The sequence below is a fragment of the Asaia platycodi JCM 25414 genome, assembly GCF_000614545.1.
GTDB classification, from domain to species: Bacteria; Pseudomonadota; Alphaproteobacteria; order Acetobacterales; family Acetobacteraceae; genus Asaia; species Asaia platycodi.
On record NZ_BAKW01000005.1, the window covers coordinates 57,672 to 115,342 of the forward strand.

47 protein-coding genes, 1 tRNA gene and 12 pseudogenes (2 of these 60 cut by a window edge) are annotated in these 57,671 nt (G+C 60.2%); 22 read left to right on the plus strand and 38 right to left on the minus strand.

Annotation, left to right across the window (positions count from 1 at the left end; all coding sequences use genetic code 11):
* Positions 1-935 carry the 3' portion of a pyrroloquinoline quinone biosynthesis protein PqqE gene (gene pqqE / locus JCM25414_RS05900; protein WP_025841029.1) on the plus strand. 148 nt of this gene lie to the left of the window's left edge, so the window shows 935 of its 1,083 coding nt (coding positions 149-1,083); the start codon falls outside the window, past its left edge; it ends in the stop codon at positions 933-935.
* 126 nt (positions 936-1,061) lie between these two features.
* On the opposite strand, the gene hemJ is transcribed toward pqqE, so the two are convergent.
* The 3 genes from hemJ to hemE are packed head-to-tail and all read right to left on the minus strand — an operon-like array spanning position 1,062 to position 3,245.
* Entirely contained in the window at positions 1,062-1,514 is a 453-nt protein-coding gene (hemJ, locus tag JCM25414_RS05905; RefSeq protein WP_025841030.1) for a protoporphyrinogen oxidase HemJ, read from the minus strand.
* Entirely contained in the window at positions 1,511-2,206 is a 696-nt protein-coding gene (locus tag JCM25414_RS05910; RefSeq protein WP_025841031.1) for an HAD family hydrolase, read from the minus strand. Before JCM25414_RS05910 ends, hemJ begins: the two co-directional genes overlap by 4 nt.
* Positions 2,207-2,210: 4 nt before the next feature.
* Complete coding sequence (gene hemE, locus JCM25414_RS05915; RefSeq protein WP_035442785.1) at positions 2,211-3,245, minus strand: uroporphyrinogen decarboxylase; 1,035 nt, start codon at positions 3,243-3,245, stop codon at positions 2,211-2,213.
* 339 nt (positions 3,246-3,584) lie between these two features.
* Here hemE and JCM25414_RS05920 point away from each other — a divergent pair, with 339 nt between their 5' ends.
* From JCM25414_RS05920 to JCM25414_RS05960, 9 genes are all read left to right on the plus strand, one after another.
* Complete coding sequence (locus tag JCM25414_RS05920) at positions 3,585-4,217, plus strand: Maf family protein (protein ID WP_025841033.1); 633 nt, start codon at positions 3,585-3,587, stop codon at positions 4,215-4,217.
* 82 nt (positions 4,218-4,299) lie between these two features.
* Positions 4,300-4,375: transfer RNA gene (locus JCM25414_RS05925), tRNA-Ala, on the plus strand.
* 287 nt (positions 4,376-4,662) lie between these two features.
* On the plus strand, positions 4,663-4,956 hold the full coding sequence (locus JCM25414_RS05930; RefSeq protein WP_025841034.1) for a YtcA family lipoprotein: 294 nt from the start codon (positions 4,663-4,665) through the stop codon (positions 4,954-4,956).
* A gap of 114 nt (positions 4,957-5,070) precedes the next feature.
* A complete protein-coding gene (locus JCM25414_RS05935; RefSeq protein WP_025841035.1) occupies positions 5,071-6,093 on the plus strand; it encodes an efflux RND transporter periplasmic adaptor subunit in 1,023 nt (340 codons plus the stop codon).
* 86 nt (positions 6,094-6,179) lie between these two features.
* The gene (locus tag JCM25414_RS25845) at positions 6,180-7,631 is read left to right on the plus strand and encodes an FUSC family protein (RefSeq protein WP_051535716.1); all 1,452 of its coding nucleotides are present in this window, start codon (positions 6,180-6,182) and stop codon (positions 7,629-7,631) included.
* Complete coding sequence (locus JCM25414_RS25850) at positions 7,616-8,272, plus strand: hypothetical protein (protein ID WP_408734871.1); 657 nt, start codon at positions 7,616-7,618, stop codon at positions 8,270-8,272. Before JCM25414_RS25845 ends, JCM25414_RS25850 begins: the two co-directional genes overlap by 16 nt.
* Positions 8,272-9,672, plus strand: coding sequence for a TolC family protein (locus JCM25414_RS05950; protein WP_025841038.1), 1,401 nt, complete (start codon positions 8,272-8,274; stop codon positions 9,670-9,672). The genes JCM25414_RS25850 and JCM25414_RS05950 overlap by 1 nt, the downstream gene beginning before the upstream one ends.
* Entirely contained in the window at positions 9,669-9,833 is a 165-nt protein-coding gene (locus JCM25414_RS23305) for a hypothetical protein (RefSeq protein ID WP_159101717.1), read from the plus strand. Before JCM25414_RS05950 ends, JCM25414_RS23305 begins: the two co-directional genes overlap by 4 nt.
* Entirely contained in the window at positions 9,830-10,282 is a 453-nt protein-coding gene (locus JCM25414_RS05960) for a MarR family winged helix-turn-helix transcriptional regulator (RefSeq protein ID WP_025841039.1), read from the plus strand. The genes JCM25414_RS23305 and JCM25414_RS05960 overlap by 4 nt, the downstream gene beginning before the upstream one ends.
* A 4-nt stretch (positions 10,283-10,286) precedes the next feature.
* Here the strand turns inward: JCM25414_RS05960 and JCM25414_RS17645 are convergent, their stop codons facing one another.
* The 13 genes and pseudogenes from JCM25414_RS17645 to JCM25414_RS17675 all read right to left on the minus strand — a co-directional run bounded on the left by JCM25414_RS17645 (position 10,287) and on the right by JCM25414_RS17675 (position 22,969).
* Positions 10,287-11,414, minus strand: a complete 1,128-nt coding sequence (locus tag JCM25414_RS17645) for a pyridoxal-phosphate-dependent aminotransferase family protein (RefSeq protein ID WP_081775813.1) — start codon at positions 11,412-11,414, stop codon at positions 10,287-10,289.
* 40 nt (positions 11,415-11,454) lie between these two features.
* A pseudogene (locus JCM25414_RS17650) lies at positions 11,455-12,333 on the minus strand (hydantoinase/carbamoylase family amidase); the annotation flags it as partial.
* Entirely contained in the window at positions 12,311-12,703 is a 393-nt protein-coding gene (locus JCM25414_RS26500) for a hypothetical protein (RefSeq protein ID WP_369346006.1), read from the minus strand. The gene JCM25414_RS26500 and the pseudogene JCM25414_RS17650, both read right to left, overlap by 23 nt.
* A gap of 124 nt (positions 12,704-12,827) precedes the next feature.
* Positions 12,828-13,745, minus strand: a complete 918-nt coding sequence (locus tag JCM25414_RS05975) for an FAD-binding protein (RefSeq protein WP_025841040.1) — start codon at positions 13,743-13,745, stop codon at positions 12,828-12,830.
* Between the two features lie 2 nt (positions 13,746-13,747).
* On the minus strand, positions 13,748-14,497 hold the full coding sequence (locus tag JCM25414_RS05980) for an electron transfer flavoprotein subunit beta/FixA family protein (RefSeq protein ID WP_025841041.1): 750 nt from the start codon (positions 14,495-14,497) through the stop codon (positions 13,748-13,750).
* Between the two features lie 58 nt (positions 14,498-14,555).
* Positions 14,556-16,171, minus strand: a pseudogene (locus JCM25414_RS17655) (electron transfer flavoprotein-ubiquinone oxidoreductase).
* A 23-nt stretch (positions 16,172-16,194) separates the two neighbouring features.
* Positions 16,195-16,647, minus strand: a complete 453-nt coding sequence (gene trmB, locus JCM25414_RS26965) for a tRNA (guanine(46)-N(7))-methyltransferase TrmB (protein ID WP_408734872.1) — start codon at positions 16,645-16,647, stop codon at positions 16,195-16,197.
* Positions 16,574-16,933 (minus strand): class I SAM-dependent methyltransferase, encoded by a 360-nt coding sequence (locus tag JCM25414_RS26970; RefSeq protein WP_081775818.1) that lies wholly within the window; start codon positions 16,931-16,933, stop codon positions 16,574-16,576. Before JCM25414_RS26970 ends, trmB begins: the two co-directional genes overlap by 74 nt.
* A gap of 9 nt (positions 16,934-16,942) precedes the next feature.
* Positions 16,943-18,129 (minus strand): annotated as a pseudogene (metK, locus tag JCM25414_RS17665) (methionine adenosyltransferase).
* A gap of 146 nt (positions 18,130-18,275) precedes the next feature.
* Positions 18,276-19,019 carry a 4-hydroxy-tetrahydrodipicolinate reductase gene (gene dapB, locus JCM25414_RS06000; protein ID WP_025841042.1) on the minus strand — a complete coding sequence of 248 codons (744 nt, stop codon included), beginning with the start codon at positions 19,017-19,019 and terminating at the stop codon, positions 18,276-18,278.
* A 5-nt stretch (positions 19,020-19,024) separates the two neighbouring features.
* Positions 19,025-20,181 (minus strand): annotated as a pseudogene (dnaJ, locus tag JCM25414_RS17670) (molecular chaperone DnaJ).
* Positions 20,182-20,357: 176 nt separating this feature from the next.
* Positions 20,358-22,262, minus strand: a complete 1,905-nt coding sequence (dnaK, locus tag JCM25414_RS06010; protein WP_025841043.1) for a molecular chaperone DnaK — start codon at positions 22,260-22,262, stop codon at positions 20,358-20,360.
* Positions 22,263-22,391: 129 nt separating this feature from the next.
* A pseudogene (locus JCM25414_RS17675) lies at positions 22,392-22,969 on the minus strand (nucleotide exchange factor GrpE).
* Between the two features lie 261 nt (positions 22,970-23,230).
* On the opposite strand from JCM25414_RS17675, the gene JCM25414_RS06020 reads away from it, so the two are divergent.
* Positions 23,231-23,944 carry a response regulator transcription factor gene (locus JCM25414_RS06020; protein WP_025841044.1) on the plus strand — a complete coding sequence of 238 codons (714 nt, stop codon included), beginning with the start codon at positions 23,231-23,233 and terminating at the stop codon, positions 23,942-23,944.
* A gap of 55 nt (positions 23,945-23,999) precedes the next feature.
* On the plus strand, positions 24,000-25,748 hold the full coding sequence (locus JCM25414_RS06025; protein ID WP_408734873.1) for a stimulus-sensing domain-containing protein: 1,749 nt from the start codon (positions 24,000-24,002) through the stop codon (positions 25,746-25,748).
* Positions 25,749-25,759: 11 nt separating this feature from the next.
* Here the strand turns inward: JCM25414_RS06025 and JCM25414_RS06030 are convergent, their stop codons facing one another.
* The 7 genes and pseudogenes from JCM25414_RS06030 to mlaD form a co-directional block, all read right to left on the minus strand.
* Entirely contained in the window at positions 25,760-26,098 is a 339-nt protein-coding gene (locus tag JCM25414_RS06030) for a UrcA family protein (RefSeq protein ID WP_148300966.1), read from the minus strand.
* Positions 26,099-26,544: 446 nt separating this feature from the next.
* Entirely contained in the window at positions 26,545-27,003 is a 459-nt protein-coding gene (locus JCM25414_RS22885; protein WP_242403390.1) for a disulfide bond formation protein B, read from the minus strand.
* A gap of 43 nt (positions 27,004-27,046) precedes the next feature.
* Positions 27,047-28,340: pseudogene (locus JCM25414_RS17685) on the minus strand (alpha,alpha-trehalose-phosphate synthase (UDP-forming)); the annotation flags it as partial.
* Positions 28,340-29,080: pseudogene (gene otsB / locus JCM25414_RS26975) on the minus strand (trehalose-phosphatase). The pseudogenes otsB and JCM25414_RS17685, both read right to left, overlap by 1 nt.
* A gap of 132 nt (positions 29,081-29,212) precedes the next feature.
* Entirely contained in the window at positions 29,213-30,043 is an 831-nt protein-coding gene (locus JCM25414_RS21505; RefSeq protein ID WP_025841047.1) for a DUF2155 domain-containing protein, read from the minus strand.
* Entirely contained in the window at positions 30,040-30,246 is a 207-nt protein-coding gene (locus tag JCM25414_RS17700; RefSeq protein ID WP_035442747.1) for a hypothetical protein, read from the minus strand. Before JCM25414_RS17700 ends, JCM25414_RS21505 begins: the two co-directional genes overlap by 4 nt.
* A complete protein-coding gene (gene mlaD / locus JCM25414_RS17705; protein ID WP_035442748.1) occupies positions 30,243-30,743 on the minus strand; it encodes an outer membrane lipid asymmetry maintenance protein MlaD in 501 nt (166 codons plus the stop codon). The genes JCM25414_RS17700 and mlaD overlap by 4 nt, the downstream gene beginning before the upstream one ends.
* Positions 30,744-30,962: 219 nt before the next feature.
* Between mlaD and JCM25414_RS06075 the strand changes: the two are divergent.
* From JCM25414_RS06075 to JCM25414_RS06090, 4 genes and pseudogenes are all read left to right on the plus strand, one after another.
* A pseudogene (locus JCM25414_RS06075) lies at positions 30,963-32,515 on the plus strand (TSCPD domain-containing protein).
* A gap of 29 nt (positions 32,516-32,544) precedes the next feature.
* A complete protein-coding gene (locus tag JCM25414_RS06080; protein ID WP_025841050.1) occupies positions 32,545-33,009 on the plus strand; it encodes a RidA family protein in 465 nt (154 codons plus the stop codon).
* 86 nt (positions 33,010-33,095) lie between these two features.
* A pseudogene (locus JCM25414_RS17710) lies at positions 33,096-34,249 on the plus strand (GNAT family N-acetyltransferase).
* Between the two features lie 165 nt (positions 34,250-34,414).
* The gene (locus tag JCM25414_RS06090) at positions 34,415-34,606 is read left to right on the plus strand and encodes a hypothetical protein (RefSeq protein WP_025841051.1); all 192 of its coding nucleotides are present in this window, start codon (positions 34,415-34,417) and stop codon (positions 34,604-34,606) included.
* Between the two features lie 36 nt (positions 34,607-34,642).
* On the opposite strand, the pseudogene JCM25414_RS17715 reads toward JCM25414_RS06090, so the two are convergent.
* From JCM25414_RS17715 to JCM25414_RS06110, 5 genes and pseudogenes are all read right to left on the minus strand, one after another.
* Positions 34,643-36,621: pseudogene (locus JCM25414_RS17715) on the minus strand (M1 family metallopeptidase).
* A 199-nt stretch (positions 36,622-36,820) separates the two neighbouring features.
* The gene (locus tag JCM25414_RS24670; protein ID WP_242403393.1) at positions 36,821-37,078 is read right to left on the minus strand and encodes a hypothetical protein; all 258 of its coding nucleotides are present in this window, start codon (positions 37,076-37,078) and stop codon (positions 36,821-36,823) included.
* 79 nt (positions 37,079-37,157) lie between these two features.
* Complete coding sequence (locus JCM25414_RS17720) at positions 37,158-38,051, minus strand: hypothetical protein (RefSeq protein ID WP_242403394.1); 894 nt, start codon at positions 38,049-38,051, stop codon at positions 37,158-37,160.
* 574 nt (positions 38,052-38,625) lie between these two features.
* A pseudogene (ahcY, locus tag JCM25414_RS17725) lies at positions 38,626-39,912 on the minus strand (adenosylhomocysteinase).
* A gap of 127 nt (positions 39,913-40,039) precedes the next feature.
* Positions 40,040-40,408, minus strand: a complete 369-nt coding sequence (locus JCM25414_RS06110) for a hypothetical protein (protein WP_148300967.1) — start codon at positions 40,406-40,408, stop codon at positions 40,040-40,042.
* A 261-nt stretch (positions 40,409-40,669) separates the two neighbouring features.
* Here JCM25414_RS06110 and JCM25414_RS17730 point away from each other — a divergent pair.
* Positions 40,670-41,701 (plus strand): annotated as a pseudogene (locus JCM25414_RS17730) (CorA family divalent cation transporter).
* 39 nt (positions 41,702-41,740) lie between these two features.
* On the opposite strand, the gene JCM25414_RS06120 reads toward JCM25414_RS17730, so the two are convergent.
* The 6 genes from JCM25414_RS06120 to JCM25414_RS06150 all read right to left on the minus strand — a co-directional run bounded on the left by JCM25414_RS06120 (position 41,741) and on the right by JCM25414_RS06150 (position 50,041).
* Entirely contained in the window at positions 41,741-42,265 is a 525-nt protein-coding gene (locus JCM25414_RS06120; RefSeq protein WP_025841053.1) for a 2'-5' RNA ligase family protein, read from the minus strand.
* 106 nt (positions 42,266-42,371) lie between these two features.
* The gene (locus JCM25414_RS25855) at positions 42,372-42,665 is read right to left on the minus strand and encodes a formylglycine-generating enzyme family protein (RefSeq protein ID WP_199897602.1); all 294 of its coding nucleotides are present in this window, start codon (positions 42,663-42,665) and stop codon (positions 42,372-42,374) included.
* Positions 42,634-43,308, minus strand: a complete 675-nt coding sequence (locus tag JCM25414_RS17735; RefSeq protein WP_199897603.1) for an SUMF1/EgtB/PvdO family nonheme iron enzyme — start codon at positions 43,306-43,308, stop codon at positions 42,634-42,636. The genes JCM25414_RS25855 and JCM25414_RS17735 overlap by 32 nt, the downstream gene beginning before the upstream one ends.
* Before the next feature lie 78 nt (positions 43,309-43,386).
* On the minus strand, positions 43,387-45,771 hold the full coding sequence (locus JCM25414_RS06130; protein WP_025841054.1) for an arylsulfatase: 2,385 nt from the start codon (positions 45,769-45,771) through the stop codon (positions 43,387-43,389).
* A 647-nt stretch (positions 45,772-46,418) separates the two neighbouring features.
* A complete protein-coding gene (trhO, locus tag JCM25414_RS06140; RefSeq protein ID WP_035442749.1) occupies positions 46,419-47,348 on the minus strand; it encodes an oxygen-dependent tRNA uridine(34) hydroxylase TrhO in 930 nt (309 codons plus the stop codon).
* A gap of 347 nt (positions 47,349-47,695) precedes the next feature.
* Positions 47,696-50,041 (minus strand): TonB-dependent receptor, encoded by a 2,346-nt coding sequence (locus JCM25414_RS06150; RefSeq protein WP_025841056.1) that lies wholly within the window; start codon positions 50,039-50,041, stop codon positions 47,696-47,698.
* Positions 50,042-50,471: 430 nt separating this feature from the next.
* Here JCM25414_RS06150 and JCM25414_RS06155 point away from each other — a divergent pair, with 430 nt between their 5' ends.
* Together JCM25414_RS06155 and JCM25414_RS06160 are read left to right on the plus strand one after the other, a co-directional pair.
* Positions 50,472-51,344 (plus strand): aldose 1-epimerase family protein, encoded by an 873-nt coding sequence (locus tag JCM25414_RS06155; RefSeq protein WP_025841057.1) that lies wholly within the window; start codon positions 50,472-50,474, stop codon positions 51,342-51,344.
* A 102-nt stretch (positions 51,345-51,446) separates the two neighbouring features.
* The gene (locus JCM25414_RS06160; RefSeq protein ID WP_025841058.1) at positions 51,447-52,358 is read left to right on the plus strand and encodes a S1/P1 nuclease; all 912 of its coding nucleotides are present in this window, start codon (positions 51,447-51,449) and stop codon (positions 52,356-52,358) included.
* Between the two features lie 43 nt (positions 52,359-52,401).
* Here JCM25414_RS06160 and JCM25414_RS24675 read toward each other — a convergent pair whose 3' ends face one another.
* Complete coding sequence (locus JCM25414_RS24675; RefSeq protein ID WP_242403395.1) at positions 52,402-52,764, minus strand: alpha/beta hydrolase family protein; 363 nt, start codon at positions 52,762-52,764, stop codon at positions 52,402-52,404.
* A complete protein-coding gene (locus JCM25414_RS17740; RefSeq protein WP_242403396.1) occupies positions 52,683-54,230 on the minus strand; it encodes a prolyl oligopeptidase family serine peptidase in 1,548 nt (515 codons plus the stop codon). Before JCM25414_RS17740 ends, JCM25414_RS24675 begins: the two co-directional genes overlap by 82 nt.
* Positions 54,231-54,459: 229 nt before the next feature.
* Here JCM25414_RS17740 and JCM25414_RS06170 point away from each other — a divergent pair, with 229 nt between their 5' ends.
* From JCM25414_RS06170 to JCM25414_RS06180, 3 genes are read left to right on the plus strand one after another with little or no spacing between them, the layout of a single operon-like run.
* Entirely contained in the window at positions 54,460-55,044 is a 585-nt protein-coding gene (locus tag JCM25414_RS06170; protein ID WP_035442751.1) for a DedA family protein, read from the plus strand.
* Positions 55,041-55,991 carry an SDR family oxidoreductase gene (locus JCM25414_RS06175; RefSeq protein WP_025841060.1) on the plus strand — a complete coding sequence of 317 codons (951 nt, stop codon included), beginning with the start codon at positions 55,041-55,043 and terminating at the stop codon, positions 55,989-55,991. Before JCM25414_RS06170 ends, JCM25414_RS06175 begins: the two co-directional genes overlap by 4 nt.
* On the plus strand, positions 55,988-56,296 hold the full coding sequence (locus tag JCM25414_RS06180) for a hypothetical protein (RefSeq protein ID WP_242403397.1): 309 nt from the start codon (positions 55,988-55,990) through the stop codon (positions 56,294-56,296). The genes JCM25414_RS06175 and JCM25414_RS06180 overlap by 4 nt, the downstream gene beginning before the upstream one ends.
* A gap of 126 nt (positions 56,297-56,422) precedes the next feature.
* On the opposite strand, the gene speE is transcribed toward JCM25414_RS06180, so the two are convergent.
* Positions 56,423-57,295: a polyamine aminopropyltransferase gene (gene speE / locus JCM25414_RS06185; RefSeq protein WP_025841062.1), complete on the minus strand. Its 873-nt coding sequence runs from the start codon at positions 57,293-57,295 to the stop codon at positions 56,423-56,425.
* A gap of 81 nt (positions 57,296-57,376) precedes the next feature.
* A protein-coding gene (gene speD / locus JCM25414_RS06190) for an adenosylmethionine decarboxylase (protein WP_025841063.1) crosses the window boundary here: on the minus strand, positions 57,377-57,671 show its 3' portion. It continues 182 nt past the right edge of the window; 295 of the gene's 477 nt are visible here — the last part of the coding sequence; the start codon falls outside the window, past its right edge — the gene reads right to left on this strand; the stop codon is at positions 57,377-57,379.

Genomic DNA, 57,671 nt, shown 5'->3' on the forward strand with positions numbered 1-57,671 from the left:
CGGCGTCTCTGGGAGTGTTGCAGGTTCATTTTTCCGGCGGCGAGCCCATGGCGCGCAACGATCTGCCCGAACTTGTGCGTCACGCCAACACGCTCAATCTCTACACCAATCTCATCACCTCGGGCGTGCTCATCAACGACGCCACACTCGAAGCGCTCGACACGGCCGGACTCGACCACATCCAACTCTCTTTTCAGGATGTCGATGAGGCCGGTGCCGAACGAATTGGCGGTCTGCGTGGCGCTCAGGAGAAGAAACTCAATGCCGCCCGTCTCATCAAGGCGCGTGGCATTCCGCTCACCCTCAATTTCGTCGTGCATCGCGAAAACGTCGCGCGCGTGCCCGAAATGCTCGATCTTGCCCATGAGCTTGGCGCCGGTCGTGTCGAAATCGCCCATACGCAGTACTACGGCTGGGGCCTCAAAAACCGCGATCTTCTGATGCCCTCAGCCGCCCAGCTCGAAGCCTCCACCGAAGCTGTGGTGAAGGCCCGCGCCCGTTTCGGCAACAGCCTCGCCATCGACTACGTCACACCCGATTACCACGCCGATCAGCCCAAGCCCTGCATGGGCGGCTGGGGCCAGCGTTTCGTCAACATCACCCCCTCGGGCAAGGTGCTGCCCTGCCACGCCGCTGAAACCATCCCGAACGTGGTCTTCCCCAGCGTCGCGACGGAATCGCTTGGCACCATCTGGCAGGATTCCCCCCTGTTCAATTTGTTTCGCGGCACTGACTGGATGCCCGAGCCCTGCCGGAATTGCAGTCTCAAGGAAGTGGATTGGGGCGGTTGTCGCTGCCAGGCCCTCGCCCTGACCGGCGATGCATCAGCGACCGATCCTGTCTGCGCCCGCTCAAACCAGCATACACTGGTCATGGAGGCCGCCACCGCTGGTCACGACGGTGAGTTTCTTTATCGACGGTTCGGAGCGACCTGAAGAGTAGGCGGGGCTCTGCCCCGCTCCCCGCCAAAGGATGGTCATCCTTTGGAAACCTGTTTGATCTCAAGCGGGGACCGGAGGGGCTTGTCCCTTCGCGGGTCCAGGGCAGAGCCTGGAGGCCTCTCACCCCGAAAAGGGTCGTGCCACGATCATGATAACGATCACAACCATCAGAAGTGTCGGCACCTCATTGGCAATGCGGTAAAACCGCTCCTGATGCAGACGCTGATCGGCAGCAAATTCACGACGCCAGCGGGCGCAGAAACCGTGAAAGCCGCAGAGCAGCAGCACCGTGACGAGCTTGATCCACCACCAGGGGGCAGACCAGTCGATCAATCCGGGAAGCGAGGCGAGCAGCCCACCCGAAAGAAGGGTGACGATCATGGCCGGGGTCATGATCGCGCGCAGAAGGCGGCGTTCCATGATCTGGAAGCGAGCACTTTCTGCGGTGCCAGGAGCAACCTGGGAATGATAGACGAAGAGGCGCGGCAGATAGAAATTACCGGCCATCCATGAGGTAAAGGCCAAGATGTGCAGCACTTTGAGCCAGGGAAACCAGGGCATGAGGGCGCTCATCGCGCTTGTTCCTTCAGCACATCAGCGAGAACAGGTACAAGTTCGTTCAGATGGGCAATGCGTCTCAATCCGGGCCAGTCATTGGCAGGAGGCGGACCTTCGGCCCTGAGCAGAATACAGGCCATGCCAGCATCATGCGCGGCCTGAACGCCGGTATCGGAGTCCTCAACCACCACACAGCAGGACGGGTCACTATTTTCCTCGGCTGCAGCATGCAGGAAGACATAGGGGTCCGGCTTGGGGCGCATCATGTCGCGTGCCGAGTGAACCCGATGGCGCGGAAAAAGGGGAGAAAAACCGACGCGGTCGAATTTCACCTCCATTTCGGGCCAGGATGAGTTCGAACCGACCCGGAAAGGAAGACCGAGCGCAGAGACCCCCTCCAGCATGGCGGCAGCGCCATCAATGGGCACGGCCTCGTCACGCATCAGATCGACCAGCTTGTCCTGCATGACAGCCACATAATCTGCGCCGAGATCGCGCCCTGTTTCCGCTTCGAGTTCGCGCTTGACCTGAGCCAGCGCCTTTCCGGCAAAACGCTCCAGCGATTCCTCATCGCTGAGCGCAATGCCATGATCACGGGCCACACGCGCCACGAGACGGCAGGAGGGGCCCTCACTGTCGATCAGCACGCCGTCGCAATCGAAGATCACGAGGCGCAGCTTACCCGAAGGAGACAGGGCGTGTGTCATGATCTCAGCCGATATCGCGCACGGCGTTGACGAGGGCGCCAACATGTTCTGGTGGGGTCTCGGGCATCACGCCATGACCGAGATTGAACACATGCGGGCGGCCTTTGAGGGCGTTCCTGATCGTGTGCGCTTCATCGATGAGGGCTTGCCCGCCATTTTTGAGAATGATCGGGTCGAGATTGCCTTGCAGCGCCAGCGTGTCGGGGCAGAGAGCGGCCATCTGCGCCATATCGACCGATGTATCGCAAGCTAGGGCGTCCACGCCGGTTTCACGGGCATATTCGAGGGCCATCAGCCCGGAGAGACGCGGAAAACCAATGATTTTAACGCCGGGTCGAGCGGCGCGGATGCCCTGCACGATGGCGCGTGTGGGAGCGATCACATGCTGGCGGAACTGCGACGGTGGCAACAGACCGGCCCAGCTATCGAACAGCATGACGGCTTCGGCACCGGCATCGATCTGGCCGATCAGCATATCGGTGGTGGCCTGTGTCAACAGGGCGATAAGATCGCCGTACAGAGCCGGGTCCTGCAGGGCCATGGCACGGGTTACGCCGAACTCACGCGAACTGCCCCCATCGACCATGTAACAGGACACGGTGAAGGGACTGCCAGCAAAGCCGAGAAGCGTCGTAGGCTGGGGGAGTTCGCGGGCCAGAATCCGCAATGTTTCCTGGATCGGCGCTACGGTTTCGGCTACGCGTGAGGCAGACAGGGCATCAAGATCTGCTCTGTTGCGGATCGGCGCCATGACTGGGCCACGTCCTTCGATGAATTTCAGATCCTGACCCATGGCCCAGGGCAGGACCAGAATATCGGAAAACAGGATGGCGCCATCCATGGCGTAGCGGCGAATGGGCTGAAGGGTCAGTTCGGCCGCGATATCGGGGGTGGTACACCGCGTCAGGAAGTCTGCCTTGGCGCGTTGGGCCCGAAACTCGGGAAGATAGCGTCCGGCCTGTCGCATCAGCCAGATCGGAGGGGGCCAGACAGCCTCTCCCTGGAGGACACGCAGAAGCGGTTTTGCAGGCTTGGGCAGAGGTGAGATTTCGCTATCCATGCCGACCAATAATCATAAAAGAAAAGAGAAAGATATCCTGTCGGATAGGTTGATCCCTGTGGATGACGGGGTACCCATCTTTCCGAAAACGTACCCCGACTTACCAACACTGTGTACAAACGATAATGCCTTTGGTTTGAAGCATTTGTGAGAGTTATCCCGAAATACCCACAGAAGACCTGTGTACAACCCACCGGTACCGCCAGAAAAAGTACAATCCACGGTACTCGGTACGCCTGCTCCAGAAGCCTCGTACAATCCCCATGTACCCCAGTACTGACGGTACTCATTCACCCCCCTCACGAAAGGAGACGCCTTATGGAGTCGGCACATGCGAATCCGGGCAAAGCCCGCCTGTTTCTCGCTAGCGGATCGTCGGCGCGGCTTGGTTTGCTACGGGAGGCGGGTGTTGAGGTCACGTCCTGCCCCGTAGGGATTGATGAGGCTGCAATCAGAGACGCAATGAGGGCCGAAAAGGCATCGCACGGGGCCATCGCTCTGGCGCTCGCTGATGCCAAAGCTCTAGGGTTTTTCAGGGATTTCTATTTTATGAGCGCCGATTTTGTTATCGCGGCAGACCAGATTCTGGAGTGCGATGGCATCGGTTTCGACAAGCCGGAATCACTCGATCAGGCGCGTGAGCAGCTGTCTTATCTCAGGGGCCGTACGCACCATCTTCAGACGGCGCTGGTGCTGTACAGAAACAGCCAGAAGCTCTGGGAGCATCTGGCCACTCCGAAACTGACCCTGCGTGACTTCAGCGAAGCGTTTCTCGACGCCTATATAGAGAGCGAGGGTGAGGCTCTTTTATCCTGTGTGGGGGCGTACAGGCTCGAAGGAATGGGTGTACAGCTTTTCGAGGCGATTGAGGGCGATCATGACGCCATACTGGGTCTGCCGCGCCTCCCGCTTCTGGCTATACTGCGCGATTTCGACATGGTGAAAAAATAGTGTTTTAAGGGCTTGTCAGGGGGCAAGCCCCCCGCTATACCCGCGCCACTGGCCTGACCCAAGGGGCCGGTTTTGATACGGCGGGGCCATAGCTCAGTTGGGAGAGCGCCTGAATGGCATTCAGGAGGTCGTCGGTTCGATTCCGATTGGCTCCACCATCATTCATCGAAAAACAGAAGATTGCATCCTTTTTAAAAGGTCTTTCTGTTTTATTTCGGCTGAAATCCCCCATTTTTCCAGAAAATCGATGTTTTACTGCCTTGCTTTATACAGGGTGTGCAAGACTTGCACGGGGCTCTTGTGTTGAGGGCTTCTGCTGCTGACTGCCAGTGCATCATTGTCGCGTTATCACAACGGGAAGACGCCTTCTGAGATATTGGTTGATATATAAACCATTTTGGTGTTCTTTCATCGGGTACAGAAAACGACATCAGATGACAGAACAATGATCCTTTTGCGTTCCTCCCCCAGACGGGGGCTTTTCGCGCTTTGCCGCGTCGTGCCCTTGCCCGCTATTGCGCTGAGCGGCTGCACGCGTGCGCCGTTACAGGATGTGCTGGGCTCGTTTTTTCCGTCCTGGATGCTCTGTGCGACGCTGGGCGCTGTGGCAGCTGCGATGCTGCGTGCGGTGCTGGGCGTATTCAACTTGCAGCAGGCCGTGCCCGCGCCGATGCTGACCTATATCGCCTTCATGGTTGCCGTCACCTTTCTGGTGTGGCTGGTTTTCTTCGGTCACTGAGGCGATGTCCGGTCCTTCAGGATCGGACATTGATGTCAGTCCCCTGTTTAGCGAAAGCCTTTGTCCGGTCGGATATTATGAACTGATCGATCAAAGGTGTCAGGCGGTCCCTTCATGAGTTCCCTTACCTCCCGTATCGGGGGCATCGCGCTCCTGGTTCTGTCTCTCGCTGCCTGTGTTATTACCGGCTTCCTGGTGTTGCAGCGGCTTCATGAGCGCCCGAGAACCGAAGATGCCTATATTGCCGCCAATATCGTGCATCTGGCGCCTGAAGTGAGCGGACGTATCGTGTCGATTGCCGTGCATGACAATGACAAGGTCAGGCGCGGTCAGGTGCTCTATGTGATCGACCCCGAGCCTTACACCTATCGGGTGCAACAGGCTCAGGCGCAGGTCGATGGTCTTCAGGCGCAGATCGACGTCCAGACCAGTCAGGTGAGTTCGCAGGTCTCCCATGCGGGAGCCGAGGCCAGCGCTGTTCAGAGCGCCCGTGCCCGTCTTGCCCTGGCGCATGCCACTCAGAACCGTCTGGCTCCACTCGAAAAACAGGGTTTCGTGACGCGTGAGGCGCTCGATCAGGCGCTTGCCGAGACGCGCAGCGCAGAGGCAGGCTTGCAGCAGGCCCTGCAATCGGCAGTGTCTGCGCATCAGGCGGTGCGAAGCGTGGCGCCTTTACGTGCCGATCTCGCTGCTGCCCAGGCCCAGCTTCGTGAAGCCGAACGCGATCTAAGGCTGACGACGGTGCGAGCACCCTGCGACGGCATCGTGACTGATCTGAACGTTGCCTCAGGTGAGTATGCGTCGACAGGCAAGCCTGTCTTCACTCTGGTCGACAGTGAAACCTGGTGGGCCATCGCCAATTTTCGGGAAACCCAGCTCGTCGGGTTGATGGCCGGTCAGAGGGTCAAGGTCTACGCCATGGCCCAGCCAGGCAGACCGATCATGGGCACGCTTGAAAGCCTCAATGCCGGTGTCGTGCCCGATGAGGGGACCAGCGCGAATGGTCTGCCGAAAGTGCCGCGCACGCTCAACTGGGTGCGCATCGCCCAGCGCTTTCCGGTGCGCATCAGGCTCGACAACCCGCCGAGCGAGCTGATGCGTGTCGGAGCCACGGTCGTCGTGGTCGTCATGCGATGACGGCAGTCCGGCAGGAGATGGCTGGGGCGATACGCCGCAAAAGGCGGAACGATCCGCCATCGACTTTTTCCTTTCTGAAAAAGGAAATGGCCCCTGTATCCGGCCGTGCCCGCAATACGGTGCTGCTGGTGGTGCAGGTAATCGTGACGATCATCATCGGTGAGACGTTTCGTGTGCCCGATCTGCCGGTGCTGGTCTTCATCTGCTTTTTTCTCTCCGGCAATGACGCGGCCTCGAATACGAGCACAGCGCTCGTAGGGGGCGCGGTTATCGTTGCAGGAACGGCGCTGACCATCCTGTTGATGATGGCAAGCCTTTCCGAGCCGGGGCTCAGGCTGCCTCTCATGCTGCTCATGACACTGGCGGCCGGGTTTCTCTCCCAGGCCATGACCATGGGGTCTCTCGCGAATATCCTGCTCTTCTGGATCGTTTACATGTCCATGAGCGCGGATATGCTCGAGACGGTCGGGTATTCGCTCGACGGGTTTATCGGTAATACGACAGATAGCGCCGTGCCCGATGCAGCGTTCATGCCGCCCGAAGAGGCAATGCTGCATACGCTACTCTGGGTCGGCGCGGTGTTCATTATTGCGCTTGCGATCATCGCCATCGTCAATCGCCTCGCCGGGTACGATCCGCTGACCATGCTGCGAGACGGTCTGGCGCAGCGCTTCGAGGCGGTATCGCGTGCCTGCGAGACCGGGGCCACGCCTCGGACGGGCGAGATGGCGTCGATCAGGGGCTTCGCGGAGCAGGGTGTAGCGTTGCTGCGTCAGTTTCACGATCTGAGCATGAAGATCCACCCCGAGATGTCGCGTCATCATGTCGGCCTGGCCATGATCCGCAATACGGCCCGTCTGGTGATGATCGTGCTGGCCTGGAGCCAGCTCGGTCGGCCCGAAGGCTCGCGTTTTCTGCAGCGTATCGGACGGATCGTCGCGCAATGCGGCCATGTGTACAAGCACGGACGCGAGCGGGCACCTGCGATCGATTTCGATCAGGCCGAACTCGAAGCCCTGGCGGCCGAATTTCGCGATGACCCGAAGCTCTATCCGCTGGCGATCGAGTTTATTCGTAGCCTGACGATCATTCACGGGCTTCTGATGCGCCCGGAGACGACAGCACCGAGTTTTGCTCCTGAAATCAGGGCGGCAGCGCAGGGGTTTTTCAAGCAGGACGCCTTCAGCAACCCGGCCTATCCACGTGCGGCTATACGTATCGCGCTCAGCGTTGTCATTTGTTACGCGATCACACGTTTCACCTCCTGGCCGGGTATTCAGACCTGCGTGGTCACCTGCTTTCTGGTTTCGCTCGGCACAGTCGGTGATAGCGTGCACAAGATGCTGCTGCGTGTGGTCGGTGCCATGATCGGGGCATTTTTCGGTATCGGGACGATCCTCGTTTTCATGCCATCGCTGACCGATTGTCTGGATCTCATCCTGGTTGTCATCCCGTTGCGGCTTTTGCCGGCTGGATCAAAAGCGGTAGCGAGCGTATCTCCTACGCAGGTGTGCAGATCGCCATGGCCTATTTCATGACCATATTGCAGGGCTACGGTCCCACGCTCGATATGGAGACGGCGCGTAACCGCGTGGTGGGAATCATCATCGGTAATGTCGTGGTTTACCTTATGGCCGCAGCGCTCTGGCCTGTCAGCGCGACCAACGTGGCCCGCAAGCATCTTGCGGGTGCTGTCAGGCAACTGGGCGATCTGATCGTGCTCCGCCGCGAGAGCCCCGAGGCTGCCGTCGATATCAGGCAGGAACGCGAGCGCGAGAAATTCAGTCGCTCTGTCGCGGCCACCCGCATGGCGTTGCGTAATGCCCCTTTCGAGGAAGAACGTCTGAGGGGCGAGGCATTCATCCCCGATATCACCCTGCCTCTGGTGAGTGACATCCAGATGCTTTCGATCCCCGTGGCTGTCATCTCCGATGCTCGTCGCGAGCCGGATGATGCGGCTCGCGACTATGTCGAGACCATGCGCCTGTGGCTCGACGAACTGGCGCAATGGCTTCATGACGGGCGTGACGGACTGGCTTTGCAGACCCGTCTGCCGCCTTTGCCCGTGATGGAATACGACGCCCAGCGCATGGTCTGGTTCGGCCTGCTTGATGAACGGCTGCGCCAGATCATCCAGATTTATGACCCCGATGCGCGTGGACAGGAAGGCACTGCCTGATGTCCCGCTCCGCTTCCCGGATTTTCCCGATGACCCGACCCGCTTTTTCACTTCTTCTGGTGGCGTCGCTGCTCTGTGGCTGTAACGACACGCGCGATCTTGCGCCGCAGAGCGCGGATCATGCCTGGCACCCGACAACCAGCACCGGTCTGGTTCTGCCGCCCGATATACGCAATCCGGTAGTCTCAGGCGGTATGTTGCCAGGTCAGGGATCTGCGCCTCACGCTGGCCCCGTCTTGCCTGAAGGCTCGGACCATGGGCTTGCTCTGCCGCAGCTGATAGATCTGGCCGAGCGCAATAACCCGCGCACCCGCATCGCCTGGGAGTCTGCCAGACAGGCCGCGATCAATGTCGGCATGTCGCGTGCGGCCATGCTGCCCCAACTGACCTTTTCGGCCATGGGCGGGTTTCAGCGCATGGCTTTGCCCCTGCCCAATTATCTGTCGAGCCGTGGTTATCTGACCTCGAACGGGGCGGCAGCCTTCCCCAAGCTTGAGCTCGATTACCTGCTGCTCGATTTCGGGCGGACACGGGCGCAGATAAGAGAAGCGAAATTCCAGACACTGGCGGCCAATTTCGGTTTTTCGGCGGTGCATCAGCAACTGATCCTCGATGTGATCAGCGCCTATCACGCGCAGCAGGCGGCGCAGGCCATTGTCGTTGCCTCTCATCATGCCGTCGATAATATGGCTTTGCTGTTGCGGGCGGCGCAGTCGCGTCACGATCATGGCGAGGCAACGATTGTCGATGTTGCCACGTCGCAGCGCAATCTGGCTCAGGCACGTTTCGATCTCGACAAGGCCATCGATGCCGAACATGGCGCGCGTCACGCTTTGCTTGAGGTGACCGGTTTGCCCGCCACGCTGGCTATGGCCATCGAGCCTGTTCCGGCACAGGCATTGCCGCATAGCGCGCCAGAGCAGATCAGGCAGCTCGTCAATCAGGCGCTCGCTTCGCGCCCCGACTTGCTGGCCGATATCGCCAAGCTGCGCGCGTCGGATGAGGCCGTTCTGGCGTCGAAAGCGGCGCTGCGACCGCAGATTTCCTTTGTCGGCACAGCGTCGGGTTATCTCGGCGCGCTCAAGACCTATGGCACGGGGCGTTCGGCACCGGCTTCGGCCATCGCCCAGCCTGAGGCAGGCGCGTTTCTACAGCTAAGCTGGCCGATCTATCAGGGCGGGTTGCGCGCCAACGCCATTCATATGGCCGAATCCCGTCGTGATGCGGCAGAAGCGACCCTGCTCAAGGACCGGTTGAGTGTCGAGCGTCAGGTGCCGATAGTCAGGATGCGCTCGAAACGGCTCTGGCACAGGTCAAATCGGCGCAGGTGCTCAACGATGCCGCACAGACGGCCAATGAAGGGGCAAGTCAGGCCTATGCTCATGGTGTCGGCACAATGACAGACGCCTCGACCGCAGCGGCAGCGCTTTTCGAAGCGCAGGCCTCGCTTGCTGTCAGTATTGCCCAGGCCTTTACCAAGGCAGCATCTCTGGCTCATGCGACAGGCCAGCTCGATCTGAGCAATAACGCACCGGACGATCTGTCAGGGTCAGCGCCATGACGGCAGATACGGCCATGGCGCCGACGACGGGACGCATGATGGCTCTGATCGCCCGGCGGTGGCGGCAGATCCTCGATGCGCAACTCAGGCCCTATGATCTGACCGATGCCACCTGGCAGCCTTTGCTGGAGCTGCAACGCCATGGCAGACCGATGCATCCCAAGGAAATTGCGGAAGCCCTGCTGCTCGATAAATCCTCAATGGTGCGTATCCTGCGTACGCTTGAGGAGAAGGGTTTTGTGATACGGACGCCGGACGAAACCGATCGCAGGGCTTTTTTTGTCACTTTGACAGATGCGGGCGAAACCCGTCTTCAGGAGGTCATGCGTCTGTCGCGCGGAATCGAGCAGCGGGCGATCTCAGGCGTGGCAGCAGAAGACCTCGCCACCACGCAACGTGTGCTCAAGGCGATCCATGACGAGATCCAGTCGGTGGAGACGCTCCCGTAAAGGGCTATCTCTCGCTTTCGAGCACGGCCTTGAGGGCGGCGAGGGTCAGACGTACCTTGTGCAGCTCCGCATTATAGCCCATGGCGCCCAGACGCCAGATCTTGCCGACCAGCGGGCCGAAAGCCGTGCCGATCTCGATCTGGTATTCGTCGCGCATACGGCTGCGTACGCGTTCGCCATCGATCCCTTCGGGAATATATACGCCGGTCACATTGCTCATGCGATAGGCGTCCTGACCGTATAGCGTGAGGCCGAGGCCGCGCAGCCCTTCAGACATGGCCTTGCCTGCGGCGACATGGCGGGTGAAGCGATTTTCGAGCCCTTCTTCCAGCGCCAGACGGGCGCATTCACGTGCTGCATAGAGCATCGAGGTCGCTTCGGTGTGATGGTTCAGGCGCTTTTCGGACCAGTAATCCATCACCATCGCCAGATCGAAATAATTCGAGCGGATGAACGGGCGTATGCCGTCGCTGATATCGTCGCGACGAATGCCGCTTTCGACCTTGCGTCGTGAGAAAATGAATTCGGCAGCCCTGTCGGAGACGGTTATGGGGGCGCTACCCGGCGGGCCACCCATGCATTTCTGAAGCCCGGCGGAAATCACATCGATTTCCCATTCATCGGTACGCACGGGCATGCCGCCCAACGTTGCCGTGGCATCGACATAAGAGAGCGCACCGTATTTGTGGCACAGCGCACCAACGCCTTCGAGCGGCTGGGCTGTCGTCGTCGAGGTGTCGCCATGAATGGCAGCGAAGACGGCGGGACGATGTTCGGCAAGTGCGGCTTCGATCTGCGCCAGCGTTGCAACCTGCCCCCATTCGAGATCGATCGTGGCAATGTCGGCACCAAGGCGCTCGGCGATTTCACCCAGCAGCATACCGAACCGACCCGAGCGGATGAGCAGCACTTTTGCACCCGGCTCGATGAGCGAGGTGAGTGCGGCCTCGATCCCGGCGCGGGCCGAGCCGTCGATCAGGAAGGTCCAGCGATTTCTGGTCATGAAGACCTGACGATAGAGATCCATCGTCTGGTTCATGTATTCCGTCATCTCGGGGTCGAACTGGCCGAGCATGTCAGCGCCCATGGCGCGCAGCACACGCGGATGCACATTGATGGGCCCCGGCCCCATCAGCAGGCGCTGGGGGGATCGATCTCATCGTAGAAGTTGTTCATCGTTCTTCTCCAACGCGCGTGATGAAACTGACCAGCGTACGATGCGCGGCCTCGACATCTTCATTGTCAACGGCTTCTGCCGGGTTATGGCTGATACCGCCTTCACAGCGGATGAACAGCATGGTCATCGGTGCCAGATGGGCCATGATCATCGCATCATGACCGGCCTGACTAAGCAGAAGCGGCGGTGTCTTGCCGGTGGTCTCGATAATGGCGTCACGCAAGGTCGCATTCAGTGCCTCGCTGCACAAAGCGCCTTGCAGGTCCTGCACCTGCTCGACAGCAAGGGTGATGCCGCGTTTGCGGCTGATTGTCTCCAGCGTATCCAGGATCTGCCTTGCGGCGTCTTCTCGCACGCCCGGTGTGACCGCGCGAATATCGATGGTCATGACCACACGCCCCGGCACCACATTGGGTGCGCCATTCTCGACGGTCAGGAAGCCGACCGTCGTGACCAGATCGTCAGGTCCGACAGCGCCAATGGATTCGATGGCAGTAATCGCCTCGGCTGCGGCCGCAAGCGCGTCGCGCCGCTCATGCATGGCCGTACCGGCATGGGCCGCCTGACCGTCCAGCGTGACGCGATAGCGATATTGCGACGCGATGCCCCGAACCAGACCCAGTGGCAGAGCGGCCCGTTCGAGATGCGGCGCCTGCTCGATATGCGCCTCGACATAAGCGAGCACATTGTCGCGCTTTGCAGTCCTGAAGCGTGTGGTCGAGAGGCCCCAATCGGCCAGGGCATCGTGCAGTGTGACGCCATCGCGATCGGTCACACTGTCATCGATCGTCTGGGTCAGACCCGCTGCCGAGCGCGACCCCATCATATACGTCGAAAAGCGCGATCCCTCCTCATCGCCGAAGCCGATCACTTCGAGGGCGAAGGGGAAACGCTGGTTGTGACGGTGAAAATGCCCGACTGCTCGATGCCAAGCATGACGCCCAGCATCCCGTCATACGCCCGCCATCGCGCACGCTATCGACATGCGAACCGATGAGCAGGACCGGTGCATCAGGCGTCGTGCCTGCATAATGACCGATGATATTGCCCACTGCGTCTGTTTCGACGCTCATTCCGGCGTCGTCCATCCACTGGGCCAGACGCCCGAGCGTCGCCCTGTGGGCAGGGCTCAGATAGGGCCGAAACAGCCCGTCAGACTGATCGCTATAGGGGGATGCCCCGAGTTCGTCGCAACGGGCTTTGGCCCGCGCGCCACCAGCTTGGATTTCCGACGTCTCAATCATGTATACAAGCATGTCTCATGCTTATGAGAAAAACAATCGAAAGCTGTCAGGGAATGAAAACTGCGGCACTGGCGCGAAGACGTGCTTCGGCCAGTGTCACGGTCGAGACGGCGAAGCGAGCCGGTCAGGCGCCCAGTTCGGCGTTGAGCTGTGGTAGAACCTCGAACAGGTCGCCGACGAGGCCGTAATCGGCCACGCTGAAGATCGGGGCTTCCGGGTCCATATTGATCGCCACAATCACGCGGCTGTCCTTCATACCGGCCAGATGCTGGATGGCACCCGAGAGGCCGACGGCAATATAGAGTTCAGGTGCCACGATCTTGCCGGTCTGGCCAACCTGCATTTCGTTCGGCGCGAACCCGGCATCGACGGCAGCGCGCGAGGCGCCGATAGCAGCGCCGAGCTTGTCGGCAACGGGTTCGAGCAGCTTGAAATTGGCGGCGTCTTTCAGACCGCGCCCACCCGAAATCACCACACGGGCGGATTCCAGCTCGGGGCGATCGGAATGGGTCAGCTCGATCCCGACATATTCAGCATCGGGCACTTCAACCGCCGCCGAGATCGCCTCGACAGGGGCGGGTGCAGCATCGCTTAGCTTGGCAGCATCGAAATTGGCATTGCGGATTGTCAGCACCTTGATGGCGTCGCGTGAGCGCACCGTCGAGAGCGCACTACCCGCATAGATCGGACGCACGAAGGTGTCGGCGCCGAGGATCTCGACAACTTCGGTGATCGGCTGCACGTCAAGCAGTCCGGCCACGCGGGGCAGCACATTCTTGCCATAGGCGGTCACGGCGGAAACGATGTGATCGTAATCCGAAGCGCGGTCGGCAATCAGCGCCGCAATGCTCTCGGCCAGATGCGGGGTGGAGTCAGCGTGAAGAACGCGGGTGATACCCTCGATCTTTGCCGCTTCCTGAGCCCCATTGGCGCCAATCAGCAGGACATCTACAGCGCCGAAAGCGCGGGCGGCAGCAACGGCTGAAAGGCTGGCCTTCTTGATGGCGGCGCCTTCGGCTTCGATCAGAACCAGAGTCGTCATGCTCAGATCACCTTTGCTTCGTCACGCAGCTTGCCGACCAGTTCGGCAACGCTCGACACCTTGATGCCTGCCTGACGCACCGGCGGTTCGACCACACTCACCACTTCAAGGCGCGGGGCGATATCCACGCCCAGCGTATCGGCAGCAATGGTTTCGAGCGGTTTTTTCTTCGCCTTCATGATGTTGGGCATGGTGGCGTAGCGCGGCTCATTGAGGCGCAGATCGGTGGTGACGACCGCAGGCAGGGCCAGACGCACGGTTTCAAGACCGCCATCGGCCTCACGCACCACGGTGATACGGCCGTCTTCAACGGCAACCGAGCTGGCAAATGTGCCCTGCGGCCAGTTGAGGCGTGCTGCCAGAATCTGACCGGTTGCGTTCATGTCATCGTCGATGGCCTGCTTGCCCATGACGACCAGACCGGGGTTTTCACGATCAATGATCACCTTGAGCAGCTTGGCGACGGCCAGAGGTTCGAGATCGGCATCGGTCTGCACCAGAATGCCGCGATCGGCGCCCATGGCCATGGCCGTGCGCAGTACCGGCTGGGCTTCTGCCACGCCGATGGTCACGACCACGATTTCGGAGGCGGCGCCTTTTTCGCGAAGGCGCACGGCCTCTTCGACAGCAATTTCATCGAAGGGATTCATCGACATCTTCACGCCCTGCGTGTCGACGCCGCTGTTATCGGCCTTCACGCGGGGCTTGATGTTGTAATCAACCACCCGCTTGACCGGGACCACTATCTTCATCTGTTCCTCGCCGATCCTGGAAATCTCGACTGGGTTCATACCCTATTGCGACTCAAAATCACATACCGACCGGATAATTCGGGCCGCCCGCCCCTTCGGGCACGCACCAGTCGATATTCTGTGTCGGGTCCTTGATGTCGCAGGTCTTGCAGTGCACGCAGTTCTGCGCGTTGATCTGCAGGCGCATGGTGCTGTTCTCTTCCAGCGCCTCATAGACACCGGCAGGGCAATAGCGGCTTTCAGGCGAGCGGAAGATATCCCAGTTGACCGGCAGCCATTTCGACGGGTCGCGCAGCTTCAGATGGATCGGCTGATCTTCTTCATGATTGGTGCCCGACAGGAACACCGATGAGGTCAGATCGAAGGTCAGCGTGCCATCGGGCTTGGGATAGGCGATGGGCTTGCACTGATCGGCAGGTTTGAGCGCCTCATGATCCGTATGACGGAAATGCAGCGTCCATGGGGCGCGGCCACGGAAGATCAGGCTGTCGATACCGGCATAGAGCGCACCAAGCGATTGCCCCAGCGGGCGAAGGCAGGGCGCACGTTGCGGGCTTCGAACAGCTCCTTGAACAGCCAGGAACTCTTGAAGCGGCGCGTATAGCTCGTCGCTTCGCAAGGGCCTTCATGACCCAGCGCCTCGGCCACGGCCTCTGCGGCCAGCATCCCGGACTTCATGGCGGTATGGGTGCCCTTGATCTTCGGCATGTTCAGAAAGCCCGCGGAATCACCTGCCAGCACGCCCCCCGGGAAAGACAGGCGCGGCAAGGACTGGAAGCCGCCTTCTGACAGCGCTCGCGCACCGTAGATCAGGCGGCGGCCCCCTTCGAGATGCTTCGTGAACTCAGGATGGGTCTTGAGGCGCTGCATCTCCTGGAAGGGAGAGAGCCAGGTATTGCTGTAATCCAGCCCGGTGACGAAGCCGTAGGAAACGAGGTTTTCGCCGAAATGATAGAGCCAGGCGCCGCCATAGGTGCCGTCATCCATCGGCCAGCCGAAGCTGTGCTGCACGAATCCGGGCTTGTGCTTCTCAGCCGGGATTTCCCAGACTTCCTTGATGCCAAGACCGTAGGTCTGCGGATCGACACCCTGACGCAGATTGAACTGCTTCATCACACGCTGGCTGATCGAGCCGCGCACGCCTTCGGTCAGAATGGTCTGTCTGGCGCGCAGGATCATGCCCGGAGCGAAATTTGGCCCCTGCTCACCGTCGCGGTTCACACCCATATCGCCGGTAATGACGCCGCACAGGCGGCCGTCTTCGATATAGGGTTCGGCAGCGGCAAAGCCGGGATAGATCTCGACGCCCAGTTCTTCAGCCTGCGCCCCGAGCCAGCGGCAGACTTCACCCAATGACACGACATAATTACCGTGATTGGCCATGGCGGGCATGAGTTTGTCTATGAAGGGAATGGCAAAGCCGCGCTTTTCGGTCAGGAAAAGCACCTTTTCTTCCGTCACCGGGGTGTTCAGCGGCGCACCGCGTTCCTGCCAGTCGGGGAAAAGCTCGGCCAGAGCGCGTGGCTCGATCACGGCACCTGAGACGATATGCGCGCCGATCTCACTGCCTTTTTCAACCAGACAGACCGTGGCCTCAGGCATGAGCTGACGCAGGCGGATCGCAGCGGAGAGCCCGGCAGGGCCGCCGCCGACGATCACCACGTCGAATTCCATTTCCTCGCGTTCGATTTGCGTGCTCATGCGGTGTTCCGATCCGTCTCGGTGTCAGGCACCGCGACGCGTGAACGTCCAGTAGAACGGCACGCGGCCTTCGCGGTAGCCTTGGCTTCATAGCGTGTGGGCGACCAGCCTTCGGGGCGCTCGCCCTGTGCGGGCGGGGGCGCGTCGAACAGATCCTGTGCGCCCATGATCTCGAAAACCCAGTCCTGATAGACCGGGTGATCGCTGGCAACGCGCCAGATGGCTCCGGGCTTCAGCAGGCGGGCCAGTTCACGAATATTCTCCGGGTGGATGAAACGTCGCTTTGCATGACGTGCCTTCGGCCACGGATCGGGGAACATCAGATAGGCGCGATCAAGGCAGCCATCGGGCAGGGATTTCAGAAGCTGACGCGCATCATCGGGCCAGATACGGAAATGATCTGGCGGCGTGATGCTGTCTTCTTCCCCTTCCGGCACGATGCGGGACATGAGGAGCATAGCCCGTTTTCGAAACTTCGGCAGCGATGTAACCGATATCGGGATTACGTTGCGCCTGGTCGAGCGCATGTTCGCCCCCGCCAAAACCGATTTCAAGCCAGACTGAATCGACCGGCGCGCCAGTAAAGGCGGCTTTCGGATCTATGGCCTGTTCGGGGTTCAGACGGAGCCGTGGCAGCGCCTCGTCGAGAAGACGCTGCTGGCGGGCGCGCAGCGGGTGCCCGCGCTGGCGGCCGTAAAGCCGCTCAGGTTGGGACTTGAGAGAAGTGTCAGACAGTTGGGGACCTCAGCGGTTGAGGGCACCGTGCAGCGAGCTGACCAGATCGGTCTGCTCCCAGGTGAAGTTGTCGAGAACCGGATCGGGCACACGACCGAAATGGCCATAGGCCGAGGTCGGCACATAGATCGGGCGGTTCAGGCGCAGATGCCTGCGGATACCGCGCGGCGACAGATCGACCATTTCGTTCAGCAGCTTGCCGAGACGGGCTTCGTCGATGTCCTTGCCCGTGCCGTCAAGATCGACATAGACCGAAAGCGGCTTGGACACGCCAATGGCGTAGCTGAGCTGGATGGTGCAGCGATCGGCCAGACCAGCAGCAACCACGTTCTTCGCCAGATAACGTGCGGCATAGGCTGCCGAACGATCGACCTTTGTGGGGTCCTTGCCAGAGAAGGCGCCGCCGCCATGGGGGGCTGCACCGCCATAGGTGTCGACGATGATCTTGCGACCCGTCAGACCTGCATCGCCATCGGGACCACCGATCACGAAGTTGCCCGTCGGATTGACGTAGAACTCTTCTTCCGGGCACATCCAGCCTTCCGGCAGGACTTCGCGCACCACCTCGCGCAGCATTTCGCGAATGGTGTTCTGACGCATGCCTTCGATATGCTGCGTCGAGATCACGACCGAGGTGGCGCCGACGGGCTTGCCATCGACATAGCGTAGCGTGACCTGGCTCTTGGCATCCGGCAGCAGGCCGACACCGAGCGCATGATTGCTCTTGCGATAGTCGCGAACCTTTTCGAGGATCGACTGTGCATAGAAGAGCGGGGCCGGCATCAGATGCTCGGTCTCGCGCGTGGCGAAGCCGAACATGATGCCTGATCGCCTGCGCCCTCATCCTTCTCGCCGGCGCTATCGACGCCGACAGCGATGTCGGCGGACTGCGCGTGCAGCAGCGAGGTGATCTCGGCGTTCTTCCAGGAAAAACCTTCCTGATCGTAGCCGATATCCTTGATGGCGTGACGCGCACGTTCGATCAGCAGCTCGCTGGTGATCGAGGCGGGGCCACGGACTTCACCGGCCAGAACGACGCGGTTGGTCGTGCAGAGGGTTTCGCACGCAACGCGGGCTTCCGGGTCTGCCTCGAGATAAGCGTCCAGAACGGTGTCGCTGATCCGGTCAGAGACCTTGTCCGGATGACCTTCAGAAACGGATTCCGATGTGAAGAGAAATTCGCCGTAGTTACGCACTCAGGGACCTCGCAGGGAATGAGTGAAAGAAAAAACAGCGGACGCGCGACAGCCTGCGCCCGTACCGCAAGAGAGGGCTGTCCTTAAAGGCATTAAGCCGCAGGGGTCAAGAGTTTGTTATGATTTGGGCAGAACCGAGGCCGGTTTCAGGCGCTGAATATTGCTGTCATGTCATATAATCCTGCCGGTTTACCAACCAGCCAGCGCGCTGCTTTCACTGCGCCCTGAGCGAAGACGCGTCGGTCGAAAGCGCGATGTGACAGGGTGATCTGCTCAGTCCCCGAAGTCAGGATCAGACTGTGTTCGCCAACGATCTGACCGGCGCGCAGAGAGGCAAAACCGATCGCCCCCTCGCCGCGCAGCCCCGAGCGATCAATTTCGGTTACGTCAGAGAGCGTGACCCTGCGACCTTTGGCAAACTCTTCGCCGATGGCCAGCGCCGTACCCGAGGGGGCATCGCGCTTCTGACGATGATGGGTTTCGAGAATTTCGGCGTCATACTCATCGGCGGGCAGGGCGGCGCCGAGTTGGCGTGCCAGATCGAGCAGCAGGGTCAGACCCGGTGCGAAATTTGCCGCCCGCAGAACGGGGATATGCCTCGAGGCGCGTTGAATGGCTTCTTCCTGCGCAGCGTCGAAGCCCGTGGTGCCAATCACCCAGGCGCAGCGCGCCTGAGCGAAGGCCTCTGCATTGGCGCAGGTCGCGTCAGGGCTGCTCACATCGATCACCACATCGCTGCACCCTGCCAGACGGGCGGGGTCAGTCACGATATGGCGCAAGGCGTCGGGTTTGCGGGCCAGCCCGCCGGAAAGATGGAACTGAGCTGCCACCACTTCTTCAGCGCAAAGCGTGCCAAGGCGCCCTGTAATGCCTGCAATCCCGATACGCATCGTGCTCACTTCCCTTCGAAGAAATCCCGGACCTTGGCGAAGAACCCGGTATGTTCGGGGTTGGCCTTCTCCTGATCCTGGGTTTCGCCTGCCTCGGCCTCGAATTCCTCGAGCAGCTCCTTCTGGCGCGGGCTGAGGTGATGCGGCGTCTCGACGGCAACCTGAATATACATGTCACCGCGCGCGCTGGAGCGCAGAACCGAGAAGCCCTTGCCGCGCAGGCGGAAATTCTCGCCTGTCTGGGTGCCTGCCGGAATTTTCACCTTGGTGCGGCTGCCATCAATGACAGGCACCTCGATCTCGGTGCCAAGCGCAGCCTGCGTCATGCGCAGGGGGACGCGGCAATAGATATTGGCGCCGTCGCGCTGGAAGATGTCGCTGGCACCGACAGAGACATGCACGTAGAGATCGCCCGGCTGTACACCGCTGCCCCCAGCCTCGCCTTCACCCGTCAGACGAATGCGCGTGCCGTCTTCGACACCGGCAGGGATGGCGATATCGAGCGAGCGCGTCTGTTCCGTCGTGCCCGCGCCGCGGCAGCTCTTGCAAGGATTGCGGACCACCTTGCCCGAGCCGTGGCAGGTCGGGCAGGGGCGCTCGACCAGGAAGAAGCCCTGCTGCGCACGCACGGCACCGGCACCGTGACAGGTGGGGCAGGTGGTATCACCGGCATTGCTGTCAGCCGATCCCGAACCATGGCAGCTTTCGCAGGCCACGCGCGTGCGGATCTCGACAGGCTTTTTCACGCCAGCATAGGCTTCGGTCAGCGATATCTCGACCTGGACCTGAATGTCATTACCTGTGCGACGGCGCCCGCCGCCACCACCGCGACGCCCCCCCATCATGTCGCCGAACATTTCGAAGATATCGTCGAGACCACCGCCCCCGAAACCGCCGAAGCCGCCGCCCATGCCGCCACCGCCCATGCCGCCATTCTCGAAGGCCGCATGGCCGAAACGATCATAGGCTGCACGCTTCTGCTCATCCTTCAGGACGTCATAGGCCTCATTGATTTCCTTGAATTTATGCTCTGCGCTCTCATCACCCGGGTTGCGGTCGGATGATAGCGCATGGCCTGCTTGCGATAGGCCTTTTTCAGCTCATCGGCAGTGGCCGTGCGCGTAACTTCAAGAACAGCATAAAAATCGATTTTGGTGGCCATGGGAGTCCTCGTCAGGAGATCCAGGGGTCAAGGGGCGCCAGATCGGTGCCTGTCGCGAGAGCGGCAGAGGCGGGGGCGATCAGAACGTCGAAACGCCCGCCCCTCCCAAGGGAAGGACGGGCGCTGAAAGCCGTAAGCTTCCTGAGAAGGGGTCAGAGACCCCCTCTGTTTGGAACTCAGTGCTTCTTGCTGTCGTCCACGTCTTCGAAATCGGCATCGACGACGTTCTCGTCCTTGGCAGAATGGGCTTCGCCAGCGGCGGCACCTTCTTCAGCCTGAGACTGGCCATAGACAGCCTGACCGATCTTCATTGCCGCCTGCGTCAGACGCTCGGTGGCCGATTTCAGAGCCTCGACATCGGTGCCGTTCATGGCGTCGCGGGTCGCGGCCACAGCAGCTTCCGCTTCGGTCTTGTCTGCCGCCGGAACCTTGTCACCGGCTTCCGTCAGCGACTTCTCGGTCTGATGGATCAGGGCTTCGGCATTGTTACGCTGCTCGACCATCTCGCGCTTGGCCTTGTCTGCCGTGGCGTTCGCCTCGGCTTCCTTCACCATGCGGTCGATATCGGCATCGTTCAGACCACCAGAGGCCTGGATCTTGATCTGCTGTTCCTTGTTAGTCGCCTTGTCCTTGGCCGAAACATTGACGATGCCGTTGGCGTCGATGTCGAAGGTGACTTCGATCTGCGGCACGCCGCGCGGGGCCGGGGCAATGCCCGTGAGGTCGAAATTGCCCAGCAGCTTGTTGTCTGCCGCCATTTCGCGCTCGCCCTGATAGACCTTGATGGTCACGGCGTTCTGGTTGTCATCGGCCGTCGAGAAGGTCTGGCTCTTCTTGGTCGGGATCGTCGTGTTGCGATCGATCAGACGGGTGAAGACACCGCCCAGCGTCTCGATGCCCAGCGACAGCGGGGTTACGTCGAGCAGCAGAACGTCCTTGACGTCGCCCTTGAGCACGGCGCCTTGAACAGCAGCACCGATAGCGACCACTTCGTCAGGATTGACGTTGCGGGCCGGTTCCTTGCCGAAGAACTGCTTAACCGTCTCGATGACCTTCGGCATACGCGTCATGCCACCGACGAGAATGACTTCGTCGATTTCAGCCGGGGTGACCGAGGCATCCTTCAGGGCTGCACGGCACGGGCCGAGCGTACGCTGCACCAGATCGTCTACCAGGCTTTCGAGCTTGGCGCGGCTCAGCTTGACCACGAGATGCTTCGGACCCGAAGCGTCAGCCGTGATGAAGGGCAGGTTGATTTCGGTTTCCTTGGAAGAGGAAAGCTCGATCTTCGCCTTTTCAGCGGCTTCCTTCAGGCGCTGCAGGGCCAGCTTGTCGCCGCGCAGGTCGATACCCTGATCGCGCTTGAACTCGTCTGCCAGGTAACCGATGATACGGTTGTCGAAATCTTCACCGCCGAGGAAAGTGTCGCCATTGGTGGACTTCACTTCGATGACGCCGTCGGAGATCTCGAGGATCGACACGTCGAACGTGCCACCACCAAGATCATAAACGGCCACCGTGCCGGAATCGCGCTTGCCGAGGCCATAGGCCAGAGCTGCTGCCGTCGGCTCGTTGATGATACGCAGCACTTCGAGACCGGCGATACGACCGGCATCGCGCGTTGCCTGACGCTGAGCATCATTGAAGTAGGCCGGAACCGTGATGACGGCCTGGGAGACGGTCTCACCGAGATAGGATTCGGCGGTTTCCTTCATCTTGCCCAGAACGAAAGCCGAGATCTGCGACGGCGCGTAGTTTTCACCACGGGCGCTGACCCAGGCATCGCCGTTATCGCCACGTACGATTTCGTACGGGACCATTTCCTTGTCCTTGGCGACGGTCGGGTCGTCGAAACGACGGCCGATCAGGCGCTTGACGGCATACAGCGTATCGGAAGGGTTGGTGACAGCCTGACGCTTCGCTGCCTGGCCGACAAGACGCTCACCATTGGCGGTGAATGCGACCATTGACGGCGTCGTGCGTGCGCCTTCGCTGTTTTCGATGACCTTGGTCTCATCGCCTTCGCGGATCGCGACGCAAGAGTTCGTGGTGCCAAGGTCAATACCAATGACTTTGCTCATATTTCAGTCCTTTCAGCGGCGCTGTCCGGCCCATTGAGGCACCGGGCAACACCCTTGTTTTCGTCTCCCTGCCTCGGCAGGGGCGGGTTACTCTTGAAATCTAGGAGGCCTTGTTGAGGGTTTCAACCCTCATTCTGCGGCTTTGTTTCCGCCCTTGGCCACCACCACCATGGCGGGCTTGAGCAGACGGCCATGCAGCGTCCAGGTGGGAGTCCAGGCCTGCATCACCGTGCCATCGGCATGGTCGTCGCTCGGCTGCTCGGCCATCGCCTGATGCAGATTGGCGTCGAATACCTCGCCGACCGGATGCTGGCAGGTCACGCCGTTGCGCTCGAGAATGCGACGAAAGAGCGTTCGGTGCTCTCGAAGCCTTCGCGCAGCTTGCTGATCAGCCCGTCTTCGCTTTCGGTCTTGGCCGGAAGAGAGGCGAGGCCGCGCTGAAGGTTTTCGGCGGCCTCGACGACATCCTTGGCGAATTTCTGCACGGCGTACTGACGCGCATCTTCAACCTCACGCTTGGCGCGTGTGCGATAGTTCTGCATATCGGCTTCGGAGCGCATCCACTTATCGCGGAATTCCTCGACCTGCGCTTCAAGTTCGGCAATGCGGGCTTCGGGGCTCAGGGCCGTCGCTTCCGTCTGGGCTTCTACCGTCTCGGGGGTCGGGGTTTCGTTCTGCTCGTCGTGGAGCGCATTTTCAGTCGTCATCGTGGTCGCAACCTCGAAAAATCTGGCCCAGTGTGACCGGGCGGCATAGGGTCGGCTTCTGGCATACTCCCCCTGTTCGGGGCGAGACTGGCCACCAGAAGCCACGAAAAGCACCGATCGACCATCCTTGGATGTCCGACCGTTTTCAGCTGCCCCGTCTTGGGCGCAGCCGCGTGGTAAGATATAGGTGGCTCTATCAAGCCATATGCCAACCCCCCTGTTATTGGCAACAGGCAGAAATTGAAGGCGGATGCATCGCGCATGGAGACGACAAAGCACACCATCGCCCTGGTGGATGATGATCGCAATATTCTCACTTCGGTCCAGATGGCGCTCGAAGCCGAGGGGTTTGTGGTGCACACCTATACAGATGGCGAGGCGGCTCTGCAGGGGATTCAGGCGCGGCCGGTCAGCCTGGCGGTGCTGGACATCAAGATGCCGCGCATGGATGGCATGGAACTGCTTCAGCGCCTGAGGGCCCGTTCGGCCCTGCCGGTCATTTTTCTCTCCTCAAAAGACGAGGAACTCGATCAGCTCATGGGGCTGCGTCTGGGCGCTGACGATTATATCACCAAGCCCTTCTCCCAGCGTCTGCTGCTCGAACGTATCCGCGCCCTGCTGCGCCGTCAGGATGCGAGCCGCGCCGAAGGCAGCGGTGTGTCGACCGGTGGTGCCGCCATCGTGCGTGGCAGCCTGACACTGGATGAGACGCGTCATCAATGCCTTTGGGCGGGTCAGGACATCATGCTGACTGTCACTGAATTCCTGCTGGTCAAGGCGCTCGCCCTGCGCCCCGGCATGGTGAAATCGCGCGATCAGCTCATCGATGCCGCCTATGGCGAGAACATCTATGTGGATGACCGCACGATCGACAGCCATATCAAGCGCGTGCGCAAGAAGTTCAGGCAGATCGACGATAATTTCAATCAGATCGAGACGCTTTACGGCATAGGTTATCGCTACAAGGAAGACTGACCGGCCATGCCCCAGCGTGAATCCATTGGCAGGCGGTCGCGCAGGGCGCCCTGGTCTGTTGTCACAGGGGCTTAGGCGCCTGCGCAGGCGGTCTTTCCGCCATGCTGATACGCGGGCGCTCGAAGCAGGGCGGGATGGTGAGCCATCGAAACGACGCTTTCACCTGCCCCGTTTCGCCTCTCCACTCATGCGGCGCATTTTTCTACTCAACACGCTGCCTCTGGCTATTCTCGCAGTCACGCTCCTTTTTCTGAACGACTTTCAGAACAGCCTGCTCGAAACCGATGTGAACGCGCTGCGCGAACAGGCTCATATCTATGCTGCGGCCATGGGGCAGATTGCGGTCGTGCGCGACCCGGCTCGTCATCCGTTTCCTGGAGCAGAGTTCATGCTCGACGGGGCGCAGGCGCGTCCGCTTCTGCTGCGCCTGACCGAACCCAGCCCCAATGTGCGCGCCCGGCTGGTCGGGCCCGACGGCACGCTTGTGGCCGATAGTCTGAACGAGGCGGCGCTCGTACGCCGAGACCGCAAGGGTCAGTCGGGAGCTGGCGAGCCAGCCCCACCGCCCCGGTGGCAGCCACCGCGCAATAACGGTGTCGAAATTGCCTATGAATGGCTGCTGTCGCTTCTGCCTCTGTCGTCACGCGAAGGCATTGTGACGCTGGAAAATCAGGACAGCCCGCCCCCTCTGCGTTCTGCCGGCGAATATCGTGGGGCAGAGGCCGCTCCATATATCAGGCGCACCCCTGAGCATGAGCTCGTCATCACAGTCGCCGAACCCGTCATTCATGATGGACAGACGGTGGGTGTCATCCAGCTGACGCGACAGGCACAGGAGGTCGATCGCTCGCTTTTCGCCGTGCGCTCCTCGATCCTCTCGCTCTTTCTGGCGGCCATGGCTGTGACAGTCCTGCTGTCCTGGTATCTCTCCATCACTATCGCCCGGCCTCTTCTGCGCCTCGCGGTCGCTTCCCACGACATGCGCGATGTAGCGGGGCGTGCCGATACCGTGCCTGAATCCCTGCTGGTGCGTCGTGACGAGATCGGCGTGCTGGCGCGCGCGCTGCGCGGTAGCGTGCTGGCGCTCTGGGCCCGTATGGACGCCATCGAGCGTTTTGCTGCCGATGTCAGCCATGAAATCAAGAATCCGCTGTCGTCCATCCGCTCGGCCATCGAGACCCTGCCGCGTATCGAAAACCGCGAGCGCCAGACCCGGCTTTTGGCCATCATCAATAACGATGTGCGCCGTCTGGACAGGCTGATAACCGATATTGCCGATGCCAGTCGCATTGACGCCGAACTGTCACGCGCCCGGTCGGAACCCGTGGCCGTGGGAATGCTGCTCTCTATCCTGACGGAGATGCATCAGACCACACGCAAGCCCGAAGATGCCATTCTTGTTCTGGATGATTCCCATGACGATGCAGTCCATCCCTTGCGGGTTCTGGCGGTGGAAGATCGTCTGGTTCAGGTGTTGCGCAACCTGATTGGCAACGCGATTTCGTTCTCGCCCCCACGCGGGCGGATTACCCTCTTCATGCGCCCTGTAGACAGGCAGATTCGTATTACGGTCAGCGATGAGGGGCCGGGCATTCCCCCGCTCAAGCTCGAAGATGTTTTTGACCGCTTCTATTCCGAACGCCCCCAGACCGAAAACTTCGGTCAGCATTCAGGGCTGGGCCTCGCCATCAGTCGACAGATCATCGAAGCCCTTCATGGGACGCTTCATGCCGAAAACCGTTATGACGAAGCCGGTCGGATCACAGGTGCCTGCTTCGTCGTTCTTTTGCCGCGCGCCCTGTAGCGCCTTTGCGGTCATGAACGGGCCAGACGGGTCTGGCTCGCTGCGGTACGACGGGCGTAGATGTCACGCATCTGCTGCACGGCATTGTCATAGGCGGCCTGAGTGCATTCCTCGACATCGGCATCGCGACGATCGCTGGCACCCACATCGCGCTCGCAGATATCGGCAGCCTTGACGTGGATTGCATCTGCAACCCGGTTCCAGTCACGGTCGGATGTGAGATTGACGTGCGAGACATCGATCTGTGCGCTCTGCCCGTCCGGAACGATGCGGTTTTCTGCAAAAGCAGGCTGGGCAGCGATGGCGACGAAGCTGGCAACGGCAAGGAGAGACTTGGCGAAAGCGAACATGACGAGATCCTTATAGAAGCCCCGGACCCGTTGTCCGGTGGTATGATCTCCTTCTTGCAAAAGTCGTGCCAAATTCTGTTTTTCAGAGATTTTGACTCAAAAAATCAGATTTCATTCGAATGAGTGGTGTAAAAAGCCATAAAACGATCAAAAAATATTATTTATGGTGATTTACGTCATTGGAAACGTGTCCGCTGGATCGAGCGCGGTATTTGCCTCGTTTCTTTCGTCGGGGACTCAGAAATATCTGGCTGTTCAGCTCGGCGTGTCGCTATCACGCGTGACGCGCGCGGTTCTCCCCTTTTCCTCATCGGATTACAGCCAGGCTCAGGAGATCTGATGGAGTGAGGAGGGGTTGAAGGGGCGCGCCCTTTCGCGGGTCAGGGCTGCGCCCTGAAGCAGGATGTCAGCGCGCAGCGTGCCAGCGTCGTGCCTGAAGCACAACGCTATAGCTGACAATGATGAAGAGCACGGCTGCGGCGATACCGCCGAGTACGGTCATTGAGACCGGCAGATGGAAGAGATAGGTCGGGTCGTCGCAGGGCTTGGCCGGGCGCATCGGCATGGAGCCATGCGGTCGCGGAAACTGGCGCCTGCGTGGAAAACGGGAGCATGGCACGCGGGAAGAGGCTTTCCCACCATTTCTGTTCGACGCCATTATGAATACCGGCCAGCATGACCGAGGCGGCGAGGGCGGGAAGGGCGAGCACGGTCGCCCAGAATCCGACCATACCGGGAATGAGCAGAGCAATCACGCCCAGAAAGGCGACGATGCGCCAGGGTGCGCGCTCGATCAGGCAGAGTTCGCACGGGGCGTAGCCGAGAATATGCTCCGCCCAATAGGCCGCAAAAAGCGCGGCGAAACCGGCGAAAAACATCAATCCACCGGTCAGTCGCGCAATCATTCCTGTCCTTTTGTCTCTCTGAGCATTTCGAGAAAATTATCGGCCAGTTTGCAGCCGTATTCTGGGTGACGTCTCGGTGCAGAGCCTGCCAGCGTCTTTGCCGCTCTTCAAGGCTCATTGTGATCCCGGCATGAATTGCATCGGCAATGCTTCATGATCATAGGGATTGACCATGAGCGCTTCTTCCATTTCCGGTGCAGCACCGGCCAGGGAAGAGAGAATGAGTGCACCGGGATCTTCGGCACTCTGGGCCGCAACGAACTCCTTGGCGACCAGGTTCATGCCGTCTCGAAGGGGGGTGACGAGGGCAACATCGGCGATACGGTGGAACCCGGCAAGCACTTCGCGCGGCACGGACTGGGTCAGATAGCGTATGGGCGACCAGTCGAAATTGCCGTGCATGGCGTTGATATGACCCGCCATCTCATCCAGCTCACGACGCAGGCGCGATAGCTGGCCACACCAGCGCGAGAGACCGGGGTGATCTGAAGCAGAACCGTCTCGCCCTTGTGCTCGGGATAACGGTTCAGAAACGTCTCGTAGCCATGGATGCGTTCGGGGATACCCTTTGAGTAGTCGAGGCGATCGACACCGAGAATGAGCTTGCGCCCACGAAGCGAGGCCTGCAGGCGCTGCACCTCCTCGGCCATCATGTTGTGGATGGCCTGCTCGCCGAACTCGACCGGATCGATGCCGATCGGGAAATGGGCGGCGCGGTTGGGCAGGTTATTGGCCTCGAAACAGCCATCCATATTGCGGGCGTCTTCGGCGGTCTGCACGCCAATCAAGTCATATGCGGCCATCTCGCGCAGCATTTCCTCGGCGCAAGGCAAGACGCGGGTCACGCTCCATGGCGGAAAGGGAATATGCAGGAAGAAGCCGATCTTGGCTTTCACCCCCCGCCTGCGCAGCTTCGCACCGAGCGGGAAGAGGTGATAATCGTGGATCCAGATCGTGTCGTCATCACGAAGCAATGGCACGAGCTGATCGGCGAAGAGCGCGTTGACCTCGCGATAGACCTTATAATCGATCCGTTTGTAGTCGATGATCCCGATACGATAATGGCAGAGCGGCCAGAGCAGACCATTCGAGAAATTCTCGTAGAAATGCTCGTATTCGCTGCGCGTCAGATCGATCGTGGCGTAGGTGCAGCTCTCATGCGTATCGAGCTTGGCAGTCTGATCTTTCGACTGGCTGGTGTGGCGGCCCGACCAGCCGAACCAGAGGCTTTCAGTGCCGCGCACGGCATCGCGTACGCCCACGGCGAGGCCGCCTGCGGGCTGGCTGCGTTCACGAGGGGCGGGAACACGATTGGAAACGACAACGAGGCGACCCATCAGGCATTCTCCCCAAAGCGGGCGAGCCAGGCCCGAAAAGCATGGCCGGTCGGAAAATCATCGGGAATGAGATAGCCATAACCCCCAAGTGCTTTCGCAGCTCGCACGCCATCCATATCGGTCACATCATCGCCAACGAAAACGGGAACACGCCCGGCGAAAGGAGCTGTGCCATCAAAGCTTCGACAGCATTGCCTTTATGGATACCTGCAAGGCGGATCTCCCACGCCATCTTGGACGGGTGGATCTCGAAAACATCCTGCCCGGCAAGCCAGGACTCGATAGCCACCTTGAAGGGCACCTCGGCAGCAGGATGGCCGCGATAATGCAGCACTAGACCGGCTTTCTTGCATTCCAGGGCCGTATTCGGGAAAGCCTTGACAAGGGCCTCTGCCTGCTGGTGCCAGAGGGAGGGAACAGGGCTGGCACTGACTGGCTCCTCAGCCCCGTCAGCTGCGGCGCAGGGTCAAACCATGCTCCCCAGCAACAGCAGTGGGAATGCCAGGCAGGAAATGATCGATCTGGGCGATAGGTCTGCCCGTCACGATGGCGAGGGCACCGCCACAGATCTCTTTCAGGCGCAGGAGGGTGTCGATGAGGCCGGGTTCAACCTGAACAGAGTCAGGGGTCGGTGCAATATCGACCAAAGTCCCGTCGAAATCGAGCAGAAAGGCCGTGCGATCCGGTGAGGGAACAGCGAGACCGAATGACGGAGAGGCCGAGGGAGAGGGGGTTGTCATGAGTCTGATAACTTCCTCATTGATACGCGGTTGCACCGAAATGCAGGGTCAGCCGCGTTATCACCCTCAAATCTGATCAGAATATGGTCAGACGGTCATTTCTGCCCGTGACTTATCTGATCTGTCAGTAACTCACTGATTATAGGGCTGAGGCGGCGGAAGCGCCTGCTCGTTGCCGCCCATTGTGCTACTGCCAGAAAAAGGGGCCAGCTGCATCGGGCCGCCCGCGTCCTGACGCGGGGGTTGACCGGGCGTCTGATAGGGGGCCTGGCGGGGCGCAGCGGATGCTGGATGCGAAGGCGTTGCCACCTCCCCGAAGGGAGTCAGAGCCGTCGGGCCACCGGTCTGCGCGGCGGAAGGTCTGGCCGGAAGAGATCCCGAAGGAACGTTCGGCAATGTCTGCGACGGTAAGGCGCCGGGTGCTGCAGCATGGTTGGGGTCGTCCAGATCGCCCGGTTGGTTCTGTGCGCCTTCGGGTGTCGCATTGGACAGCACGGGTACGACTGACTGGGGCAACGGAGCCAGAGCCGGATCGACCTTGGGACCGGAGCAGGAAATGATGGCGACGCCGTAAAGCGCGCTCTTGTATCCTGTCAGCGAGGGCTCTTCGGCCAGAATCCAGCCTTCATAATGTGCGCCCGGATCGGTGTCGTCGCTTGTGGTGATCAGGGCTGCGGAATCGCTGGGCAGGGTTTCGGGGCGCTCGACGCAGCGCGTGACGCCAAGATGCAGGCTGCGATACTGAGCTTGCCCGCCGACCGGGATTCTCAGGGTCTCGATATGGGAGTCGGTACGGTTGAGCACGCGGAGTACCGCCTCGCCGCGCCCCTGCCACAGATCGGCAGGGTACATGACGGGTGGCGCGATGGCCTCTGCCGCAAGAGACGTGGGGATAACCGCACAAGGCGCCATGGCGAGAGGCAAAGCGACAAGCATCGCCGTTCGGGAGAGGGCGCGTTTCATGCGTTGAGCTCCTTGAGTGCTGCGACCATATCGACCAGATGGCGTCGCATCGCGTCTGGATCGACTCCCATCAGCAGCGCGTCTTCGAACACATCCTGCAGGGTCTGGCGCAGCTCGGTCTCGTTTTCTCTCAGCACCTTGAGTTTCTCGACGCAGGCGATGGGGGCGCCCTGACGATCAATCCAGCGGGTGGGGCTGCTCATTGGGCAGCGGCCTTGCGGCTTTTATCGAGCGAGTCCGTCACAGAGAAGATGAACTTGCTCAGAAGCTGTTCGAGACTGATCGCGCCCTGTGTCTGCGACACGATGCCACCCGGCTTGAGGTTTTTCTCATCACCGCCGGGAGAGAGGGCAATGTATTTGCCACCGAGAAGGCTGTCTGAGGTGACGATGGCCGCGCTATCGGTCGGCAGTTCAATTCCGTCACGCACCGTGAAGTTGACCTCAGCACGATAGCTTTTGGGATCGACCGTCTCGGAGGTCACATGACCAACTGTTATGCCGGCCAGCCGTACGTCGGAGCCTACTGACAGCCCATCGATCTGGTTGAAGACGGCGCGCAGCGTATAGCCATCCGTGCCGCCCTGACTGCGCCCCAGAACGGCCAGCACCAGAAGCCCGGCCAGAATGGCAAGCACCAGAAAGCCGGTCGTCAGTTCGAGAAGATCGCGACGGGGACGAACGCCAGACAATGAACTCATGGTGATTTGGAACTCACAGGCTTGGGCCGCGCAAGGAATGACGCAGGAAAAACGATCCGTTTCAGTCCTACAGGCTTCGCTTGCCAGCGTCCATCACCCTGCCCGGGATTGGGTCGGGGAATGTTATCCACCATATCCCCATTATGCGGACCATTATCCCCTGTCTGCGCGGTCGAATGCCCCTTTTCCAGCCCCGATTCGGAGCCTAGATTCACAGGCATGACAACGCTTCTCCAGTGGAACGGGGTGCGTATGCGCATCGCGCATGTCGCTGCCGATCCTGACGATCTCGCCCTGCGTGCCGTAACGCTTCCTGCCAGTTGGGAAGACGAGGCGGCGGTTGCGCTCCTGCAGCTTTCGGGCGCGACGGGCGCCTTGCGCCTGTCGGGCGAAGCCGCACGCTGGCTCGACCGTCTTGGCAGCCTGCCTGCCCTGCCCGGCGAGATGGAAAATCTGTGCCTGCGCTGGGTCCGGCTCTTGCAGGCGGCCTGCTAGCCCGCCAGATCGCGCCGTTGGCCGCGTTCTGGCAGGGGCAGGTTGATCGCCGTTCCGGTTTCGTGGTCAATCTCGCTGCGTTTGTCCAGGAAGGCGATTTCGACGGAGAGCGTTTTGTCGAGACCCTGCGTCTCGCCTGCGTGGCGCTGCGTCGGTTGCATGCTGTCAACGGGCCTATGCTTAATGGCGAATTGCCGCTTTTCGATGCCCCCTCGACTTCCGCGCCGGAGCAGGACGGTCTCGGTGGTCCGGCAGGCACGCTGCTTCTGACCAACCTTGATAGTTGTCTTGCCCTGATGGGGCTCGATTACGACAGCGAGAGCGGGCGCGATGCCGCCTGCTATCTGAGCTGGCTTGCGACGTCTCTCGCCCGTCAGGGCGCTGGCCCCGTGCCGCTGCCCCCCATCTCCTGCCCGATAGCCGGGCTCGAGATCACAGGGCGCCAGATACGCGACGAGATGGAAGACAGCCTGCCCGATCTGCCCAACCGCGCTCTGATCGAAACCGGTTTTTCCCTGCCCGGCCCTGTCGATGCATTGCTCGGTGTCGAATCCTGCGGTCTGGCGCCAATCTTCTCGCCGCTGCGCGCCGATGGTCATCTGCGTGTAAGTGCCATGTCGCGTCTGGCCCATCGCGGGCTGAGCCTCGAAGCGGCTCTGGCTTCTGCCGTTCTCGGCGAGAATCCGCTGCCGCAGCCAGGGCCGCAAGCGCATCTGTCGATGCACCGCGCCCTGACGGGCTTCGTCGATCGTATGCCTGCGCGTCCCGACCCGCGCGTCTCGCTGCCGCTCACAGCGCGTCTGGAACGCGGTGCGCGTCGCCCTCTGCCCGCCCGCCATGGCGGGTTTACGCAGCGCACAGCCATTGGCGGCCATCGCCTCTATCTGCGCACGGGTGAATATGAAGATGGCTCGCTCGGCGAGATTTCCCTGACGCCGGGGCGTGAAAGCTCGATGGTGCGAGGCCTGCTCGAAAGTGTCGGTCAGGCCGTCACGATCGGCCTGCAGCATGGCGCGCCTTTGTCGGCTTATGTCGAGCAGTTTGCGCATACCCGTTTCGGGCCTGCGGGCACGGTCGAGGGTGACCCGGTGGCGGCCTATGCCTCATCGCTGCTTGATTATGCATTCAGGGCGCTGTCAGATAGCTATCTGGGCAAGCGTCTGCCCGACAGTGCGCCGGAAGATCCTCATGTGATCGAAGAGGATCCGATGTTGCCGCTCGATATCCCCGGTGATCTCCCCCCGCGTGACCGCGGCAGGCTGCGTCTGGTCAGCTGAGGGGGCACCCTCAGCAAGGAGACTGGTCCATGTCTGAAACACCGTCCATGCGCCTCGCAGCGCTCGGCCTTCATCTTCCCAAGGCGGCGGCACCGGTCGCCACCTATGTGCCGGTGGCGCGAACGGGTTCGCTGCTCGTCGTGTCAGGGCAATTGCCGCTTTCTGGTGGCACGCTCAAGGCGACGGGAAAGCTGGGTGAGGACGTCTCTCCCGAACTGGGGCGCGAATGCGCCGAACTTTGTCTTCTGAATGTTCTGGCGCAGGTCCAGGCCGAGCTGGGTGATCTGTCGAAGGTCAAGCGCATCGTGCGTCTTGGTGGCTTTATCGCCTGCACCCCCGATTTCACCCAGCATGCCACAGTCATGAATGGCGCGTCCGATCTGGCTGTTGCCGTGTTCGGTGATGCTGGGCGTCACGCACGCTCGACGATCGGTGTGCCCTCCCTGCCGCTCGACGCGCCTGTCGAAGTCGAGGCGCTGATCGAGATCGTCTGATCTCTGAATGTGAGCTTCTGCCGTTTTTCAATCGTGACCCTTTGACGGCGGTTGATTCGGTCTCAGGGACGGCCCACATGCCCAACATGACGGACTGGTCCCTGACGCTTCACGCTTCCATTACCGAAATAGGTGCCGCTGCGTGGGATCGCTGCGCGGGGGATGACAACCCCTTTCTCAGCCACGCGTTTTTTCTGTCTCTGGAAGAAAGCGGCTCCGTCGGTGCGCGGACGGGCTGGCTGCCGCGCTATGCAGCCTTGCGTGATGGAGACGGGCTCGTAGCGGTGGCGCCCCTTTTCCTCAAGGGGCACTCCTACGGGGAATATGTTTTCGATCAGAGCTGGGCGCGCGCTTACGAGCAGGCAGGGGGACAATACTACCCCAAGTTGCAGATCGCCGTACCGTTTTCCCCTGTTAGCGGGCAACGTCTCCTCATAGATCCCGGCCAGCTGGCGCAGGACACGATCAGGGCGTTTTCGGCGATGCGCTGCGTCAGGCCTGCGAGGAACTCGGCCTCTCTTCCGTCCATATGAGTTTCTGCACTGAGGCCGAGCAGGATGTGCTTGCTGGTCATGGCTGGATGAAACGCATCGGGCTGCAATATCACTGGCATAATCAGGGTTATGCCGATTTCGAGCAGTTTCTCGACGCTTTGGCCTCGCGCAAGCGCAAGGGCATCAGGCGTGAGCGGCGTGAGGCGCAAAGCTGCGGTCTGGCGTTTCGCACATTGCGCGGGCCGGAAATCACGGCGCAGGACTGGGACAGGTTTTACGCATTTTACCAGGCGACAATCGATCGCAAATGGGGGCAAGCCTATCTGACGCGCAGTTTTTTCACCGCACTGTCAGAGCGCCTGGGCGACCGCATAGTGCTGATGCAGGCGCTACATCAGGGCGAGCCTGTGGCAGCGGCGCTCAATCTAGCCGGGCGCGATACACTCTATGGACGCAACTGGGGCTGCGAAGGCGACTGGCCCTTTCTGCATTTCGAGTTGTGTTATTATCAGGCCATCGATTTTGCCATTGCCGAAGGTCTGGCACGGGTCGAGGCAGGCGCACAGGGCGAGCACAAGATCCAGCGCGGCTATCTGCCGAGTCTGACCTTTTCCAGCCATTTCATACGCGATCCGGCCCTCGCCAGGGCCGTGGGGCCGTTTCTGGAAGAAGAGCGTGCAGCGATTTTGCAGGAGAAAGAGGGACTTGCCTCGTTCTCGCCCTATCGGCATGAAAATAGTTGTTGAGAACGACTCTCACTATCATATAGGCTGAATTTCTCGTCAGCACGCGGGGGCGCTCTCCGCGTCTTTCCGAATGGCTCTTCGGCCTTTCGGATCGTTGTTTTCATGCGCCTTATCCGTCTGATGGAATGATCGGGTCGGAGGGTGCAGTCGTGAGGGTCAGACTGAATGATCAGATATCTTTCGACCGGTGCCGCCGATCTTTCCCGCCTGTTGGCGCAGAGCCATTCGGCACAGCCATCGCCCGTCTGGGCTGAAGCACAGCTTTTTTTCGGCTTCGATTCCGTCGAGCGCAACGAGGCCGCAGGCCTCGTGACGTCCGGTGGCTGGGCGGAACATGCCGAGGCCGTCGCCGGTTAAGGTCGACCCTCCTGCTCGGTGCAGGAGGGCTGTGACTCAGGGATGAGCCGTGGTCGCAGGAGTGATGACCAGCCCGTTCCGGTCAGGCATCGGCAGACCCTGATCTGGGTCGAGCGCAATGGTCTTGACTGCACCATGATCGGGGAAAGTCAGGCTCAGCCTGTCATGCAGCATCCAGCTTCGGTGGGGATAACCCGGTCGGTCCTGGAGCCATCCTGCAAGGTGATGCGCAGCTTCACGGGCAGCATCAGCTTGCCCTCGTTGCGCACGCCGACGCTGATCGTGCTTTGCTCACCTTGTTTGGCAGGGCTCTGAGAGAAGCCGTCCAGACGATATTGCGGCCACCAGTTTTCGAAGTACCAGCCGCGCCAGAACCAAGTCAGATCTTCGCCCGCCTCGCTCGACATGAAGCGGAAGAAATCCGAAGGCGTCGGGTGTTTGAATGCCCAGGCACGGATATAGGCCCGGAAAGCAGGATCGAAGCGGTCTGGCCCGAGGATTTGCTCGCGCAGCAGCATCAGTCCGTAAGCCCCTTTGAAATAGGTTACTTTGTGACGGTATTTCTCGGGTACGAGTTCGGCTGGCATCATCAGGGTCGGGGCGTCTGAAGCCGTCAGGACCGGTACGATATCCTTGGCCGGATCGCCGGTTTCGGGCGCGAATTCAGCGTCTTTTTTCGGCGCATATTCACCATGATTGAAATGCTGCGAGGCGTAGGCATCGATGAAAGTGTTGAATCCCTCATCCATGAAGGCATGACGGCGCTCATTGCTGCCAACGATCATCGGAAACCAGCCATGACCGAGCTCATGGGTGGTGATCCAGAACAGAACGTCGTTCTTGTCCTGCCAGCCATCGAAGACGATGCCGGGATATTCCATGCCCGCGCCATGTCCGCCCAGATTGACGGCGTTGGGCCAGGGATAGGGGTACCATTGCGACGAGAAATACTCGATCGCGTGTTTCACATACTCCGTAGAGCGGTCCCAGGCCTGAGGGCCTGCGCCTTCACGCGGATAAACCGACATGGCAAGACGAGGTTGCGGCTTCTGGCCCCTGGCCACAGGAAGGGCGGGCAGGTCGAGTTTTGCAGCGTCCCACACGAAAGCCGATGAGGCGGCAAAGGCGACGTCTCGCGTGTTCTCCATATGGAAGCGCCAGGTCTTCTCGCCAGAGCGCGCCAGATGGCTCGCCTGGTCGAGCACGTCCTGCGGGGTACGGATCAGCACCCGCTTGTCGCTTTTCGCCGCCTCGGCCAGACGTGCGCGCTCTGTAGCGGTCAGCACGTCCTGCGGGTTGGTCAGCGCCCCGGAGCCGACCACGGTGAAGTTCCACGGCACGGTTACGGCATAATCGATGGTGCCGTATTCGAGATAGAATTCCTGCCCGAGATAGGGGAGCGTGTCCCAGCCACGCAGATCGTCATAGACGCAGAGCCGGGGATACCATTGGGCGACTTCGAAAATGGTCCCGTCCTTGACCGGGGTGACCGCCGTGCGTCCGCCCCATTCACCGGGAATGGTGTGATGCCAGGTGACGTGAAGCTTCAGCACATGCCCGGAAGCTGCCAGAGGCTCTGGCAGACTGACCTGCATGCGGGTATCGGAAATACGGAATTTCGAGGGGGTTTCGACGCCGTTCGCCTCGATCGTCACGCGCTCGATGGTATAGCCCTCGGAACTGGCCGGATGCCAGTCGGGAAAAGCCACCCAGGAGCGGGAATCCTTGCGGTACAGGTTCTGGTCGAGCTGCAACCAGAGCACGTCGAGCGTATCGGGGCTGTTATTGGTATAGGTGATCGTCTCGGTGCCGGTCAGCACGTGGCTGGCCGTATCGATGCGCGAGTCGATGCGATAATCGGCACGGTTCTGCCAATAGGCTGGTCCGGGGCGCCCGGAGCCGCTGCGCCAGATATCGGGCGCATCCGGCAGGACCAGCGTGTCGAAGACGGGCGCATCGATAGCGGCATATTCTGGCTGGGGGCCGGGCGCGCTGCAAGCGCCGTGCCCAGGCAGGACGCCAGACCGAAAAGGGGGATAAACAGACGCATCGGTAAGCAGCCTCGTTAACGAAAAGATAAATCTCTTCGCCAATCGTTTCACTTCCGATCTCAAGGCACAAGCCGGTTTTCACACGAGGCACGCATCGCCCGAGCAAACAGGCGAAAAACAGCTCCCCGCGGAAGTGCCGGAACGACCGTTTATGCTTTCGGGCTCAGACGGCCTGCCAGTGGGGTGTCTGGACCTTGTAGGGGGTGTCGAACTCCTCGATCAGACGGCTGAACATGTGGTGGTCATGCACGCTGGTCGGCGCGAGTGGCGCGATACCTGAAAGGTCGCGATGCATCAGGCGGTTGAGCGCGCGATTGAATACGCCCGGCCCTGTCTTGTAGGCGATGAACAATCCTGGATGCAGATAACAGTTACGGTAGACGTTAAGCAGACACTCGTTCAGCAGGGGGCTCTGCGGCACCGACCCGAAGAAGTCGTTATGAACGACGTTATTATGTGTGAGGAATAAGACGTTTTCTTCCTTGCGATCAAGAATGAACTCAAGAGCTGTTCGTCACGAATGCGGATATCGGCATCGAGCCACCAGCCGCCCAGTGCCTGGATGACATGAACGCGAAGGATGTCCGCCGCTTCTGCGGGATGCGTGCGCCAAGAAAGAGCGAGCGGGCCTCGACGCCATAAACTTCGTACAGCCATTGCTCGGCTTCGGATTTATCAAAAATCTTGACATCGAGCCCGGTGATCTTGCGATGAAAGTCGAAATTCCGTGCAATCTCTTCCGGTGGGTTTTTGTCCCAGTAGAGGAAGAGCTTGTTCGGAATGACACGCGTGGTTCCGCATCCTTTGGAGAAAGGAAGGTTCGCCGCGAGCGCGAAGCCGAGATAGAGGGAGTCGATTTCCTCGCCGGTGTGAAATTCCTCGAACGCATTAGCGGTCAGCCGCATGGCGCCTGCCGGGTCGCCTTCGCGCCACGCTTTGTGAACGCTTTCAATGAAATTGGCGTGCGGAATGCTCACCGCGCGTAATTCAGCCACTTCCTGGGTGGGCAGTTCCTGCCCCGCCTTCATCAGACAAAGCAGGCGGGCCTGAAGCAGCGACTGGGCCAACGGATATTCGCCGGGGTTTTTCGAATGCAGCTCGTAGGCGATGCGGTAGAAGCGCGAGGCTTCCTTCACGCGAAAGCTGGTATGCAGGATATTCGCAAGGGTAAAGGCGTGCATGACCGTCGTGCAGCCATTCTGCTGATAGAAAGCGAATGCCTGCCCGTCATCTGCAAAATCCTGCTCGGTAAGGGCGTTCAAACCTGTCAGGTAATCCGAGGAGGGGATCACAGGCATGGACACATCGCCAGATGATGAGTCATCAGCTCTGAGTTCGTCCCAAGCGTCGATATCGGCCAATGCAGGGTCTATCCCCGAATGCTTGCTGTCCATCGCCCTCGAATTCCCGCTTCTGTGACAAATCGCTTTGGCAACCTATCTCACATCGGTATCGAGATGTCCATTCTTCGCGAAGGACAGTAATTGGCGGTGATATACGCCATATCTTGTTACATAATATATAATGATTACACTGTGAGGTAATAGTGATCCAAAGTTGATGGCATGCGGCTTATTCATAAGATGCCAGTTGCAAATCATCTCAGCCGATAAACTCGCCCGTCTCTCCGCATGATCGCGTGTTCATTTCCGCGTGCGGTCTGAAATGACTATATTATTTTACTATAGTGTCAGTTTCTATACGGACTTGCGGCTGTCTTTTCGGCTCTCAGGCAGTGTGTCTGACACATTGATCGATTGAATTGCGTCTTTGTGGGCATGACACCCGGCATCGGACGCGATCCGCAAAAAGTGCACATGCGACAGGTGACGACAAGGTTTCGGGGCGACAGTCCAGCCCAGCGTCCTGCGCGCAGAGAACAGGCTTTCTGCAGCGCCCGCATCCCTGAAAATTTCCTTTCAGGGATGGTGATTCTGGAGGCAGGACGTGCTCCTGCCTCCAGCCGTGTCAGTAGCGGTATTCTTCGTGCTTGAACGGACCGGCAACCGGCACGCCAATGTAATCGGCCTGCTTGTCGCTCATTTGGCTCAGCGCGGCGCCGACCTTGGCGAGATGGAGCGCAGCCACCTTCTCGTCGAGCTTCTTCGGCAGGGTGTAGACCTTGGTTTCATACTGGCCGGGCTTGGCCGTCCAGAGTTCGATCTGGGCCAGGGTCTGGTTGGTAAAGGAAGCCGACATCACGAAGGAAGGGTGACCCGTGCGTTGCCAAGGTTCACGAGACGGCCTTCAGAGAGCAGGATGATGCGCTTGCCATCGGGGAACTCGATCTCGTCCACCTGCGGCTTGACGTTGTCCCACTTGTAGTTACGCAGCGCTTCGACCTGAATTTCGCTGTCGAAATGGCCGATATTGCACACGATGGCGCGGTGCTTCATGTCGCGCATATGCTCGACGGTAATGATGTCGACATTGCCCGTGCAGGTCACGAAGATGTCGCCACGCGGTGCAGCGGCTTCCATCGTCACGACCTCATAACCTTCCATCGCGGCCTGAAGGGCGCAGATCGGATCGACTTCGGTCACGAGCACGCGGCAGCCTGCATTGCGCAGCGAGGCGGCAGAGCCCTTGCCCACGTCGCCATAACCGGCAACCACGGCAACCTTGCCGGCCATCATGACGTCGGTGCCACGGCGGATGGCGTCCACCAGGCTCTCGCGGCAACCATAGAGATTGTCGAATTTCGACTTGGTGACGCTGTCATTCACGTTGATGGCCGGAACCTTCAGCGTGCCCTTCTTGGCCATCTCCCAGAGGCGATGCACGCCCGTGGTCGTCTCTTCGGACAAGCCGCGCACGTCGTTCAGCATTTCGGGATACTTGTCGTGCATCAGCACGGTCAGATCGCCACCATCGTCGAGGATCATGTTCGGCGTCCAGCATCGGGACCCTTGATGGTCTGCTCGATGCACCACCAGAACTCTTCCTCGCTCAGGCCCTTCCAGGCGAAAACCGGCACGCCCGTTGCGGCGATAGCGGCGGCTGCCTGATCCTGGGTCGAGAAGATGTTGCAGGACGACCAGCGCACGGTGGCGCCAAGGGCCGTCAGCGTTTCGATTAGAACGGCGGTCTGGATCGTCATGTGCAGACAGCCGGCGATGCGCGCGCCCTTGAGCGGCTGGCTTGCGCCATATTCCTCACGAAGCGCCATCAGCCTGGCATTTCGCCTTCGGCAATGGAAATCTCCTTGCGGCCCCATTCGGCCAGGGCGATGTCGCGCACCTTGTAATCGGTCATTCTGAAACCCTTGTTTCTCTGATGAGGGGCATTTGTATAATGCGAGTTCCGCCATTCGGCCAGCGCGCATGAAAAACGCCCGCTCCTTTCGGGGCGGGCGTTGTAGAACGGTATTGCCGACCGGAGTTTACTGCTGGGCAGATTTATCCGTGGTGGTCGTCTTCCGGGTGTGGTGCTTGTGTTTGGTGGCCTTCTCGTGCTGCGGCGACGAGATAGGCATCCTGTCCGACATTTCACCAGTTGGCGTGGCTGTGCCGGTCGGTGCGCCTGGCACCTTGGGGTCAGGCTGCTCGTTCATCTGGTTCTTGTAAGTCTGGTTCTGTTCGGTCGGGTTATGGATCTGGCTGGACTGGTTCTTGAGCGTCTCTGCCTTCTGGGCCGAAGGTGGCACGTCGCTATCTGTCGCGGTGCTGGCCTGAGCGAGGGCAGAATGGGCCGCAAAAGGGGCCGTCAGCAGCAGGGATGCGGTCAGGGCGGCTTTGAATGCGTGTTTCATGACAGGCTCCTGTCGAAAACCGGGAAGAGGGGCGTCCAGCATGGTTCTTGTTTTTAAAGGACGGTCAGACGAACTGGTAACAAACCGGCAGCGTTCCGGTTTCCTTGCCTGTATATTAAGGTTTGAAACCGGTTGCCTGTCTCGGGCACACATGCGAGAGAGCGAGCGGCGCGCTGCCCGCGCCCCCGATCCCTCACGATGGAGGATGGCATGTCCAACACACGCTCGCAGCTGCCGTTCTCAGTCGTCGCAGGCCAGGACATGAAGCCGAACGGCGTCCTGCCCCATGGCATCGCCAACGGGCTGGTCTGGGCCATCAGCGCGGCCGGGTGAAGACCCTGTGCCGCTCGAGCCGCATGAGATCGAGAGCCTGCTCAACGATCGCACGCCGCCCTCGAATTATCCCAAGCCTTCCGAAAGCTGGGCATGGCTGCATTTCGATACGGTGCACAGCTCGGCACGCCAGCATGTGGCCACCCTGCCCTGCCTGCCCGAAGATGTCAGCGCCATGCTGGCCGAAACCGAATATGGCGTCATGCTCGAAGCCCTGCCCGGTCTTGTCTGGGGTGCGCTACCCGCTTTTGACGACGCCGTGTCGGAGGAGGATCGCGATATCTGCGCCTGGCGTTTTGCCATGCGCCCCGATCTGCTCATCACCACGCGTCGCAATCCTATTCCGGTGCTCGGTGCTGCGTTTCGCACGCTGCGTGCAGAATCCATCCCTCGCAGCCCTGCCGGCGTGATCGATCGCGCTTTGCGCGAGTTTACCGGCAGCGTGCGGCGTCAGATCGGCAAGCTCGATGACGAACTCGACCGTGCCGAAGATGCACTGCTTCTGATCGAGCGCCGCACCGATCTGGGTCATCTCGGTGGTATCGTCGGTAAAGGCCGCCGCCGCGCGACCGAGCTGCGTCGCGTCGTGACCCCGATCGACCGTGTGCTGCGAGACGAAGATCTCGAACTGCCCGAATGGGCAGAGGACGAACTGCGCGACCGCACCGAGCGCCAGGTTCATGCCGCGCTGGATGACATGATCGCGCTTCTCGACCGGGCCCGCTCGCTGCAGGATGAACTTGGGTCTTCACAGGCCGAAGAGACGAACCGTCGCCTTTACATTCTGACTGCCGCCACAATTCTCATGTTTCCTGCCACGCTGGTCACCGGATTTTTCGGGATGAACACGGGCGGCATGTATCTGGCCAGCGGGCAATATGGCACCCTCGAGGCTGGCTTCGTCTGTTTTGTCGCATGATCCTGACATGGGTATTTCTCAAGCTTGCTCGCCTGGTCTGATAGACCTCAAGGGGCATCGGGAGCGGTAAAACTCAGCGATCAATCAGTGTTCGGTCGAGCAAAAGGCACATGTGCCACTTTCTCCCACGGTCCCCCGAGATAGCGCCATAAATTCAGCGCGGCCGCGTATGTCTCGTGTCTTGCCGACTCATCCGCGAGTTGTGCGTGCAGAACGCGTGCCTCTTGCGGTGACACCTTGTTCTGCACGGTCAGATGCGGTTTCCAGACTGCCTGATCCTGTCTCGTCAGACAGTCTTTGGGCAGGCACGCGCAGACGGCCTCGCGTATGCCGGCGCCATCGGGGCAGAGCAGCCGATAGGCGACGCCCCTACCCAGTAAAAAAGGGGCTCCGATCCGTATCAGAGGTGCGGGACGTGTCTGTCTTATGACCTCGAGAATAGACGGCTCATGCGCGGCGGGGAGCGCATGGAAAAGCGTGACATGCGCCGGTACGATGTTCCGGTCGCGTGGAAAATGGAGATCGCGCTGCGCCTGAGCCCAAGTCTGTTCTTCAGGCGCGAGTTCTAGCGTCAGGATCAGCGGTGCGTCCGGATGGGGGTTCAAGACAATAAACTCCTGCCGCAGCCGGTTTCATGGACCGTGCAGAGCGTTTGATCCCCCTCAGCGGTTTCCCCCGGGGAGAACATGGAGCGTTTTTCCAGCTATGCGGTTACGGTCGCCAGATACAGCGAAAACCCACATGGCTCGTGGAGCTGTCAATCGTCTGGGGATGGCGCGCCGCAGGGCGGTAGCGTTGGCAGTAATTCTCGGCGCAGAGATGTGACCCACCCTTGATGACCTTGCGTCCCAGACGCGGACCGGCAATGCCGCGATCGATGCTTTCACGCAGTGTCCCCCCGCGTGGGTCGGAGCTGAGGCAGCATGGGCGGCTTCTCGTATTGGCGAGCTGGCGTTCGGGAAGGATGTACCAGTCATTCGTCCATTCCCAGACATTGCCGATCATGTCCGACAGGGCGTAGCCATTGGGAGGATAGGACTACAGGGGTTGTACGATACCCGTCGGTACGAAGATTGCTGGAGGGAAAGAGACCGCGCCAGTAATTGGCGAGAACAGTGCCCTCCGGCTCCAGCGCGTCGCCCCAGGCGTAATCGGTATCTTCAAGGCCGCCACGGGCAGCGTATTCCCACTCTGCCTCCGTCGGGAGCGACTTGCCGATCCATGAGGCATAGGCGCTGGCATCGGCATGGGTGACGTGGACGACTGGATGATCTTCCAGCCCCTCAAGCGAACTGTCGGGACCGGTGGGATGGCGCCAATCGGCACCAAGGACAAACCGCCACCAGTTGCGTGGGTCATTGGTTGGAACAGGAACCGGGCTCTTCTGGAACACCAGCGAACCCGGATGAGCCAGGTTCGGGTCCATGTCTGGGAAATCATGCGGGTCCGGGGCGATTTCCGCCGTGGTACGATGGTCGGTCGCTGCGACGAAAGCGGCAAAGTCTCGGTTCGTGACGGGCGTTTCGTCTATCCAGAAGGCCGTAACGCGCACACGTCTGCGCGGGCGTTCTTCAGGATAGAAACGATCGGAACCCATGTGAACGATGCCAGCGGGGATCGGGCGCATGGCGCGCAGCGTATCGGACATTGGGGTAATCCGGACAAGTTGATCGAGATGAAACTGTGTATCCCGGGAGGGGACGTTGCAGCGACCCCTCGGCGTGCCTCATGGCAAGGTGATATGGGTCTGACCCAGGGAGCCGTCGAACGGCTTGCGTGCGGCCGGATCACGGGAAACCTGTGAGCCGCGATCCTGACCGATATCGAAGGTCTCGGAATAGGACGCCATCACCGAGGGATAGAGATGAACCGCGCCATGGGCGATTTCCTGACCATCGGCCAGTAGACGGATTGTGCCATCGGCGGCCCGGCGTGCAAGCGGAAGGGCTGCTGTCGGAGGTTTGTCGGGCGTAAAGCTGAAGCCGAGCTCATGAACAGTCGCCGCCAAGGCGCCCGAGCTGGAGATCGTGTCACGGTGCTGACCGAACGCATTGTTCTCGAAGACGAGATGATGGTCCTTTTCGTACAGAACCCAGCCGCCCAGACGACCGCCTTCAGCGAGGATGACGCCCGAACCGGTGGGAGAGGGTTTTACGATTTCGGTACGGAGTGTATGCGCCGGGCCGATGATGTTCGGGAGGACGTTTTGCGGCAGGCCTGAAACGTCGGGTTCGTATGTAAAGCTGCGTTGATGTGGATCGGAGATGGTGGGTGCGCCTATCGGGAGCGGTACGAGCGGGAATACGTTGTTGCGCAGGCCCTCACGCGTGAATTCTGCCTTGAGCGCCTCAAGCCGTTTCGGATCGCTCGTTGCGAGATCGTTCGCTTCGCTGAAATCCTCGGCAACGTAGTAGAGTTCCCACCGGTCGTTATCCGGATTATCGCCGAACACATGGTTGAGCGCTGTGGAGAGATTCCACGGGTCGTAATTGCGTTTGGCGGCGGCAACCCAGCCATCCTTGTAAATGGCGCGATTACCGAAGATCTCGAAATACTGCTCGGTATGCGTTTCGGGCGCATTCGGGTCTGAGAAGGTTGCTTTCAGGCTGTGGCCCTCGAACGGGATCTGCTCTACCCCTGCAATGTCCTTTGGCAGGGTTTTGCCGATGACATCGAGGATTGTCGGGGCAATATCGTTGACGTGAGCGAACTGCGACCTGACACGCCCGGACTCTGTCGTGTGGCCGGGCCAATCGACGATCAGCGGATTCCGTGTCCCGCCGAAATGGGATGCGACCTGCTTTACCCATTTGAACGGTGTGGTCGTCGCCCACGCCCAGCCCGCGGCATAGTTGTTCGCAACGTCAGGGCCGCCGAGTTTATCGATATTGGCAAGCTGAACCTGCGAACCCTCGGGCGCTCCTCCGAGCTTGCTGGCCTCGTTGACGATCGTCCCTTCGATACCGCCCTCGGCACTGCCGCCGTTATCTCCGATGATATAGAAGATCAGCAGGTTATCCCCGCCCGGGCGCTTGCGCAGCGTATCGACCAGACGGCCTATCTCCGCGTCTGTTTCTTCCATGAATGCCGAATAGACTTCCATCTGACGGGCGTAGAGGCGGCGCTGGTCCTGCGGAAGACTGTCCCAGGCCGGCAGGCCAGCGGGGCGTGGGGTCAGCTTTGCGTCCTGCGGGACGACTCCCAGTGCTTTCTGGCGCGCAAAGGCCTCTTCGCGATAGCGATCCCATCCACCGTCGAAGCGGCCCTTGTTGCGCTCGATCCATGCTTTGGGGACCTGATGCGGCATATGGACGGCACCGGTTGCGAAATACAGGAAATAGGGCCGGTTCGCGGCTGCTGCGTCGTGATCGTCAACCCAGGCGACTGCACGATTCACAAGGTCCGGGGTCAGATGGTAACCCTGATCCGGTGTCCCCGGAGCCGGGATCGACGTGGTGTCGTTATAGAGATGGGGCTCCCACTGATCGTCCGTACCGGCCATGTAGCCGTAGAAATGGTCAAAGCCGAGGCCTGTAGGCCAGTGAGTGAACGGACCAGCCGGTGAGATTTCCCATTTGGGTGTGTTGTGCCATTTGCCGAAAGCGGCAGTGGAATAGCCATCGGTCTGCAGGATGCGGGCGATCGACGCCGTTTGCGGATTCCAGACGGTATCGTAAGCCGGAAAACCGGCAGCCAGATCCTGAAGATTGCCAAATCCGACCTGATGATGATTGCGCCCTGTCAGAAGAGCCGCGCGGGTGGGAGAGCAGATGGCGGTGGTGTGGAAACGGTTATAGCGCACACCTTCGGCTGCGAAGCGCTCGATATTGGGCGTACGTGCTGCCCCACCGAACGCCGAACTGACGGCAAAACCCGCATCGTCAATCAGGATCAGGAGGATGTTGGGCGCACCCTGAGGTGCCTGCACAGGTGCCGGAAAAGCGGGTGTCGATGTGGCGCGGGTCAGCCCGACATGACCGGCGAAGGGAGCGGCCTGGCTCGAGGCGCGAGCGCCCGAGGGCCAGACGGACAGGGCGGCGGTCGAGAGTGCCGATGCGGTAAGGAACGCAATCAGTCTGTTCGACGTGAAGGATCTGGGACGGGGGCGCATTGACGTGGCCTTGCTTTACAGGGCGGGGGTAAAAGGCTGGGATCGTGGCGTGATCCTGAACGTGATGACCGCATCAACATCGAGGATGGCGCCGTCTGCCTTTCGCTTCAGGCTTGTGCCCGCCTGAGAAGGTGACCGGCCAGAGACGGGATATTGTCCCGGGAGCGACGTGGCCTGCAGCATGCAGAGTGTCACGCTGCATCGAGCCCATGCGATACGGCGCGATCGCGAAGCCGCTTTCGCGGCCACGCGCGATCGCTATGGCGCAAGGTTCTTTGGCTGCTCTTTGATACGTGTCTGTCTTCGTCACCGAAAAACACTCTACATTTTTGTATAATCGTGTTCTCGTATACACGAAAATCATTACGTCAATTTAGTAAACCACCATAGATTGGCGCATAAATAAATTACAACCGTAAGTTTTTGGTTTTTTGCGTTTGGTATGGGAGAAACGACGACGTGGCTCACCGGGCAGCGCGGCGATGGCGTTCTTTGCGGTCGGTGCACGCGGTATGACGATGTCGGCAAAGCGCGACGAAGCAATCCTGCCCCCCTTGCGCGCGGGGAGCACAGGAAGTTTTCGGCTTAGGGCCTCTGAAAAGGATAGCAGGCCGGTCGGAAGAAGGCGCGGCCTGCCTGCGGCGAGGTTATTCGCCGCCGATATGATGCGTGCCGCGTGCGCGTGCGAGGTCTTCCTGTTGCTGGCGGGCAGCGTAGCGCGCGCGCTGGATATCGGTGCGTTCGGTCGCGCAGGCAGGGCACTGGACGCCTTCGACGTAAAGATCCGATGTTTTATCCTGAGCTGAGACCGGGCGGCGGCAGGCATGGCACAGATCATAGGCACCGGGTTCGAGGCCATGGCGCACGGTGACGCGCTGGTCGAACACGAAACATTCACCTTCCCACAGGCTTTCGGCTTCCGGCACGTCTTCGAGATATTTCAGAATGCCGCCCTTGAGGTGATAGACATCTTCCACGCCTTCGGAGAGGGCGAAGGCAGTGGATTTTTCGCAGCGTATGCCGCCTGTGCAGAACATGGCGATTTTCGGCTTGCGTCCCTCGGCCTCGAGCGTTGCGCGTCTGGCGCGAAACCAGTCGGGAAACTCGCGAAAGCTCTGGATATCGGGATCGATGGCGCCCTTGAAGGTGCCCACGGCCACCTCATAGTCGTTGCGTGTATCGATCAGGATCGTGTCCGGGTCGGCAATTAGGGCGTTCCATTCATTGGCAGGCACGTAATGGCCGACACCGGCCAGGGGATCGATGTCGGGCTGACCCATGGTGACGATCTCGCGCTTGAGGCGCACTTTCATACGATTGAAGGGCATGGAGTCGTCGTGAGAGAGCTTCCATTCCAGAGCATCGCAGCCGGGCAGTGTGCGGATATAGGCGAGAATGGTGTCGATGTTTTCCGGTGTACCCGCGATCGTACCGTTGATTCCTTCACGGGCCAGAAGAAGCGTTCCTTTGATCCCGTGGTTGAGGCATTCCTGCAGAAGCGGTTCGCGCAGGGCGGCCGGATCGGCAAACGGGGTGAAACGGTAGAGAGCCGCGATGCAGAGGGGCGCCTGCGTCATGATTGATCTTCCTGAAACCTGAAAACAGCTTTTCGGGGGTCAATAGCGCAGAAACCGGCTTGGGGCCTATCAAGAATGGCCGAGGATGAATCGGAACCGCGCCGAAGTCTGATGAAAAAAACCGGTCTTGCGGGCCAGTTCCCGATGCGCGCTGCCGCGCCGGGCATGATCTGCTGACGAGGGCTGTACTGGATATCGCTCGACGATCAACTGTCGTTTCGAGAAAGGGAAGGCCGCTATCAGGGACCGCGTGCCGAGCGAAGCGTCTATTGCCTTGTCTGAGCAGAAACCGCCTTTGCCTCCATGCTGGGCGAAGGCGGGATCTGTTTCATCAAATGCGGTAGTAATCAGTAGTTCAGGCTGATTTGACCGAGGAAGGTGCGACCGCCAGAGGGTGTGGCGCGGTTCGAGAACAAGCTCTGGTAATTCAGACGGTTCGCAAGATTGTAGCCGTTGAGCGACATCCTCCAGTGCTTGCCCAGACGATGCGAGATGACAGCATCGAAATCGAGATTGGCCGGCACACGCAGGGTATTGGTCGTGTTCAGCCAGACGTGCTGGCGCCAAGTCATGCCGCCGCCGAACGAAACATTATAGGGTGTGCTGGGGAAGGCTTCATAGACCGACCAGAGGGTCGCCTGATTATGCGGCACATATTGCACCTGTTTGCCTGTAGCACCTTCAGTGCCAGAGCTCAGCGTGTCGCTATCGTAAAGCGCGTAGGTGGCCGAGATATTCCACCCGCGCATGATCATGCCGCTGACCGAAAGCTCGAGGCCCTGGTTACGCTGCTTGTCGCTGGAGCTGCTTACTGAGCCGGTTACCGGATCAGCAATATCGGCGTTGTTCTTTTCCAGCCTGAACAGCGACGCAGTGAAGCCCATGCGGTCATGGAAGGCGCTGTATTTGGCGCCCACTTCATAGAGCGTGGCTTTTTCGGGGCTGGCGAAGGAATTGGTGCCTGGACGGATCGGCACCGAGCCGTTGGTCACATACATGCCGCTCGGGGTGGTCGAGGTTGCCCAAGTGAAATAATAGGTCTGATGCTCGTCCGGCGTACCCACGAGGCTAACATTGGGGTTAAAGACGCTGCTGACCTGATGATAATGGATATCGGGATTGGTCTTAACGTTGCCGCCGGTCAGATTATAGCTGGTCTGCCAGCGATCCCAGCGGAACCCGCCCTTTACCGACAGCCAGTTGGTCAGCCAGATCTGATCGTAGAAGAACAATCCGGTATCGAAGCCATAGCCGTTGGAATGGGATTTGGCGCCGAGCGCGCCGAGAGAGACCAGTCCGCCGGGATTCAGATCGCCCGGAACCAGAAGCAGATTGCCGACATTGGGGTTGGGATTGACCAGCGACGCATAGGGCTTGGCCTTGAGATAGGTCGATTGCGAGCGCACATCATTGACGCGTTCGATATCAAAGCCGGTCACGATCTGATGTTTCAGGAAGCCCGTGCGAAAATCGGCAACCATCGAGCCGACATTCTGAACCGACCAGCTTGTCTGCTGATAGGGCAGGGGTGCCATGGTGGTGCCCGGTCCCTTGCCGTTACCGGCCCCGCTGGGGCCGGAGCGTGCGACGAGTGCTGAAGCAGGATGGCCAAGAAAATAGTTGTTGACGCAGGTGGTATCGCAGGTCGCCTTCGAGGCCGCGAAAGTACGGTAGAACTGCCCGCCCCGCAGATCGTCGAAGAACTTGATATGGTCGTTCAGCTTATAGGAGAAGCGTGCCGTTTCCATATTGTCGTTGGTGGCATTCTGGTCGTTGTTCGTTCCGTAGAAATTGGTCCGACGAATACCGTATTCGGTGATCGGACCGCCAATCCTGGCACCCGGCGGCGTGACGACAGGCACACCGAAATCGGGGATCGAGTTCTCCTGCTGGTGCATATATTGCAGCACGAGCGTAGCGCGATTACCGAGACCGAAAGCGATCGACGGTGCGATGCCCCAGCGATGCGAATAAAGGAAATCACGACCGACGATATTATTCTCGTTGCCCATGCCGGTTATGCGGAGCGCCGTGTGGTCGTCGAGCTTCTTGTTGACGTCGAGTACGCCACGATAATACGAGCCCGATCCCCCGTTGAACTCGGCTGAATAATGATCGGTCAGGGTCGGTGTCTTGGTCACCATGTTGATGGCGCCACCCGTGGTGCCGTTGCCGAACACCTCGGATGACGGGCCCTTGATGACCGAGATCGTCTCGAGATTGAACGCGTCGCGGCTATAGACGCCGAAATCGCGCAGCCCGTCCTGATAAATGTCGTTTTGTGCCTGAAAACCGCGGATCAGGAACTGGTCGCCATTCATGCCGCCAGCACCCTCGCCGATTGATGAAGTAACGCCCGGCACGTTGCGCAGGGCTTCATCGACCGATTTCACGTTCTGCTGCTTCATCAGCATTTGCGGGACGATGTTGATCTGCTGCGGCGTGTGCAGCGCATCCTGCGGCATGCGCGAGAGGCCGATCGGGTCTTTCAGCGTATTGAAGCCGTTGCCCATGACCGTGATCTGCTCATCGGTCTTGTCCTTCTCGCGTTTCTCTTCCTTGCGTTGCCGCTGCGGTTTCCTGTCCTTGTGAGTATCGAGATCGTCTGTTGCAGCGTGAGTCTGAGTCGATCCGAGAATGATCCCGGTCAGCATCGGCAGGAGGGACAAGGATTTGCGCGTGGGGGAACGCATGGGGCGCGACACTCCGTTAAGTTGCGAGGGTTTCGCAACTGCATATTGAAAGCGCGACTGAGTCTCAATTGATTTGTGGCAAAATGTGTTTATAAGTTTCTCTAGTGTTAAAAATGAAACAGTTAACGATGGGAGCCTCTCGCACAGGTCCTTGATCGTGAAAGATCGTCCATCCTGTCATTGTGAAAGATATTCTTCGTCATGCGTCAGGTAATGCAGGCCGGATGGCCTCTCGCCTGACGCTGGATATTTGGCGAATGCCGGTGTCGGGCCAAGCCGGTTAAAAAACATTCCTCCGCGTACCGTCTGTCACGGGGCTCACGAAACAGTCTCTTGATCTGGAGGGCTTTTTGGGGAAGGTCCGACAGGACGCCTTCTCTGCGGCTCATCTGGCTGTGGAGAGAAAAACACGGGTCAAAGGAGTGCGTTGATGACGTCTGACAGCCATAGTTTCAGCAATGGGCGATATACGGCCCGTGTCGCTGCGCTCGGCGCCGAGCTTTGCTCGTTATGCGATGAGACAGGCAGGGAGCTCGTCTGGAATGGCGGTGCCTGGCCGCGTCATTCGCCTGTGCTTTTTCCGATCGTGGGCCGTCTGCACGATAATCACGCCCTGATCGATGGTCTGGATTATACCCTCACCCAGCATGGTTTTGCCCGTGATCGTGTCTTTCGCTGGGTCGAACGGACGCAGACCGGCTGTGTTCTGCGGCTCGAAGACGATCCGACCAGCCGGACGCTGTTTCCCTTCGCGTTCAGCCTGACGCTCAGCTACAGCCTCGATGAGGACGGGCTGCATCTGCGTTACGAACTGGCGAATCCCGACAGTCTTGGCGTGCTGCATGCGTCTCTGGGCGCGCATCCGGCGTTCGTCTGGCCTTTCCAGCCCGGCACGCAGAAGACTGATTATGTCATCGATTTTGAAGCGCCAGAACCGGAATCGCTGGCGGTTCTGTCAGAGGGGCTGATCGCCGGGGGCGAGCGACCGAGCCCGGTTGTGGGCGCAAGGATCCAGCTCGATGACACTCTGTTCGAAAACGATGCATTGATCTTCATGCATCCTGCCAGTCGTAGCCTGCGCTTTCATGCCGGGAAAGGCGAAGAGCTTGTCTTTTCCTGGCACGGTTTCGAACAGTTCGGGCTGTGGATGAAACCCGGCTCCGATTTTCTTTGTCTCGAGCCGTGGCAGGGTTATGCCAGCCCCGTCGATTTCGACGGGCCTTTCGAAACGAAGCCGGGTCTGCTGCATCTGCAACCCGGCGAGCGCTGGCAGGCGGGCTGGTCGGTGCGTCTCGATATCTGATCGTGCAGGTCGATGGCGCGTGTCATCATAACATCCCTTGCATGATCGGTCGGGTGGTGGAACGGTCAGGCCCTTCGTTCCCCGATCCCGATCCGAGGTTTCATGTTTCGACGCTCGCTCTGTGCCGTTTCGGCGCTTTTCACAGTCACTCTCGTCACGTCCCTGTCTGACCGGGCTTTTGCCTGGGGGCCGTATGGCCACGCCATCGTCGCCGATATCGCACAGAGCCGCCTGACGCCTCAGGCGACGAGCGAGGTCACACGGCTTCTGGCTCTCGAAAACCACCAGACGCTCGATCAGGTTGCGTCATGGCCCGATACGATTGGTCATGTGCCCCGGGACAAGGGGGGGCTCCCTCAGACCCTGCCCTGGCACTATGTTGATACCGACGCGAAATTCGCGACCTACGACATGGCGCGCGACTGCGGCAACGATATCTGCGTCACCGAAAAACTGCCGGAAATGGAGAAGGTCCTCGCTGATCCGAAGGCGGCCCCTGCCGATCGTCTGGTCGCGCTGAAATGGATCGTGCATCTCGCTGGCGATCTGCACCAGCCGCTTCATGCCGCCGAACGCGATCACGACAAGGGCGGCAATATGGTGAAGGTCTCTTATTTCGGCCAGGACCGGGACGGGCATGAAAACCTGCATTCACTCTGGGATGAAGGCATCATGGACCATGAGCGTCATCTCGTGGTGGGGCCGCATTATTCCATTGATTTTACCAAGGCGCGTGAAGAGGCCGATCGTCTCAACGCCCAGATCACGCCTGGTCAGGCCGCGTTCTGGACCGGTGATTTCTCGACTGGGGCGGTGCATGACTCGGTCGTGAAATGGACCGATGAAAGTCATGCTCTGGCACGCAGTGTCGCTTATGGCGCGCTGCCCGAAGGGAAAAAGAAAGATCTGGGTGAGGCCTATACGGCCATCGCATTTCCGGTAATCGAGACAAGGCTTCAACAGGCAGGCGTACGCTTGGCCGATCTGATCAATACGGCCTTCCCGACTCCCTGACCCGATCAGAAGAGGGGCGTCGATGTGGCGCCCCTCTTCAGCGTCAGAGCTGGCCGAAGACCTGCTGATAGAAGGCCAGCTCTCTGGCAAAACTGTCCTTCAGGGTCTGTTCCTGCCGAAAGCCGTGGCCCTCGCCTTCATAGATATGCAGTTCGGAGTGCCGCCCCAGAGACAGCAGGCTGTCATGCATGGCCTGCGCCTGAGCAAGAGGCACCACCTTGTCGAGATCGCCATGCAGGAACAGCACCGGCGCCGTGATTCCGGCGACGTGGCTGAGAGGTGAGCGCGCCAGATAAAGCGCCTCCTGCTCGGGATAAGGGCCGATCAGCCGATCGAGATAGCGGGATTCGAATTTATGCGTATCTCCCGCCAGGCGCGCAGATCGGCGACGCCATAAAGTGAGCATCCAGCGGCAAAGACGTCGGACGACGCCAGCGCCGTCAAGACAGTGAGCCCGCCCGCACTGCTGCCTCGAATGACGCAGCGTTCGGGGTCGGCAAGGCCCTGTGCGGTGACATGGTGCACGGCGGCGATGCAATCCTGCACGTCGACGATGCCCCATTGCCCCTCCAGCGCCTCGCGATAGGCGCGGCCGAACCCTGTCGAGCCTCGGTAATTGACGTCCAGCACGGCAAAACCCCGGCTCGTCCACCATTGCACCTTGAAAGAGAAGGCTGCGCTGGCGCGCGCTGTCGGGCCGCCATGAGCCATCACGACCAGTGGCGGGCGCTCTGCCGTCGCAAGGCAGTGGTGACGATTGGCCGGCGCATAGTAAAGCGCGTGGGCTGTTTCACCACCTTCTGAAGGAAAGGACAGTGCTATTGGCGTGGCGCAGTCACGTGCATCCACTCCATCGGGAAAGGTGAAGGCCTGTCTGATCCGGTTGTTATCCTCGCCGATGACGATGGCGGGCGGCGCATCGGGCGGGGTGTCGATCCAGGCGAGCGTACCATCGAACGGCACCGGGCTCTGGGCCGCGTTGTGTTCGGGCTGATGTGCCCAGACGCCGTTTTCGAGAATGCCGATCCGGCTGACACCCTGCGTCACGATCTGAGCCATGAGACGGCCATCGGGCAGAAGGCTCAGACTTCGCTGGCCGAACACCCAATGCGGAAACCCGGTTTCTCCCTTCGGATCGGGCAGCCATTCCGGCGCCCATGTGGGGTCGATGGAAAACCGGCAGGGTCGCCAGGACCCCTTTGCATCGCTGCTGGCGAGAAGCGTATGGGCGTTCTCCCAGACCGGATCGACCACGCTGCAACGCGCGGCTTCGCCGCAGATAGCTCGATGCGCGCCAGTATCCGGCACGCCATCACACCAGGTGAGCGGCGCGACGGACAAGATCGTTGCATCCCAAGGCATGTCAGGGTGGGACCACGAGATCCAGGCGAGATGAGCATCGTCGGGGGCCGGGCGAGGGGCGGCGTAGAAATCGGCGCCTTCGATCAGAACCGTCTCGTTCTGACGATCCAGCCAGACGATGGCAGCTTTCGCCTCGCCCGCCTCGCGCGTGTCTTCACGCACGCAGAACACGCCGCGCTCTGCCGCATCGAAGGTGAATTCGGCATAGGAACAGCCTGGGCTGGAGGCGAGAGCAATCAGCGTGCTGTCGGTTTCCCTGAGCCACACGCCGCCCGTCTTGCGGTCGCTGAACACCACGCGCTGCGTTGGCGATACGCGATAGGCGCCGCCACCATATTCATGGACGCGTGAGCCTACATCATGCGTTGATGGTAATAAATCCTGAGGCGTTTCGTTGCGTTTGACGCTGACAAGGGCCGTGCGGCCCCCTTCCTGCGGTCGCCCTTCGAGCCAGTACAGCCTGTCTCCATCGGCCTGAAGCTCGGCAAGGGAGACGCTGCGGCCCGCCACGAGGTCTGGTGCGACCCATGAGGGCCAGGAACCGGAAGGGATCGAAGATGGATTCATCATAGGATTCAGGATAATCCGACTACAACCATCTGACGAGTTTTCCTGGGAGCAGCTTTCAGGCATCAAGTCGGACTCTTTATCGCCCAGCCTGCCAAGGATAAGAGCCCTGCTGCATTTTCTGGAACATCTGCTGAAGGAGTACGGCTACGGCATCGTCGGTGTCGTGGTCATGCTTGAAAGCATGGGTCTGCCCTTGCCTGCCGAAAGCCTGATCATCGGCGCGGCGCTTTATGCTGCGACGACCCATCACCTTGAAATTCGCTGGGTGGCTGTTGCTGCGGTGACCGGGGCAATCATGGGCGATAATTTCGGCTATCTGATCGGGCGCTCCATCGGCTTCAAACTTTTGCAAAAGCATGGCGGCATGATCGGGCTCTCGCCTGAACGGCTGTTGCTCGGGCGTTATCTCTTCAAGCGTCATGGCGGTACGGTCGTCTTTATCGGGCGTTTTCTGGCCATCTTGCGCGTTTTCGTGGCGCTTCTGGCCGGGGCCAATCATATGCCCTGGAAATCGTTCCTGCTGCATAACGCGCTGGGCGGTATCTGCTGGGCGGGCGGCTATTCTCTGGCCACCTATTTTCTCGGTAAGGAAATTCTCCGCCTCTCCGGCCCGCTTGCTATCGGCATCGGGTCGCTGGTCGTCCTGTTCCTCGGGGTCAGTCTCTATTTCCTGAAGAAGAACGAGAAGCGCCTTACTGACGAGGCGCTGAAAGAGGCCAAGGCCGAGGCGCCTGCCGAAAGGGGCGCGCGATGAGCGAAACTGCCTATCCGTCCAGCAAGGGACAGACTGCTCTCGTTACCGGCGCCACGGGCGGGCTTGGTCTGGCGACCGCGATCGGTCTGGCACGTAATGGGGCCGACGTGATCGTAACCGGGCGCAATGCAGAAAAGGGTCGTGAGGCTCTCGCCATAATCGAGAAAACCGTGCCGAGGGCGAATGTGCGTTTCGAAGGGCTGGATCTGGCCTCCCTCGCCTCCATCGTGCGCTTTACCGAGCGTATGAACGGCCTGCCCGTGCATATTCTGGTCAATAATGCCGGTGTCATGGCGCCTCCTCAGCGCCGCGCCACTCAGGACGGGTTCGAGCTGCAATTCGGCACCAATCATCTGGGTCATTTTGCGCTGACCGGGCGGCTTCTCCCTTCCCTGATCGCCGGGCAGGCGCGTATCGTGACCGTAGCCTCTCTCGCCGCCTGGAAAGGCGAAATCCCGCTCGACGATCTCAACGCGACCGAGAGCTACAGGCGTTTTGCCCGTTATCGCCAGAGCAAGCTTGCCAATCTTCTGTTCAGCCTCGAACTCGACCGGCGCGCCAGAGCGGCCGGAGCGCCGCTTCATGTGCGTGCCGCTCATCCCGGGTGGTCGACCAGTGCCATCATCACCAACAGTGCGGCACTCGGCGTGTCTCAGTCGCCGCTCAGCCGCGCGCTGGCCCTGACGCAGGATCGTCTCGGGAATGTGTTGTTTCGTCTGATGGGGCAGGATGTGACGGCAGGCGCTGCCCCTTTTCTCTATGCAGCGCTCTTTCCAGCCGCACGAAATGGCGGTTATTACGGTCCTCAGGGCGCGGGTGAGAGACGTGGGCCGCCCGGCCCGGCCATGCTTCCTCCCGTTGCCATGGGGCTTTCCCTTGCTGGAAAGCTCTGGCAGGCTTCTGAAAACATGACCGGTGTACGGTTTGAATGGGAGAGAGTCCGATGAGCATGACCCTATCCGTTTTCAAGGAAAGCCTCGAAGACGGCATTCCCCCCCAAGGCCTCTCCCCCGCTTTGCTCGCCCTCTGGTGGGGTGGGCGTTCCGACTGGCCCGCAGCCCATGAAATTGTCCAGTCGAACGAGCAGGACCCGGAATGCAACTGGGTCCATGCCTGGCTGCATCGCGTCGAAGACGATGGTGATAACGCCCGTTACTGGTATCGTCGCGCAGGCCACGCCATGGGCCACGGGCCCATTATGGATGAGTGGAAGACCATTGTAATCCGTCTGCTGAGCGGATCTGGGTATTAACTGATCCGGGGCGCTGCCCCGTTCCCAGCCAAAAGATAGTCATCCTTTGGAAACCTGATTGATTTCAAGCGGGGAGCGAAGGGGCAAGCCCCTTCGCCGGTTCAGGGCAGAGCCTGGAGGGATGTTTCAGCCTTCCTGCCTGGGCAGGTTTTCAGCGATGTAAGGCGGCAGGTTGAACGCGCCGACATGGATTTCCGGCGTCCAGTAGCGTGTCGTACCGAGAATGCCAGCGGCCTCGGCGCGTGCGCGTACGTCTTCAACGGTCTGCTTGGTGGGGTTCACGCCCTTGGCGGCAACGCCCAGCGTCATGAAGCCACCGACATAGGTCGGCACGGCGGCGACGTAAGCCGAGACATGAGGGAAGAAAGTCGCGCGACGGGCACTGGTTTCGCGCAATTCGTCAGCCTGCATGAAGGGCACGCCGCACTGATTGACGATGAGACCCTGAGCCGAAAGAATGCGGGCGCAATCCTTGTAGAAGGCATCGGTGAAGAGCACTTCGCCCACGCCGATCGGGTCGGTCGAGTCGACGATGATGACATCGAACGAGCCGTCTTCTGCCTTTGCGACATAATCGATGCCGTCACCGACGATGACATCGGCGCGCGGGTCGTTCCAGGCATCGCCTGCAATCTTGGGCAGATGCTGTTTGGAAAGTTCGATCACGGCGCCGTCGATCTCGACCATGACGGCCTTTTCGACCGTCTTGTGCTGGAGCACGCGGCGCAGAACGCCGCCGTCACCGGCACCGATGATCAGCACGCGCCTGGCGTCGGGATGCGTCAGCAGGGGCACATGCGTCAGCATTTCCTGATAGACGAATTCGTCACGCTCGGTGATCTGAATGACGCCATCGAGAACGAGAACGCGGCCGTGGAAATCGCTTTCGAACACCACGATATCCTGAAAGTCGCTCTTGACGCGTGCGAGTTCGCGCGTGACGCGAAAGCGCTGACCCCAGTCAGGGTACAGGGTTTCGTTGATCCAAGATTCAGACATTACGCTGCCTTTCCCTCATGAAAAAAAGGCCGGGCTTCGGGCCCGGCCTTATCTGCATTTCACGCAGATCCTGACATCAGGTCAGGCTACGTTGTCGATCTTTTCGCGACCGCGGCGCACTTCGTCAGCGACGACGCGACCGGCCTGGAACAGACGCTGCATGACCGGAATCGTGAGATTCGGGTCGCAGGCGCCGCACATGAACACGTCAACAGCGGCGAAATTGCGCTCGGGCCAGGTGTGGATCGAAATATGGCTCTCGGCCAGTACGATCACGCCCGACACGCCACCATTGGGCGTGAAGTGATGGAAGTGGCTGTGCAGGATCGTCGCCCCTGCGGTAACCGCGGCTTCGCAAAGCGTGGCATCGATCGAT

Coding starts and splice junctions, on each gene's coding strand:
- JCM25414_RS06180 (WP_242403397.1), top strand. CDS start 55,988: ATGAGCATGACCCTATCCGTTTTCAAGGAAAGCCTCGAAGACGGCATT.
- JCM25414_RS06175 (WP_025841060.1), top strand. CDS start 55,041: ATGAGCGAAACTGCCTATCCGTCCAGCAAGGGACAGACTGCTCTCGTT.
- JCM25414_RS05980 (WP_025841041.1), bottom strand. CDS start 14,497: ATGAAGATAGTGGTCCCGGTCAAGCGGGTGGTTGATTACAACATCAAG.
- JCM25414_RS05975 (WP_025841040.1), bottom strand. CDS start 13,745: ATGACGACTCTGGTTCTGATCGAAGCCGAAGGCGCCGCCATCAAGAAG.
- JCM25414_RS24675 (WP_242403395.1), bottom strand. CDS start 52,764: ATGCTCACTTTATGGCGTCGCCGATCTGCGCGCCTGGCGGGAGATACG.
- JCM25414_RS06150 (WP_025841056.1), bottom strand. CDS start 50,041: ATGCGTTCCCCCACGCGCAAATCCTTGTCCCTCCTGCCGATGCTGACC.
- JCM25414_RS21505 (WP_025841047.1), bottom strand. CDS start 30,043: ATGAAACGCGCCCTCTCCCGAACGGCGATGCTTGTCGCTTTGCCTCTC.
- JCM25414_RS23305 (WP_159101717.1), top strand. CDS start 9,669: ATGACAGACGCCTCGACCGCAGCGGCAGCGCTTTTCGAAGCGCAGGCC.
- JCM25414_RS25845 (WP_051535716.1), top strand. CDS start 6,180: ATGGCCCCTGTATCCGGCCGTGCCCGCAATACGGTGCTGCTGGTGGTG.
- JCM25414_RS05935 (WP_025841035.1), top strand. CDS start 5,071: ATGAGTTCCCTTACCTCCCGTATCGGGGGCATCGCGCTCCTGGTTCTG.
- JCM25414_RS25855 (WP_199897602.1), bottom strand. CDS start 42,665: ATGATCGGCAATGTCTGGGAATGGACGAATGACTGGTACATCCTTCCC.
- JCM25414_RS06020 (WP_025841044.1), top strand. CDS start 23,231: ATGGAGACGACAAAGCACACCATCGCCCTGGTGGATGATGATCGCAAT.
- JCM25414_RS06090 (WP_025841051.1), top strand. CDS start 34,415: ATGATCAGATATCTTTCGACCGGTGCCGCCGATCTTTCCCGCCTGTTG.
- JCM25414_RS05960 (WP_025841039.1), top strand. CDS start 9,830: ATGACGGCAGATACGGCCATGGCGCCGACGACGGGACGCATGATGGCT.
- JCM25414_RS22885 (WP_242403390.1), bottom strand. CDS start 27,003: ATGATTGCGCGACTGACCGGTGGATTGATGTTTTTCGCCGGTTTCGCC.
- JCM25414_RS05910 (WP_025841031.1), bottom strand. CDS start 2,206: ATGACACACGCCCTGTCTCCTTCGGGTAAGCTGCGCCTCGTGATCTTC.
- JCM25414_RS06080 (WP_025841050.1), top strand. CDS start 32,545: ATGTCTGAAACACCGTCCATGCGCCTCGCAGCGCTCGGCCTTCATCTT.
- JCM25414_RS26500 (WP_369346006.1), bottom strand. CDS start 12,703: ATGATTGAGACGTCGGAAATCCAAGCTGGTGGCGCGCGGGCCAAAGCC.
- dnaK (WP_025841043.1), bottom strand. CDS start 22,262: ATGAGCAAAGTCATTGGTATTGACCTTGGCACCACGAACTCTTGCGTC.
- dapB (WP_025841042.1), bottom strand. CDS start 19,019: ATGCGTATCGGGATTGCAGGCATTACAGGGCGCCTTGGCACGCTTTGC.
- trhO (WP_035442749.1), bottom strand. CDS start 47,348: ATGACGCAGGCGCCCCTCTGCATCGCGGCTCTCTACCGTTTCACCCCG.
- JCM25414_RS06160 (WP_025841058.1), top strand. CDS start 51,447: ATGTTTCGACGCTCGCTCTGTGCCGTTTCGGCGCTTTTCACAGTCACT.
- JCM25414_RS05920 (WP_025841033.1), top strand. CDS start 3,585: ATGGAGTCGGCACATGCGAATCCGGGCAAAGCCCGCCTGTTTCTCGCT.
- JCM25414_RS06130 (WP_025841054.1), bottom strand. CDS start 45,771: ATGCGCCCCCGTCCCAGATCCTTCACGTCGAACAGACTGATTGCGTTC.
- speE (WP_025841062.1), bottom strand. CDS start 57,295: ATGTCTGAATCTTGGATCAACGAAACCCTGTACCCTGACTGGGGTCAG.
- JCM25414_RS06110 (WP_148300967.1), bottom strand. CDS start 40,408: ATGAAACACGCATTCAAAGCCGCCCTGACCGCATCCCTGCTGCTGACG.
- mlaD (WP_035442748.1), bottom strand. CDS start 30,743: ATGAGTTCATTGTCTGGCGTTCGTCCCCGTCGCGATCTTCTCGAACTG.
- JCM25414_RS25850 (WP_408734871.1), top strand. CDS start 7,616: ATGGCCTATTTCATGACCATATTGCAGGGCTACGGTCCCACGCTCGAT.
- JCM25414_RS06030 (WP_148300966.1), bottom strand. CDS start 26,098: ATGTTCGCTTTCGCCAAGTCTCTCCTTGCCGTTGCCAGCTTCGTCGCC.
- JCM25414_RS17700 (WP_035442747.1), bottom strand. CDS start 30,246: ATGAGCAGCCCCACCCGCTGGATTGATCGTCAGGGCGCCCCCATCGCC.
- JCM25414_RS17645 (WP_081775813.1), bottom strand. CDS start 11,414: ATGGGGCCGGGGCCCATCAATGTGCATCCGCGTGTGCTGCGCGCCATG.
- JCM25414_RS05930 (WP_025841034.1), top strand. CDS start 4,663: ATGATCCTTTTGCGTTCCTCCCCCAGACGGGGGCTTTTCGCGCTTTGC.
- trmB (WP_408734872.1), bottom strand. CDS start 16,647: ATGTCCCGCATCGTGCCGGAAGGGGAAGAAGACAGCATCACGCCGCCA.
- JCM25414_RS05950 (WP_025841038.1), top strand. CDS start 8,272: ATGTCCCGCTCCGCTTCCCGGATTTTCCCGATGACCCGACCCGCTTTT.
- JCM25414_RS06155 (WP_025841057.1), top strand. CDS start 50,472: ATGACGTCTGACAGCCATAGTTTCAGCAATGGGCGATATACGGCCCGT.
- JCM25414_RS17735 (WP_199897603.1), bottom strand. CDS start 43,308: ATGTCCGATACGCTGCGCGCCATGCGCCCGATCCCCGCTGGCATCGTT.
- JCM25414_RS06170 (WP_035442751.1), top strand. CDS start 54,460: ATGCTTGAAAGCATGGGTCTGCCCTTGCCTGCCGAAAGCCTGATCATC.
- hemJ (WP_025841030.1), bottom strand. CDS start 1,514: ATGAGCGCCCTCATGCCCTGGTTTCCCTGGCTCAAAGTGCTGCACATC.
- JCM25414_RS17720 (WP_242403394.1), bottom strand. CDS start 38,051: ATGGACAGCAAGCATTCGGGGATAGACCCTGCATTGGCCGATATCGAC.